Origin of the sequence: Nesterenkonia sp. YGD6, assembly GCF_022565895.1 — a bacterium.
GTDB lineage: Bacteria > Actinomycetota > Actinomycetes > Actinomycetales > Micrococcaceae > Nesterenkonia.
Genome location: NZ_JAJOYY010000002.1, coordinates 345,180 through 401,072, shown reverse-complemented (window position 1 = coordinate 401,072; position 55,893 = coordinate 345,180). Strand labels below are relative to the sequence as shown.

General features: G+C 68.1%; 53 protein-coding genes, 2 tRNA genes and 1 riboswitch (1 of these 56 cut by a window edge). Of the genes, 31 read left to right on the top strand and 24 right to left on the bottom strand.

The annotated features are described in order from the left end of the window. Positions 1–415: 415 nt before the first annotated feature. The 8 genes from LTI14_RS05225 to LTI14_RS05190 all read left to right on the top strand — a co-directional run bounded on the left by LTI14_RS05225 (position 416) and on the right by LTI14_RS05190 (position 8,749). Positions 416–1,264 (top strand): hypothetical protein, encoded by an 849-nt coding sequence (locus LTI14_RS05225; protein WP_241475973.1) that lies wholly within the window; start codon positions 416–418, stop codon positions 1,262–1,264. Further along, complete coding sequence (locus tag LTI14_RS05220; protein WP_241465063.1) at positions 1,261–2,088, top strand: HAD-IIA family hydrolase; 828 nt, start codon at positions 1,261–1,263, stop codon at positions 2,086–2,088. Before LTI14_RS05225 ends, LTI14_RS05220 begins: the two co-directional genes overlap by 4 nt. After that, positions 2,085–2,309, top strand: a complete 225-nt coding sequence (locus LTI14_RS05215; RefSeq protein ID WP_241475972.1) for a hypothetical protein — start codon at positions 2,085–2,087, stop codon at positions 2,307–2,309. The genes LTI14_RS05220 and LTI14_RS05215 overlap by 4 nt, the downstream gene beginning before the upstream one ends. Next, positions 2,306–3,115 (top strand): TlyA family RNA methyltransferase, encoded by an 810-nt coding sequence (locus tag LTI14_RS05210; RefSeq protein WP_241470925.1) that lies wholly within the window; start codon positions 2,306–2,308, stop codon positions 3,113–3,115. The genes LTI14_RS05215 and LTI14_RS05210 overlap by 4 nt, the downstream gene beginning before the upstream one ends. 10 nt (positions 3,116–3,125) lie before the next feature. Then, positions 3,126–4,094 (top strand): NAD kinase, encoded by a 969-nt coding sequence (locus tag LTI14_RS05205; RefSeq protein WP_241465060.1) that lies wholly within the window; start codon positions 3,126–3,128, stop codon positions 4,092–4,094. Then, on the top strand, positions 4,091–5,962 hold the full coding sequence (gene recN / locus LTI14_RS05200) for a DNA repair protein RecN (protein WP_241475971.1): 1,872 nt from the start codon (positions 4,091–4,093) through the stop codon (positions 5,960–5,962). The genes LTI14_RS05205 and recN overlap by 4 nt, the downstream gene beginning before the upstream one ends. Before the next feature lie 35 nt (positions 5,963–5,997). After that, positions 5,998–7,701 (top strand): CTP synthase, encoded by a 1,704-nt coding sequence (locus LTI14_RS05195; RefSeq protein ID WP_241465115.1) that lies wholly within the window; start codon positions 5,998–6,000, stop codon positions 7,699–7,701. Between the two features lie 73 nt (positions 7,702–7,774). Beyond that, positions 7,775–8,749 carry a site-specific tyrosine recombinase XerD gene (locus tag LTI14_RS05190; protein WP_241475970.1) on the top strand — a complete coding sequence of 325 codons (975 nt, stop codon included), beginning with the start codon at positions 7,775–7,777 and terminating at the stop codon, positions 8,747–8,749. Between the two features lie 10 nt (positions 8,750–8,759). On the opposite strand, the gene LTI14_RS05185 is transcribed toward LTI14_RS05190, so the two are convergent. The 5 genes from LTI14_RS05185 to LTI14_RS05165 all read right to left on the bottom strand — a co-directional run bounded on the left by LTI14_RS05185 (position 8,760) and on the right by LTI14_RS05165 (position 14,194). After that, positions 8,760–9,722 (bottom strand): IS481 family transposase, encoded by a 963-nt coding sequence (locus tag LTI14_RS05185; protein ID WP_241475969.1) that lies wholly within the window; start codon positions 9,720–9,722, stop codon positions 8,760–8,762. Positions 9,723–9,869: 147 nt separating this feature from the next. After that, complete coding sequence (locus tag LTI14_RS05180) at positions 9,870–11,003, bottom strand: bifunctional 2-methylcitrate synthase/citrate synthase (protein ID WP_241465057.1); 1,134 nt, start codon at positions 11,001–11,003, stop codon at positions 9,870–9,872. Between the two features lie 30 nt (positions 11,004–11,033). Continuing rightward, on the bottom strand, positions 11,034–11,951 hold the full coding sequence (prpB, locus tag LTI14_RS05175; protein WP_241465056.1) for a methylisocitrate lyase: 918 nt from the start codon (positions 11,949–11,951) through the stop codon (positions 11,034–11,036). Positions 11,952–11,954: 3 nt separating this feature from the next. Further along, a complete protein-coding gene (locus tag LTI14_RS05170) occupies positions 11,955–13,472 on the bottom strand; it encodes an MmgE/PrpD family protein (protein WP_241465055.1) in 1,518 nt (505 codons plus the stop codon). Next, the gene (locus LTI14_RS05165; RefSeq protein WP_241465054.1) at positions 13,469–14,194 is read right to left on the bottom strand and encodes a GntR family transcriptional regulator; all 726 of its coding nucleotides are present in this window, start codon (positions 14,192–14,194) and stop codon (positions 13,469–13,471) included. Before LTI14_RS05165 ends, LTI14_RS05170 begins: the two co-directional genes overlap by 4 nt. A gap of 156 nt (positions 14,195–14,350) precedes the next feature. On the opposite strand from LTI14_RS05165, the gene LTI14_RS05160 reads away from it, so the two are divergent. The 9 genes from LTI14_RS05160 to der all read left to right on the top strand — a co-directional run bounded on the left by LTI14_RS05160 (position 14,351) and on the right by der (position 24,085). Beyond that, positions 14,351–16,270: an AMP-binding protein gene (locus tag LTI14_RS05160; protein WP_241475968.1), complete on the top strand. Its 1,920-nt coding sequence runs from the start codon at positions 14,351–14,353 to the stop codon at positions 16,268–16,270. Positions 16,271–16,375: 105 nt separating this feature from the next. Beyond that, a complete protein-coding gene (locus LTI14_RS05155; protein WP_241475967.1) occupies positions 16,376–17,011 on the top strand; it encodes a trimeric intracellular cation channel family protein in 636 nt (211 codons plus the stop codon). 237 nt (positions 17,012–17,248) lie between these two features. Further along, entirely contained in the window at positions 17,249–18,085 is an 837-nt protein-coding gene (locus tag LTI14_RS05150) for a ParA family protein (RefSeq protein ID WP_241465114.1), read from the top strand. Next, on the top strand, positions 18,085–19,062 hold the full coding sequence (locus LTI14_RS05145) for a segregation and condensation protein A (RefSeq protein ID WP_241475966.1): 978 nt from the start codon (positions 18,085–18,087) through the stop codon (positions 19,060–19,062). Before LTI14_RS05150 ends, LTI14_RS05145 begins: the two co-directional genes overlap by 1 nt. Further along, on the top strand, positions 19,055–19,630 hold the full coding sequence (scpB, locus tag LTI14_RS05140) for an SMC-Scp complex subunit ScpB (RefSeq protein ID WP_241475965.1): 576 nt from the start codon (positions 19,055–19,057) through the stop codon (positions 19,628–19,630). Before LTI14_RS05145 ends, scpB begins: the two co-directional genes overlap by 8 nt. A gap of 40 nt (positions 19,631–19,670) precedes the next feature. Then, positions 19,671–20,681: a pseudouridine synthase gene (locus tag LTI14_RS05135; RefSeq protein WP_241475964.1), complete on the top strand. Its 1,011-nt coding sequence runs from the start codon at positions 19,671–19,673 to the stop codon at positions 20,679–20,681. Beyond that, positions 20,678–21,844: a prephenate dehydrogenase gene (locus tag LTI14_RS05130; protein ID WP_241475963.1), complete on the top strand. Its 1,167-nt coding sequence runs from the start codon at positions 20,678–20,680 to the stop codon at positions 21,842–21,844. The genes LTI14_RS05135 and LTI14_RS05130 overlap by 4 nt, the downstream gene beginning before the upstream one ends. Beyond that, positions 21,823–22,554, top strand: coding sequence for a (d)CMP kinase (cmk, locus tag LTI14_RS05125; protein ID WP_241465047.1), 732 nt, complete (start codon positions 21,823–21,825; stop codon positions 22,552–22,554). The genes LTI14_RS05130 and cmk overlap by 22 nt, the downstream gene beginning before the upstream one ends. Positions 22,555–22,597: 43 nt before the next feature. After that, complete coding sequence (gene der / locus LTI14_RS05120) at positions 22,598–24,085, top strand: ribosome biogenesis GTPase Der (protein WP_241471079.1); 1,488 nt, start codon at positions 22,598–22,600, stop codon at positions 24,083–24,085. Positions 24,086–24,153: 68 nt separating this feature from the next. On the opposite strand, the gene LTI14_RS05115 is transcribed toward der, so the two are convergent. From LTI14_RS05115 to LTI14_RS05065, 11 genes are all read right to left on the bottom strand, one after another. Then, positions 24,154–25,347, bottom strand: coding sequence for a serine hydrolase (locus LTI14_RS05115; protein ID WP_241475962.1), 1,194 nt, complete (start codon positions 25,345–25,347; stop codon positions 24,154–24,156). Between the two features lie 117 nt (positions 25,348–25,464). After that, positions 25,465–26,010: an acyl-CoA thioesterase gene (locus LTI14_RS05110; RefSeq protein WP_342357721.1), complete on the bottom strand. Its 546-nt coding sequence runs from the start codon at positions 26,008–26,010 to the stop codon at positions 25,465–25,467. 47 nt (positions 26,011–26,057) lie between these two features. Then, entirely contained in the window at positions 26,058–26,873 is an 816-nt protein-coding gene (locus LTI14_RS05105; protein WP_241465045.1) for an ABC transporter permease, read from the bottom strand. Further along, the gene (locus tag LTI14_RS05100) at positions 26,870–27,874 is read right to left on the bottom strand and encodes an ATP-binding cassette domain-containing protein (protein WP_241475961.1); all 1,005 of its coding nucleotides are present in this window, start codon (positions 27,872–27,874) and stop codon (positions 26,870–26,872) included. Before LTI14_RS05100 ends, LTI14_RS05105 begins: the two co-directional genes overlap by 4 nt. Before the next feature lie 233 nt (positions 27,875–28,107). Continuing rightward, positions 28,108–28,184 (bottom strand) — tRNA-Pro (locus tag LTI14_RS05095). 176 nt (positions 28,185–28,360) lie between these two features. Next, on the bottom strand, positions 28,361–29,398 hold the full coding sequence (gene mgrA, locus LTI14_RS05090; RefSeq protein WP_241470937.1) for an L-glyceraldehyde 3-phosphate reductase: 1,038 nt from the start codon (positions 29,396–29,398) through the stop codon (positions 28,361–28,363). A 150-nt stretch (positions 29,399–29,548) separates the two neighbouring features. Next, entirely contained in the window at positions 29,549–30,652 is a 1,104-nt protein-coding gene (locus LTI14_RS05085) for a cysteine desulfurase family protein (protein ID WP_241470938.1), read from the bottom strand. Further along, positions 30,652–31,584: a carboxylating nicotinate-nucleotide diphosphorylase gene (gene nadC / locus LTI14_RS05080; protein WP_241470939.1), complete on the bottom strand. Its 933-nt coding sequence runs from the start codon at positions 31,582–31,584 to the stop codon at positions 30,652–30,654. Before nadC ends, LTI14_RS05085 begins: the two co-directional genes overlap by 1 nt. Positions 31,585–31,593: 9 nt before the next feature. Continuing rightward, on the bottom strand, positions 31,594–32,871 hold the full coding sequence (gene nadA / locus LTI14_RS05075) for a quinolinate synthase NadA (protein ID WP_241475960.1): 1,278 nt from the start codon (positions 32,869–32,871) through the stop codon (positions 31,594–31,596). Beyond that, complete coding sequence (locus tag LTI14_RS05070; protein ID WP_241470941.1) at positions 32,868–33,575, bottom strand: NUDIX hydrolase; 708 nt, start codon at positions 33,573–33,575, stop codon at positions 32,868–32,870. Before LTI14_RS05070 ends, nadA begins: the two co-directional genes overlap by 4 nt. A gap of 78 nt (positions 33,576–33,653) precedes the next feature. Next, complete coding sequence (locus tag LTI14_RS05065) at positions 33,654–34,829, bottom strand: hypothetical protein (RefSeq protein ID WP_241470942.1); 1,176 nt, start codon at positions 34,827–34,829, stop codon at positions 33,654–33,656. 127 nt (positions 34,830–34,956) lie between these two features. Between LTI14_RS05065 and LTI14_RS05060 the strand changes: the two genes are divergently transcribed. The 5 genes from LTI14_RS05060 to LTI14_RS05040 all read left to right on the top strand — a co-directional run bounded on the left by LTI14_RS05060 (position 34,957) and on the right by LTI14_RS05040 (position 39,274). Beyond that, positions 34,957–35,139 (top strand): hypothetical protein, encoded by a 183-nt coding sequence (locus LTI14_RS05060; RefSeq protein WP_241470943.1) that lies wholly within the window; start codon positions 34,957–34,959, stop codon positions 35,137–35,139. Next, positions 35,139–36,545 (top strand): aspartate aminotransferase family protein, encoded by a 1,407-nt coding sequence (locus tag LTI14_RS05055; protein ID WP_241470944.1) that lies wholly within the window; start codon positions 35,139–35,141, stop codon positions 36,543–36,545. Before LTI14_RS05060 ends, LTI14_RS05055 begins: the two co-directional genes overlap by 1 nt. Positions 36,546–36,729: 184 nt before the next feature. Beyond that, positions 36,730–38,337, top strand: a complete 1,608-nt coding sequence (locus tag LTI14_RS05050) for a peptide chain release factor 3 (protein WP_241475958.1) — start codon at positions 36,730–36,732, stop codon at positions 38,335–38,337. A gap of 54 nt (positions 38,338–38,391) precedes the next feature. Continuing rightward, positions 38,392–38,622, top strand: coding sequence for a hypothetical protein (locus tag LTI14_RS05045; RefSeq protein ID WP_241465036.1), 231 nt, complete (start codon positions 38,392–38,394; stop codon positions 38,620–38,622). Positions 38,623–38,728: 106 nt separating this feature from the next. Further along, positions 38,729–39,274, top strand: coding sequence for a hypothetical protein (locus LTI14_RS05040; RefSeq protein WP_241470945.1), 546 nt, complete (start codon positions 38,729–38,731; stop codon positions 39,272–39,274). A gap of 52 nt (positions 39,275–39,326) precedes the next feature. Here LTI14_RS05040 and LTI14_RS05035 read toward each other — a convergent pair whose 3' ends face one another. The 4 genes from LTI14_RS05035 to tgt form a co-directional block, all read right to left on the bottom strand. Further along, positions 39,327–40,976 (bottom strand): sodium:solute symporter family protein, encoded by a 1,650-nt coding sequence (locus tag LTI14_RS05035; RefSeq protein WP_241465034.1) that lies wholly within the window; start codon positions 40,974–40,976, stop codon positions 39,327–39,329. Further along, positions 40,973–41,626, bottom strand: coding sequence for an OsmC family protein (locus tag LTI14_RS05030; RefSeq protein ID WP_255727523.1), 654 nt, complete (start codon positions 41,624–41,626; stop codon positions 40,973–40,975). Before LTI14_RS05030 ends, LTI14_RS05035 begins: the two co-directional genes overlap by 4 nt. 12 nt (positions 41,627–41,638) lie before the next feature. Further along, positions 41,639–41,734: riboswitch (SAM riboswitch) on the bottom strand. A gap of 168 nt (positions 41,735–41,902) precedes the next feature. After that, positions 41,903–42,058, bottom strand: coding sequence for a hypothetical protein (locus tag LTI14_RS05025; RefSeq protein WP_241465032.1), 156 nt, complete (start codon positions 42,056–42,058; stop codon positions 41,903–41,905). A gap of 408 nt (positions 42,059–42,466) precedes the next feature. Then, the gene (gene tgt, locus LTI14_RS05020; protein WP_241465110.1) at positions 42,467–43,762 is read right to left on the bottom strand and encodes a tRNA guanosine(34) transglycosylase Tgt; all 1,296 of its coding nucleotides are present in this window, start codon (positions 43,760–43,762) and stop codon (positions 42,467–42,469) included. A gap of 87 nt (positions 43,763–43,849) precedes the next feature. On the opposite strand from tgt, the gene LTI14_RS05015 reads away from it, so the two are divergent. The 6 genes from LTI14_RS05015 to LTI14_RS04990 all read left to right on the top strand — a co-directional run bounded on the left by LTI14_RS05015 (position 43,850) and on the right by LTI14_RS04990 (position 50,041). Then, positions 43,850–44,956, top strand: coding sequence for a YeiH family protein (locus tag LTI14_RS05015; RefSeq protein WP_241465031.1), 1,107 nt, complete (start codon positions 43,850–43,852; stop codon positions 44,954–44,956). Between the two features lie 104 nt (positions 44,957–45,060). After that, positions 45,061–46,611 carry an Rv2578c family radical SAM protein gene (locus LTI14_RS05010; protein WP_241470946.1) on the top strand — a complete coding sequence of 517 codons (1,551 nt, stop codon included), beginning with the start codon at positions 45,061–45,063 and terminating at the stop codon, positions 46,609–46,611. A 92-nt stretch (positions 46,612–46,703) separates the two neighbouring features. Then, positions 46,704–48,494 (top strand): gamma-glutamyltransferase family protein, encoded by a 1,791-nt coding sequence (locus LTI14_RS05005; RefSeq protein WP_241465029.1) that lies wholly within the window; start codon positions 46,704–46,706, stop codon positions 48,492–48,494. Positions 48,495–48,594: 100 nt separating this feature from the next. Next, the gene (locus LTI14_RS05000; RefSeq protein ID WP_241465028.1) at positions 48,595–48,915 is read left to right on the top strand and encodes an antibiotic biosynthesis monooxygenase family protein; all 321 of its coding nucleotides are present in this window, start codon (positions 48,595–48,597) and stop codon (positions 48,913–48,915) included. Between the two features lie 79 nt (positions 48,916–48,994). Continuing rightward, positions 48,995–49,067 (top strand) — tRNA-Arg (locus LTI14_RS04995). A gap of 191 nt (positions 49,068–49,258) precedes the next feature. After that, the gene (locus LTI14_RS04990) at positions 49,259–50,041 is read left to right on the top strand and encodes a hypothetical protein (protein WP_241465027.1); all 783 of its coding nucleotides are present in this window, start codon (positions 49,259–49,261) and stop codon (positions 50,039–50,041) included. 101 nt (positions 50,042–50,142) lie between these two features. On the opposite strand, the gene LTI14_RS04985 is transcribed toward LTI14_RS04990, so the two are convergent. The 4 genes from LTI14_RS04985 to LTI14_RS04970 are packed head-to-tail and all read right to left on the bottom strand — an operon-like array spanning position 50,143 to position 52,916. Beyond that, a complete protein-coding gene (locus LTI14_RS04985; protein WP_241465026.1) occupies positions 50,143–50,538 on the bottom strand; it encodes a VOC family protein in 396 nt (131 codons plus the stop codon). Positions 50,539–50,592: 54 nt separating this feature from the next. Then, a complete protein-coding gene (locus tag LTI14_RS04980) occupies positions 50,593–51,579 on the bottom strand; it encodes an SRPBCC family protein (RefSeq protein ID WP_241470947.1) in 987 nt (328 codons plus the stop codon). A gap of 16 nt (positions 51,580–51,595) precedes the next feature. Then, positions 51,596–51,982 (bottom strand): ArsR/SmtB family transcription factor, encoded by a 387-nt coding sequence (locus LTI14_RS04975; RefSeq protein ID WP_370642753.1) that lies wholly within the window; start codon positions 51,980–51,982, stop codon positions 51,596–51,598. Between the two features lie 16 nt (positions 51,983–51,998). Next, a complete protein-coding gene (locus LTI14_RS04970; protein ID WP_241465023.1) occupies positions 51,999–52,916 on the bottom strand; it encodes a LysR family transcriptional regulator in 918 nt (305 codons plus the stop codon). A gap of 90 nt (positions 52,917–53,006) precedes the next feature. Between LTI14_RS04970 and LTI14_RS04965 the strand changes: the two genes are divergently transcribed. The 3 genes in view from LTI14_RS04965 to LTI14_RS04955 are tightly spaced (at most 50 nt apart) and all read left to right on the top strand, a layout consistent with a single transcriptional unit that may run on beyond the window. Continuing rightward, positions 53,007–53,759: a LysE family translocator gene (locus LTI14_RS04965; protein ID WP_241465022.1), complete on the top strand. Its 753-nt coding sequence runs from the start codon at positions 53,007–53,009 to the stop codon at positions 53,757–53,759. A gap of 50 nt (positions 53,760–53,809) precedes the next feature. Further along, on the top strand, positions 53,810–55,465 hold the full coding sequence (gene argS, locus LTI14_RS04960; RefSeq protein ID WP_241465021.1) for an arginine--tRNA ligase: 1,656 nt from the start codon (positions 53,810–53,812) through the stop codon (positions 55,463–55,465). Between the two features lie 6 nt (positions 55,466–55,471). Beyond that, positions 55,472–55,893 carry the beginning of a diaminopimelate decarboxylase family protein gene (locus LTI14_RS04955; RefSeq protein ID WP_241471081.1) on the top strand. The gene runs 1,102 nt beyond the window's last position, so 422 of the gene's 1,524 nt are visible here — the first part of the coding sequence; the start codon lies at positions 55,472–55,474; its stop codon lies off the right edge, out of view.

Here is a 55,893-nt window from a genome sequence, read left to right as displayed (position 1 = left end):
AGGCCCACTGCGCCGATGGTACTGCACACTGGAGTGTGTGGGAGAGTAGGTCGCCGCCGGACACTATTTGGTAGAGAGGGTTCAAGCCCGGTCCCCTTCGGGGGACCGGGCTTGACCTGTATCCAGGATAGGAATCACGGTCCGCGTCGGAAGAACAAGGCTGCAGCGAGCAGCGATATCTTCCATCAGCAGAGCCCACTTTTACCAACAGCTTTTCGCATTCATTGCGGATCATCATGGCCGTCCGGAGATTCCTCCGGCACGGCCTTTTTTTGTTTCTACGCCGGCCCGATACGTGGTCGCACCGTTCGCGACCTGCGCTTCGCGTCCACAGCAGCTGCCAGGCGTCCTTCACCGCTCAAGGCGGTATCCTGGGATGGCCCTGCGCACGTAATCCAAGGAGAACCACGAACCTATGCATGACGAGTCCTACGGAGACCGCCCAAGGCCCCCGCGCAATCCGCGCGACCTCCGCCGGTCCAACAGCGACGATCGCACGCGTTCTCCTGAGATCGATGAGGATGTCACGGGCAAGGAGCTGGACCGCGCGGCCCTGCTGCAGCTGCGCACCCTCGACGACACGAACCGCCCCTGGGTTGCCAAGCACCTCGTGATGGCGGGCCGACTGGTCGACATCGCCCCTGAAGTGGCTTTCCAACATGCACTCGCCGCCTCCCGCCGCGGGGGACGCCTCGGCATCGTCCGCGAAGCTGTGGGCCTGACTGCCTATGCCGCGGGAGACTTCGCTGAAGCGCTGCGCGAACTGCGCACCTACCGCCGAATCAGCGGAGACCAGACACACCTGCCCGTGCTTGCGGACTGCGAGCGTGGACTCGACCGGCCTGAGAAGGCCATCGAGCTCTCCCAGTCCGAAGAGGTCGCTGGGCTCACCGGTTCCGTACGCGCCGAGATGGCGATGGTCGTCTCCGGGGCCTACACCGACCTCGGTGACCACGCCTCGGCCGTGACCGCGCTGGAGGTTCCGGAGCTGGACATCAACCGCGCCTTCAGCTTCTCCCCACGGCTGTTCACCGCATACGCCGCGGCACTCGAGACCGTGGGCCGCGACGAAGAGGCCCAGCGTTGGCGCGAACAGGCCTTCGCGGCGGAACGAGCACTGGGCTCTGGGGCCTTTGAAGACCCGGAGATCCTCGACTTCGACGACGAACCCGCTGATCTGCCGAAGGTCAAGGACGTGCTCGGCCGCTCCAAGGGACGCCATCAGGACCGCGATCAGGACCGCGGCCGCGGAGGACGTGGATGAGCCTGGGGCTCATCGACTCCTACGACGGGGTCCTCTTCGACCTCGACGGGGTCCTCTACGCGGGACCATCGGCGATCCCCGGCGCCGCGCGGGCCGTGGACGAGCTGGTCCGCCGGGGCATCCCGCGCGGTTACGTCACCAACAATGCGTCTCGCTCCGCTGAACAGGTCGCCGCCCACCTCAATGAGCTCGGGATCCCCGCCCTGACGGAAGAGGTCGTGGGTTCCGCCCCCGCAGGGGTCACCCTGCTGGGAGCGGCGCTCGAGCCCGGGGCGAAGGTGCTGGTCACCGGCAGCGAGTACCTGCGGAACCTGGTGGGGGAGGCCGGCTTCACCGTCGTCGACTCTGCCGCCGAGAAGCCCGCCGCTGTCATCCAGGGATTCGACCCGGGACTGTGCTGGGCCGACCTCGCTGAGGCGGCCTACGCCGTCAACGACGGGGCCCAGTGGTTCGCGACCAACCTTGACCTCAGCATCCCCCGGGAACGCGGGATCGCCCCGGGCAACGGCGCCCTCGTCGAAGCAGTGGGGCGTGCCACCGGGAAGACCCCGACCGCCGCCGGCAAACCAGAACCGGTGATGTTCACCCAGGCCGCGAACACGCTCCAGATACAGCGTCCACTGGTGATCGGAGACCGCCTGGACACTGATGTGCTCGGCGGCAACCGGGCCGGGTTCGACACAGCCCTGGTGCTGACCGGCATCGACACCGCCGCCTCGGCCGAGCAGGCACAGGACGGTATGCGGCCCGACTGGATCCTGACGGACCTCGCACAGATCTTCGACGGGACCCACCGCGCGCTGCAGGAGCGCGTCGGAGCATGACCGGGCAACCGCCGCACCATGCCATGTCCGAGGCCAGCGTCAGCCCCGAACCGACCGTCAGCCCCGAACCCTTCGCCGGCGCTGAACGTACCGCGGGTCTGAGCTCTCCGCGCGGCCAGGAGCTGACCATCGAAGAGCTCGAGTCCGAGATCGCCGAGTCCGAGGCGCTGGTCCAGGACCTGAATCAACGGCTGAAAGAAACCGCCGAGGGCGCTCGATGAACGAGTCACTCCGCCTGGACAAGGCCATGGTCGCCCGCGGCCTGGTTCCCAGTCGCACCCGCGCAGGGCAGCTGATCGCCCAGGGACAGGTCAGCGTGGACCGGGCCGTCATCCAGAAGGCCGCCACCAGCGTGGCCGGGCATCAGACCATCGAGGTCCGCGACCAAGATCCCTGGGTCAGCCGGTCCGCACACAAGCTCGACGGTGTGCTGGTCGCCTCCCCACAGATCCAGGTGCAGGGCCGCCGCTGCCTCGACGCCGGAGCCTCCACCGGCGGCTTCACCCAGGTGCTGCTCGAGCGCGGGGCCCAGCAGGTGGTGGCCGTCGACGTCGGCCATGATCAGCTGCACCCGCAGCTCGCCGCAGATCCGCGGGTGCAGAACCACGAGGGCCTGAACCTGCGCCACCTGAATCCACAGGACCTGGGGGAGCCCTTCGACCTGATCGTCGCCGACCTCTCCTTCATCTCCCTGCGCCTGGTGCTCCCCGCCCTGGCCGGGCAGGCGAGCAAGGACGCGGATCTGTTGCTCATGGTCAAACCCCAGTTCGAGATCGGCCGCGAGAGGCTGGGCCGCACCGGAGTGGTCTCCAGCCCGCTGCTGCGCCGCGAGGCCGTGGAGGCCGTGCTCACCGCCGCCGAGGCCCAACGGCTGCAGCTGGTCGAGATCCACCGCTCCGGACTGCCCGGCCAGGACGGCAACGTGGAGTTCTTCCTCCACCTGCGCAGCACCGAACATGCTGCCCCCGCCTCCGCCGAGGCAGACACCCTCAGGAGCGATAGGCTGGGCTCGGTCGAGTTCGACTGAAGGAGGCTCCATGACCAGAGAGATCCTGCTGCTGGCCCACACGGGTCGGCGCGACGCCGTGGAAGCGGCTGTCACCGTCGCTGAACGGCTGCACAGCGCGGGGCTGCGCCCCGTGATGATGGAGCGGGACATCGCCTCCTTGAACCATGTCATCGGGGACCGGCTGCGTGGCCTGCCGCTGGCGGTGGCCGAACGCGAGGTGCCCCTGACTGACTGCGAAGTCGGCATGGTGCTCGGCGGTGACGGGTCCATCCTGCGCGCCGCAGACCTGGTGCGCGGAGCCGGACTCCCGCTGATGGGCGTCAACCTCGGCCATGTGGGCTTCCTCGCCGAATCCGAACGCACCGAACTCGATGCCTCCGTGCAATGGGTGGTGGACCAGAACTACACCGTGGAGCGTCGGATGGCGCTCGACGTCCAGGTCTGGCACGCCGGACGCCACGTCGGCAGCAGCTGGGCGCTCAACGAGGCCAGCATCGAGAAACAGTCCCGCGAACGCATGATCGACCTGATCATCGAGATCGACGGCCGGCCCGTCTCCGCCTTCGGCTGCGACGGGGTCGTGATGGCCACCCCCACCGGTTCGACCGCATACGCCTTCTCCGCCGGCGGCCCGGTGGTCTGGCCCGAGGTCCAGGCCCTGGTGATGGTGCCCATCTCCGCCCATGCGCTCTTCTCCCGGCCGCTGGTGGCCGATCCCGACTCCATCATGGCTGTCGAGGTTCTGCAGCGTGAGGACGAACAGGGCGTGCTCTGGTGCGACGGGCGCCGCTTCATGGAGCTGCCACCCGGCTCCCGCGTGGAGGTCACCCGTTCCGCCGAGCCGGTGCTGCTGGCCAGGGTGCACCAGACCCCTTTCTCCGAACGACTTGTGGACAAGTTCAACCTCCCCACCACCGGGTGGCGCGGACCGGTCGACCCGGCGAACCAGGTCGAGACCCCCGACGCGTTCCATCGCGGGGAGGCGACCCAGCGGTGATCGACTACGTCACCATCAGCGACCTCGGCGTGATCGAACACGCCGAGCTCCCGCTCAATGCCGGACTCAACGTGGTCACCGGTGAGACCGGCGCGGGCAAGACCATGGTGGTCACCGCGCTGGGACTGCTGCTGGGCGCCCGCGCCGAAGCCACCGCGATCCGCTCCGGAGCGCCGCAGGCCGTGGTCGACGCAGGACTCACCGTGCCTGCGGGTCACCGCTGCGTGGAACTGGCCCGTGAAGCCGGTGCCTGGCTGCAGACTCCCGAAGACACGGCAGACACGGCAGACACGGCAGACACGGCAGACACGGCAGACACGGCAGACACGGCGGGGGCGGAGCCCCCGTCCTCCGGAGACCGCGGCGCCCTCGAGGCGGCAGAAGCATCGAGCCCGCAGCAACAGCGCGGCGAGGTCGAGATCCTGCTCGGCCGCACGCTCAGCGCCAAGGGCCGCAGCCGCGCCAGCGTGAGCGGACGCAATGTGCCGATCGCGCTGCTCGGCGAGATCGGCAGCTCCCTGGTGACCGTGCACGGGCAGAGCGATCAGCTGCGGCTGCGCTCGGCCACCGCCCAGCGCCGCGCCCTGGACCGCTACGCCGGCGCCGAGTTCGCCGCTCAGCTCGCCCAGTACAAGCAGAGGTTCACCGGCTACCAGGCCAAAGTCGCCGAGCTCGAAGAGATCACCACCAACGAGCGTGAACGCCTCCGCGAGGCGGAGCAGCTCCAGCTCGCGCTGGAACAGATCGACGCCGTGGAGCCGCTGCCCGGAGAGGACCACGAGCTCAAGACCGAATCGCTGAAGCTGGAGAACGTCGAGTCGCTGCGCGACGCCGCCCGCTCCGCCCAGCTCTCACTCTCCGGCCCCGACGCTGCCGAGGCGCTGGGCGACGTCCCCCATGCGGTGGCCCTGGTCGAATCCGCCGCCACCGCGCTGGCCGCCGTGCAGGACCAGGACCAGGAGCTGGGCCAGATCGCCGAGCAGATCTCTTCGGTCTCCAGCCTGCTCAACGACGCTGCGTCAGAGCTCGGCATCTACGCCGCGCACCTGGATGAATCCGGCCCCGAACGCCTCGCCGCGGTCCACCAGCGCAGAGCAGACCTCGAACGATTGATCAGGCTCTACGGACCCGACATCGATGCGGTGCTGGGCTGGGCGCAGGAGGCCCGCGCCCGGCTGCACAACCTGCAGTCCGACTCCGACCGGATCGAGGAGCTCAGCGCCGAGATCGATGAGCTGCAGGCACGGCTGTGGACCGAGGCCGAGGAGCTGCGTCGTCTTCGTGCGGAGGCGGGGGAGCGGCTGGGAGCCGCCGTCGGAGCGGAGCTGGCCGCCCTGGCCATGCCGCGGGCGCGGATGGTCCTGGAGGTCACCGCGACCGACGAGCTGGGACCCGAAGGTGCGGACACCGTGGCGATGCTGCTGGCCCCGCACCCCGGGGCGGATCCGCTGCCGCTGGGCAAGGGCGCCTCCGGAGGTGAGCTCTCCCGAGTGATGCTGGCCCTGGAGGTGGTCCTCGCCGAAGGCTCCGACACCGAGACGTTCATCTTCGACGAGGTCGACGCCGGAGTGGGCGGCAAGGCCGCCGTGCAGATCGGACGCCGACTGGCGATGCTCGCGAAGCACCGCCAGGTCATCGTGGTCACCCACCTGCCCCAGGTCGCGGCGTACGCGCAGAACCACATCCGGGTGTTCAAGTCCTCGGTGCGCGATGATTCAGCCTCCGGGGGCTTCACCGCCTCCGATGTCACCGCCCTGGACGAGGAGCAGCGGGTCAGCGAACTCGCCCGGATGCTCGCCGGCCAGGAAGACTCAGAATCGGCCCGCGCCCACGCCCGGGAGCTCATCAGCGGCGCGGCTGCGCCGTAGCTCACGTCCGTGGCACTACATCCACCTCCCGTTCACTGTTAGGATCGAACTCCGTGGTGCAGAGAAACAGTTCCAGGAACCAGAACAGCCTCCCTACTAGTCGACAGATCTTTGTCACGGGGGGTGTGGTCTCCTCCCTCGGCAAGGGTCTGACCGCCTCCTCCCTGGGGCATCTGCTCCGGGCCCGTGGCCTTTCAGTGGTCATGCAGAAGCTGGATCCCTATCTCAATGTGGATCCCGGCACGATGAACCCGTTCCAGCACGGCGAGGTCTTCGTCACCGAAGACGGCGCCGAGACGGATCTGGACATCGGACATTACGAGCGCTTCCTCGATGAGAACCTCGATGGGCTCAACAATGTGACCACCGGTCAGATCTACTCAACCGTCATCGAGAAGGAACGCCGCGGCGATTATCTCGGCGACACCGTGCAGGTCATCCCGCACATCACCAACGAGATCAAGCGCCGGATGCGGCTGCCCGCCGAGGGCAAGGACGCCCCGGACGTGATCATCACCGAGATCGGCGGCACCGTCGGTGACATCGAGTCCCAGCCCTTCCTCGAAGCGGCCCGCCAGGTCCGTCAGGACATCGGCCGGCAGAACGTCTTCTTCCTCCACGTCTCCCTGGTGCCCTACATCGGCCCCAGCCAGGAGCTGAAGACCAAGCCCACCCAGCACTCGGTGGCCGCGCTGCGCTCGATCGGCATCCAGCCCGACGGGATCGTGCTGCGCAGCGACCGTGAGCTGCCGGCAGAGATCCGCGGCAAGATCTCACGGATGTGCGACGTGGCCGAGGACGCGGTCATCAACTGCCCCGACGCCCCGAGCATCTACGACATCCCGCGGATCCTGCACCGCCAGGCCATGGACGCCTACGTGGTCCAGGCGCTGGACCTGAAGTTCAAGGACGTGGACTGGTCGAAATGGTCCAAGCTGCTCAACGTGGTGCACAACCCCGACCATGAGGTCGAGGTCGCGCTGGTCGGCAAGTACATCGATCTGCCCGACGCCTACCTCTCGGTCACCGAGGCGCTGCGCGCCGGCGGCTTCGCGCACAGCACCAAGACCAAGATCCGCTGGGTCGCCTCTGACCTGTGCGCCTCCGAGGAGGGCGCGGCCAAGGCGCTCGACGGCGTGGACGCGATCTGCGTGCCCGGCGGGTTCGGCGTGCGCGGACTCGACGGCAAGATCGGCGCGCTGCGCCATGCCCGGGAGCATGGCATCCCGGCGCTGGGCCTGTGCCTGGGTCTGCAGACCATGGTGATCGAATACGCCCGCAACGTGCTGGGCCTGAGCGAGGCGAGCTCCACCGAGTTCGACCCGCAGACGGCCTACCCGGTGATCGCCACCATGGCCGAGCAGGAGGCCATCGTCGACGGCGCCGGCGACCTGGGCGGCACCATGCGACTGGGCTCCTACGCGGCGAAGCTGACCGAGGGCTCCGTGGTCGCCGAGACCTACGGCAGCACCGAGATCACCGAACGGCACCGGCACCGATACGAGGTCAACAACGCCTACCGCGGGCAGCTCGCCGAGGCGGGGCTGGTCTTCTCCGGCACCTCCCCGGACGGCACGCTCGTGGAGTTCGTGGAGCTGCCCAGGGAGACGCACCCGTACTACGTCTCCACCCAGGCGCACCCGGAGCTGAAGTCCCGCCCGACCAACGCCCATCCGCTCTTCGCCGGTCTCATCCGGGCAGGGCTGGACCGGCAGCTCGCGCAGGGCGGACGCGGCTAGAGTCATGCCCGCCCAGGACGGGTCCACCGCTCCTGATCAGGCACGGGAACGGCACCTCCAGCGACGCGCGGAGGTGTCGTCCTCGTCTGTGGGCGCGGAGATCGAGGACTACCTCACCCATCTGCGGATCGAGCGTGGCTCCGCGGCGAACACGCTGAGCTCCTACCGCAATGACCTGCTGCGCTACGGCGCATTCCTGCTCGAGCGCCGGATCACCGCGCTGCCCATGATCGATGAGACCCTGATCGCTGATTTCCTGCACCGGCTGAGCACCGGCGACGACGGCGGATCGGCCCTGTCCCAGCGTTCGATGGCCCGGGTGCTGGCCTCGGTGCGCGGGGCGCATCGGTACTGGGCGGGGGAGGGCCGGACCACCCACGACCCGGCCAAGCATGTCGCGGCACCCAAGCCGCGCCAGTCCCTGCCCAAGGCGCTCAGCGTTGACGAGGTGTCACGGCTGCTCGACGCGCCGAGCCGGGACACCGAGCTCGGCCGCCGCGACCGGGCGCTGCTGGAGTTCCTCTACGCCACCGGAGCCCGGATCACCGAGGCGGTGAGCCTGGACGTCGATGACATCCACGAGGTCCGCGCCGCCCCTTCCGGCCTCGCGGACGCGACGACGGACGGGCTGGTGATCGTGCGGGTGACCGGCAAGGGCGACAAGCAGCGGATGGTCCCGGTGGGGCGCTATGCCCAGCAGGCGATCAACGACTACCTCACCGCGGGTCGTCCTGGCCTGGCCGCGCGGATCGGGCGGCGCGCGCCGTCGCCTGCTCTGTTCTTGAACAAGCTCGGCGGCAGACTCTCCCGGCAGTCGGCCTGGACCGTGCTGCAGACCCACGCGGCCGCCGCCGAGATCACCCAGGAGGTCTCCCCACACACGCTGCGCCACTCCTGCGCCACCCACCTGCTCGAGGGCGGCGCCGGGATCCGGCTGGTCCAGGAGATGCTGGGGCACGCATCGGTGACCACCACCCAGATCTATACCAAGGTCACCGCCGAGGCGCTGCAGGAGAGCTACGCCACCGCCCACCCGCGGGCGCGCTAGGTGTACTGAGTCACGACGTTGGTGACACCCGGTGAGCAGGAGCCATTCCGATGCCGGTGTGGATCCTGTCAGTGTTGTAGTAGAGCAACCACGGGGCAAGGGCTGCCGCTCGTTGCGCGTTCGAGGTGAAGACCTGAGAGTAGGCCCACTCGGCGGCCAAGGTGCGGTTAAAGCGCTCGATCTTCCCATTGGTCCAGGGACAGCGTGGCCTGATGAATCGCTGCACCGCGCCAAGCTCGACCACAGCAGCGCGGAATACCGAGGATCTTCGATACGCCAAGGCGTTATCCGAGAGGACTCGCTCAATTGCTGGGATTCCCTGGGCCTGGAAGAACTCGGCCGCTCGCAGCAGCACCGCAGCGCAGGTGGAGGCCTTCTCATCGGCATGGATCTCGGCGTAGGCCAGTCGGGAGTGATCATCGATGACCGCGTGGATGTAGTCGAACCCGATCCCTCGTCCGCGGACCTCTTCTGAGCGGCCATGGGCCCGCCACCCGCCACCATCAGGGATGCGTCCGAGTTTCTTGACGTCGATATGGACCAGCTCACCTGGGTGGTCGCGTTCGTAGCGGTTCCCAGTGACTCGTGACGCGCGGATCAGCTGACCGGTCAGCGGGTCACACCATGCCAGCGGCGCCACGTCGTGGCGGGAGAGGATGCGTGACACGGTTCTGGCAGGTGTGCCAGTGACTGCGGCGATGCGCAAAGGTCCGGCACGCAATCGCTGACGGGCTTCGAGGACTCGCATCTCCTGGGCGCGGTGAGTGCGCGAGGGTGAGGTGTGAGGTCGTGAAGACCGATCGCGCAGCCCGGGCAGTCCCTCGGCGCGGAACCTGGTGACCCAGCGGTGAGCGCACTGCCGGGATATCCCCAGCTCCTTGGCCACGTGAGCAACCGGGCGATGTTCATTGATCACAGGGTCCACGAGAAGAGCTCTCCCGTGCAGGGTGAGCCGAGCATTATTGTGGGACACGAGAACCTCCTGGCTAGCGGATGACTTCGACATCTCCACTACGACAGGAGGTTCTCGCTTTTCACAAGAGCGTGTGTGTCACCAACGTCATGGCCAGGTACAGCTAGGGGGAGCGCCCGCAGGAGCCGCTCGCAGGCGGGCGTAGGATCAGAGGTGGCGCTCGTCCGGACCGTTATAGGCGCTCAGCGGGCGGATCAGCGCATTGTCGGCGCGCTGCTCGGCGATATGCGCCGTCCAGCCGGTGATCCGTGCGGCGATGAACAGCGGGGTGAACATCTCGGTGTCGAAGCCCATCAGGTGATAGGTCGGCCCGGCGGGATAGTCCAGGTTCGGCAGGATGTTCTTGGCCTCGCCCATCGCCGCCTCGAGCCCGTCGTAGAGCCCCATCAGCTCACCGCGGCCGTAGTACTCGACCATCGCGTCCAGGGCCTGCTTCATGGTCGGCACCCGGGAATCACCGGACTTGTACACCCGGTGGCCGAAGCCCATCACCTTGCGCTTCTCGGCCAGAGCCTGCTCCATCCACGCCTTGGCGCGGGCGGCGGCGTCCTCGCGGGTCTCGGCTGTGTCGATGCCGATCTCCTCAAAGGTGTGCATCACCGCTTCATTGGCACCGCCGTGCAGCGGACCCTTCAGCGCGCCGATCGCCGCGGTGACCGCCGAGTGCAGGTCTGCCAGCGTGGAGGTCACCACCCGGGCGGTGAAGGTGGACGCGTTGAAGGAGTGCTCGGCGTAGAGCACCATCGAGACCCGGAAGGCGTCGACCACCTCCTCGGGGGCCTCCTCGCCGAAGGTCATCCAGAGGAAGTTCTGCGAATAGTCCAGATCCTCGCGGGGCTCGACGAGCTCCAGCCCACGACGCCGGCGCTGGTCATAGGCGACCACGGCGGGGAATGCGGCGAAGAGCTCCTTGGCCTTGGTCAGCTCCGCCTCAGGGGAGGAGTCTTCCGAGAGCGGGTGGTTCGCGCCGAGCACCGACACCGCGGTGCGCCCGACATCCATCGGGTGGCAGTCCAGCGGCAGCAGGTCGATGGCTGCCCTGACCCGAGGGTCCAGGGCGCGGTGGGACCGCTCGAAGGCGCGGAACTCGTCCTTCTCGCCCGTGCTGGGCAGTTCGCCGTTCCAGAGCAGCAGCGCCACCTCCTCGAAGGAGAGCTTCGCGGCCAGCTCCTGGACCGGGTATCCCCGGTAGAGCAGCGAGTTGGATTCGGGGTTCACCTTCGAGACGGCGGTGTGATCGGCGACCACACCAGCCAGTCCCTTATAGATCTGCTCGGTCATGAGTGACCTCCTCAGGTCATTGCGGGGTCTTTAAGAGTTCTTGCCGTGCACGTCGGGGACATCGAAGTTGAAGATTCCGGTGTCGAAGGCGTTGTACGCCTCATAGTCGACCAGTTCGTAGAGCCGTGCCCGGGTCATCATCTGATCCACCGCGCCCTGCTGGGAACCTTCGGCGGCCAACACGTCCAGGGTGCGCTCGATCGCGCCCATGGCGGAGCGCAGCGAGGTCACCGGATAGATCACCATGGCGACGCCGGTCTCGGCCAGCTCCTCGCGGGAGAACAGCGGAGACTTGCCGAACTCGGTCATGTTGGCCAGCACCGGCACATCCACCGCCGCGCAGACGGCGGCGAACTCGCTGAGGTCCTTCATCGCCTCGGGGAAGATCGCGTCGGCCCCGGCGTCGACCAGGGCCTTGGCCCGCTCGATCGCGGCGTCAAGACCTTCGACTGCGCGCAGGTCGGTGCGCGCCATGATCAGGAAGTTCTCGTCTCGTCTTCCGCGAGCGGCTGCGGCCACCCGCTGGGTGGCGGTCTGCAGGTCCACCAGGTTCTTCCCATCCAGGTGGCCGCAGCGCTTGGGGTTGAACTGGTCCTCGATGTGGCAGCCCGCGAGCCCGGCGTCCTCGAGCTCCTGGACCGAGCGTGCCACGTTCATCGGTTCGCCGAATCCGGTGTCGGCGTCGACCAGGGCCGGCAGATTGGTCGCCCGCGCGATCTGGCCCGCCCGCTGGGCGACCTCGCTCAGCGTGGTCAGCCCGATGTCGGGCAGACCCAGCTCGTTGGCCAGCACTGCGCCGGAGATGTAGATCCCGTCGAAGCCCTTCTGCTCGATCAACGGAGCCGAGAGCGGGGTGAAGGTGCCCGGGAACTGGCGCGCCGCCCCGGGGGTCAGCATGGCGCGCAGGTCGAGGCGCTTCTGCGCGGGGGTGATGGTGGAGTAGAGCATGGCCTAGAACAGTCCCTTCGGTGCCGCGGCCGGATCGATGACCCCGGTGGCCGCGAAGACGTTGAGCTGATCGAGCTCACCGGAGGCCAGCGTCTCCAGGGCCTCGACCGCGCCGAGGAACCTTTCGATCTCCGCGTCGGCGATGACCCCGTCCGCCAGGGTGCGGAACTTGGCGATGTACTGCTCTCGGGAGAAGGGCCGCGCACCCAGCGGGTGGGCGTCGGCGACGGCGATCTCATCGGTGATCACCTCGCCGTCGTGCAGCCGGATCTCCACGGACCCGCCGAAGGCCTTCTCGGCGATGTCGGTGGAGTGGTAGCGCCGGGTCCACTCCGGATCCTCCTCGGTGGTGACCTTGTGCCACAGCGCGACGGTGTCCTCGCGCTGCGCGCGCTCGGGGGTGTAGGAGTCCACGTGGTGCCAGGCTCCGTCCTGCAGCGCCACGGTGAAGATATACGGGATGGAGTGATCCAGCGTCTCGCGGGAGGCGGTGGGGTCATACTTCTGCGGGTCGTTCGCCCCCGAGCCGATCACGTAATGGGTGTGGTGGCTGGTGCGGATCAGCACCGACTCCACCAGCGCGGGATCGGTGACCTGCGGGTGCGCGTGGTGCAGCCGGCGGGCGAGGTCGATCCAGGCCTGCGCCTGGTACTCCGCCGAGTGCTCCTTGGTATAGGTGTCCAGGATCGCCCGCTTGGGCTCCCCGCTGGCCGGCAGCGGAACGTCGTAGGAGGCGCTGGGCCCGTCGAGCATCCAGGCGATGACGCCGTCCTCACCTTCATAGATGGGCACCGGCGAGGTCTGTCCGCGCATCGCCCGGTCCACTGCTTCGACTGCCATCTTCGCGGCGAAGGCCGGGGCGTGGGCCTTCCAGGTGGAGATCTCGCCCTTGCGGGACTGCCGGGTGGCGGTGGTGGTGTGCAGCGCCTGGCCCACGGCCTGGAAGATCGTCTCGGCATCCAGGTCGAGCAGGGTGCCGATGCCTGCGGCCGCCGAGGGGCCGAGGTGGGCCACGTGGTCGATCTTGTGCTTGTGCAGCGAGATCGCCTTGACCAGGTCCACCTGGATCTCGTAGCCGGTGGCGATGCCGCGGATCAGCTCGGCCCCGGAGGCTCCGGTGTGCTGTGCCGCTGCCAGCACGGCAGGGATGTTGTCCCCGGGGTGGGAGTACTCCGCGGCCAGGAAGGTGTCGTGGTAGTCCAGCTCGCGGACCGCGACGCCGTTGGCCCAGGCCGCCCATTCGGGACTGGACTTGGTCTCGATGCCGAAGATCGAGGCGCCGGAGCCGTTTGCGGAGACCGAATGGTCCAGCGCCTGGGCGCGGGCGGCGATGATCGGGGCGCGGTTCAGCGAGGCCACCGCCACAGCCGCGTTGTCGATGATGCGGTTGATCACCATCTCGGTGACCTCCGCGTCCACTTCCACCGGGTCGACGGCGACCTGGGCGATCTTCCAGGCGAGCTGGTCCTGTCGGGGAAGGTTCTCGTCGCTGCGGTAGACCCGTACGTTGTGGCTGATCATGCTGGTGGTTCCTCTCGATTGGGAGTCAGGCTTCGGTGCTGCTGTGCGGACTGGGCTGTCTCGTGCTGGGCGGTGATGTAGGCGAGGCTGCGGCGCAGATGGATCAGCATCGCGGCACCGGCGGTCTCGGCGTCTCCGGACGCGATGGCGGTGCAGACCTCGCGGTGTTCGCGGGCTGAAGCCGCGAGCCGCTCGGGCTCATGCTGAGCCAGCCTGCGGGCGCGGACCAGGTGGGCGCGCATGCTGCGCAGCGAGTGGCTCAGATAGGGATTGGCCACGGCGTCGGAGACCGCCTCATCGAGCTCCTCGGTGAGGGCGTAATAGTGCTCGTCCTCCTCGGCATGGTCCTGGGTGTGGTCCCGCTGGCGCTCTCGCGACCGCAGGATCTTCTCCGCCGCGCTGAAGCGTTCCGCGAGCGCGCTGAACCGGCGGGGGTCTCCGCGCTCGGCGGCCAGCCGCGCGGACTGGACCTCCAGCGGGAGGCGGAGCTCGAAGAGCAGGTCGACGTCGGCCGCGGAGATGGAGCTGACCAGCGTGCCGCGCCCCTTGGTCTGATCGGCGAGCCCGTCGGCGATCAAGCGGGACAGCGCCTCGCGCAGCGGGGTGCGGGAGAGGCCCAGCCGTTCGGCCTGATCGACCTCGCCGAGCAGGGTCCCCGGGGTCAGCACCCCGTCGAGGATCTCCTGCCGCAGGGTGTCGTAGGCACGGTCACTGGCACGCATGATTTGAGTGTATACAACGAGGGGTGCTCTGTGGAGTCTTTCGGGAGAATATTCCACTATCTAGTCAACTATGTATACATAGGGCTTTACCTTCTGTGATCCAGCTCATATCCTTGGATGTGTCACGCGTCCACGCCGATGAGCAGGAGCACTCCCATGACCGGTACGTCCTACCGCGAGCTGCACGCACGATCACTGGCCCAGCGTGAGGAGTTCTGGCTCGCCGCCGCCGAGCAGATCCACTGGGACCGCGCGCCGGAGCGCGCACTCGACGACTCGGCGGCCCCGATCTACCGCTGGTTTCCCGAGGCGGAGCTGAACCTGAGCTACAACTGCCTGGACCGCCACGTCGAAGCCGGCCGTGGGGAGCAGACCGCGCTGATCTATGACTCCGCCGTGACCGGGGCCGTCCAGAGCTACAGCTACGCCGAGCTCACCGCCGAGGTGGCCCGGTGTGCCGGAATGCTGACCGAACTCGGCGTGGGTGCCGGAGACCGGGTCATCATCTACCTGCCGATGATCCCGCAGGCGCCCATCGCGATGCTCGCCTGCGCCCGGATCGGAGCGGTGCACTCGGTGGTCTTCGGCGGCTTCGCCGCAAAGGAGCTGGCCTCGCGCATCGACGACGCGTCCCCCGACGTCGTGCTCACCGCCACCGGAGGCATCGAACCCACCCGCAAGGTGGAGTACCTGCCAACCGTGGCCGAGGCGCTGCGCCTGGCCACCCACGACGTCCGCCACGTGGTGGTCCAGGAGCGCGAGGGCTTCGCCCACAGCCTCGAAGAGGTCGCCGCGGACGCAGAGACGAGTGTGACTGCGCAATGGCACGACTGGTCCTCCCAGTCAGCCCAGGCTGCGCCCGCAGCCCCGGTCACGGTGCGCGCCACCGACCCGCTCTACATCCTCTACACCTCCGGGACCACCGGCCGGCCCAAGGGCGTGGTCCGTGACCAGGGAGGCACCGCCGTCGCGCTGAGCTGGTCGATGCAGGCGATCTACGACGTCGGCCCGGGGGAGACCATGTTCACCGCCTCCGACGTCGGCTGGGTGGTCGGGCACTCCTTCATCGTCTATGGACCGCTGCTGGTCGGAGCGACCACCGTGCTCTACGAGGGCAAACCGGTCGGCACCCCTGATGCGGGCGCCTTCTGGCGGATGATCCAGCAGCACCGGATCACCGCGCTGTTCACCGCACCCACGGCGCTGCGCGCGATCCGCAAGACCGACCCGGAGGCCGCGCTGGTCGGCGACTACGACATCTCCTCGCTGCGTCACCTCTACGCCGCCGGGGAGCGGCTCGACCCGGTCACCCAGCGCTGGATCACCGACGCCCTGCAGGTGCCGGTGATCGACAACTGGTGGCAGACCGAGACCGGCTGGCCGATCGCGGCCAACCCGGTGGGGATCGAGGCGCTGGAGGTCAAGGAAGGTTCCGCCACGCTGCCGATGGCCGGCTACGACGTGGTGATCCTCGACGCGACCGGGGAGGAGCTCCCGGCGGGGGAGGAGGGCAACATCGCGCTGCGACTGCCCATGCCCCCGGGCACCCTGCCCACCCTCTGGGGCGACGACCAGCGCTACATCGATTCGTATCTCGACGCCTTCCCCGGGTTCTACGCCACCGGGGACTCCGGCTACCTGGATCAGGACGGCTACCTCTTCGTGATGGGCCGCACCGATGACGTGATCAACGTGGCCGGTCATCGGCTCTCGGCCGGTTCCATCGAAGCCGTGGTCGCCTCCCACCCGGCAGTGGCCGAATGCGCGGTGATCGGACTGCAGGACGAGCTCAAGGGCCAGCGCGCCTCGGGATTCGTGGTGCTCAAGGCTGGACGAGAGGACGACCCGAAGACGCTGCAGGCGGAGCTGACCGCCCTGGTGCGCCGAGACATCGGGCCGGTGGCGGACTTCAAGACCGTCGCGGTGGTCGCCGCGCTGCCGAAGACCCGGTCGGGCAAGATCCTGCGCAAGACCATGCGCCAGATCGCCGACGGCGAGCAGGCGCGGGTGCCCTCCACCATCGAGGACGCCTCGGTGCTCGATGACCTGATCCCGGTGCTGCGACCCCAGCGGTAGGCTTGTCGGCGGCGCGCGACCGCGCGCCGCACAAGTCTCCGCGGCGCCAGCGCGCCGCGGACGTGTCGCGCGCAGCTGCTCCCCGGCTGACGCAGGGGGAGAGCGATGGACCTCGCGCTGTTGGCCGTCGAGCTGCTGGGCACCTTCGCCTTCGCCGTCTCCGGGGCGCTGCTCGCCGCCCGCAAGGGCTTCGACGTGGTGGGCTCGCTGCTGCTGGCCTCCATGGCCGGACTCGGTGGCGGCGTCACCCGGGACATCATCATCGGCGACGGACCCCCGGCCGCCTTCCTGCAGCCGATCTACCTGGCCCCGGTGCTGGTGGCAGTGATCCTGGTGCTCACCGGGCTGCTCCATGAGACCCGGCTGCGCCGGACGCTGCTGGTCTTCGACGCCGTCGGACTCTCGCTGTTCTGCCTCACCGGCACGGTCATCGCGTTCAACGCCGGGCTCAATGAGATCGCCTGCGTCCTGCTCGGGGTGACCACCGCGGTGGGCGGCGGTGCGATGCGCGACGTGGTGGCCAACGAGACCCCACAGATCTTCAATCCGCGCGGCGTCTATGCGGTGCCGGCGATGTTCGGCGCGGGGCTCATCGTGATCGTGCTGAGCTTCGAGCTGCCGCTGATCTGGGCGGGACTCGTGGTCTCCTGCCTGGTCTTCACGCTGCGCATGATCTCGCTCAAGCGCGGCTGGCGAGTGCCGCTGGCCGGACGCCGGTCCAGCGGCAGCGCCGCAGCCTGACCCCTGCCGCCCGAGCCTGACGCGATGGCGAGGCGAACCTTCGAGTGCTACTTGGCCTGCACATCTTGCCTCGATGAGGACACGGGGTAACCTGGATAAGTTGTTGTCCGCAGGAGGAAGTTGAGGGATCACGTGAGCGAGCCGGGTGCCCGGATGGGCGAAACGCCTGACCGGGAGGTCAACGCGTCGCACAGCGATCAGCCGACCGAACTCTTCACCATCTACGGCGACGCGATCATGGGTCCCACGGGCCGGCCGAAGCATGACTTCGCCGAACCCGCGCCGCTGAGCAGCCACGGCCCCGCGCGAGTCATCGCCATGGTCAACCAGAAGGGCGGAGTCGGCAAGACCACCTCCGCGATCAACCTGGGCGCCGCGCTCGCCGAATACGGCCGCCGCGTGCTGATGGTGGACTTCGACCCGCAGGGCGCACTCTCCGCCGGCTTCGGCACCAGCCCGCATGAGCTGGAGACCACGGTCTACAACGTGCTCATGGAGCGTGAGGTCAAGACCCGCGACGCCATCGTCTCCACCCACGTGGAGAACATCGACCTGCTGCCGGCGAACATCGACCTCTCCGCCGCGGAGGTGCAGCTGGTCAACGAGGTGGCCCGCGAACAGGTCCTGGACCGCGCGCTGCGCCAGGTCCGGAACGACTACGACGTCATCATCATCGACTGCCAGCCCTCGCTGGGGCTGCTCACCGTCAACGCGCTCACCGCCGCCCACGGCGTCGTCATCCCGCTGGAGGCCGAGTACTTCGCGCTGCGCGCCGTGGCGCTGCTGGTCGACACCATCGAGAAGGTCCAGGACCGGTTGAATCCGGACCTGGAGATCGACGGCGTGGTGGTCACCATGGTCGATCTGCGCACCCTGCACGCCCGCGAGGTCATCGCCAGGATCGTCGAGGCCTTCGGCGACAAGGTCTTCGAGACCGTCATCAAACGCTCGGTGAAGTTCCCCGACGCCACCGTGGCCGCGGAACCGATCACCGCCTACGCGCACAAGCACGAGGGCGCCAAGGCCTACCGCCAGCTGGCCCGCGAACTGATCCTCCGAGGTGGATCGCCCTAGTGGCGCACCCGGCAGCCGGCGCCGCGGCGCTTCAGCATGCCGACGCCGCCGCGAATCTCGAGAGCCTCGAGGCAGACGCCCGGCACGATTCCCCCACAGCGACCGGATTCACGGTCTCGCTGGCGAACTTCGACGGCCCCTTCGACCTGCTGCTCGGCCTGATCGCCAAGCGCGAGATGGACGTCACCGCGGTGGCGATCTCCGCGGTCACCGACGAGTTCATCAGCTATGTCCGAGGCCTCTCGCACCACCAGGCGTTGGACGAGTCCTCGAACTTCATCCTGATCGCCGCCACCCTGCTGGACCTCAAGGCCGCGCAGCTGCTGCCCGGGGGCGAGGTCGAGTCCGAGGAGGACCTCGCCGCCCTGGAGGCCCGCGACCTGCTCTTCGCCCGACTGCTGCAGTACCGGGCGTTCAAACACATCGCCGGGCACATCGCCGAGCAGATCCAGGAGCACTCGGACCGCTTCCCGCGCCAGCCCGGCACCCACCCCGAGCTGGCCCAGCTGCTGCCCGAGCTGGTCTTCAAGACCACCCCGGCGGACCTGAAGACCATCGCCGAGCGCGCCTTCGCCCGTCCGGCGATGGAACCGGACCACATCAGGTTCGAGCACCTGCACTCCCACGCGGTGGACATCCGGACCGAGATGGCGGTGATGACCGCTGCGCTGCGCGAGGCCGGCGCGGCCAGCTTCACCGAACTGGTCCGCGAGGCCGAGAGCCGGCTCGTCGTCGTCGTGCGGTTTCTCGGTCTGCTGGAGCTCTACCGCGACCGCGACGTCGCGTTCGAACAGGATGCGCCGCTGGGGGAGCTGCGGGTCATCTGGTCCGGTCCTGCCAGCGGTGAGATCGCGGCGCTGGACCGCGCGGCCGCGGAATGGGCCGATCCGGCCGGCACCGGGGTCGACACCCCTGCGCCCGACATCTCCTCGCCCGACACCCCCGCGCCCGAGAAGGAGGATCCCGATCATGGCTGAGCCGATCAGCGAGGACCTGCTCGCCGCCGCCGAGGCCGTGCTGATGATCATCGAGGAGCCGGTCTCCGCGCTGGAGCTGGCCCAGGTCCTGGAGATCCCCGAGCGCCAGGTCATCACGGTGCTCGATGCGCTGCGCCTGGACATCGACGGGATCAGCGAGGGCTCCCGGCGCCGCGGCTATGAGCTGCGTGAGATCGCCGGGGGATACCGCTACTACTCCCGCGCCGACTACGCCGAGCAGGTCTCCGCCTTCGTCCTCGGCGGCGCGACCACCCGGCTCTCCCAGGCTGCGCTGGAGACCCTGGCCGTGATCGCCTACCGGCAGCCGGTGGCCCGCTCCCAGGTCGCCGCCATCCGCGGGGTCAACGTCGACGGCGTGGTGCGCACCCTGGTCCACCGCGGTCTGGTCGACACCGCCGGCACCGATCCGCTCACCGGAGCCACCCTGTATGTCACCACCGCGGACCTGCTGGAACGCCTCGGGATCAACTCCGTGCAGGAGCTTCCACAGCTGTCCCCACACCTGCCGGGCATCGAAGCAGCCGGAGAGCTGGGCCCGGAAAGCTGAATGGCCGGAAGGATTGGACACTCCCCATAGAATGGAGATCATGAAATCTTCGGGCCCAGACCGCCGCGCGCGCGAGGCGCAGCGGCGGGAGCCACGCGCTGCCACCGCAGCACGCACCCCGAAGGCCGGTCAGTCCGGGGGGCCCTTCTCCTCCGAGGACCCCCAGCGGATGATCTCCACCGGTCCGAGCCGGGCCAAGCCCCGCCGTGACGAGGCCGAGGAGAACTTCGCGGCAGTCCATGACCCCGAGGGTGTGCGGCTGCAGAAGGTGCTCGCCCAGGCCGGCGTCGCCTCCCGGCGGGTCTGTGAGGCGCTGATCGCCGAGGGTCGGGTGTCGGTGGACGGCAAGGTCATCATCGAACCCGGCATCCGCGTGCAGCCCGACGACGTCACCATCCATGTCGACGGCGTGCGCATCCAGCTCAGCGTCGAACACCAGTACGTGATGTTCAACAAGCCCACCGGCGTGGTCACCACGATGTCGGATCCGCACGGCCGGCCCTGCATCAACGACTACCTCACCGAGGAGATGAAGGCCGCCAGGCTCTTCCACGTGGGCCGCCTCGACGCCGAGACCGAGGGCCTGCTGCTGCTCACCAACGACGGCGAGCTGGCCAACAAGCTCACCCACCCCTCCTACGAGGTGCCCAAGACCTACGTGGTCGAGGTCGCCGGACCGGTGTACAAAGAGGTGGGCAAGAAGCTGCGCGCCGGCATCGAGCTCGAGGACGGGCCCATCGCCGTGGATGACTATCGGCAGCTGGGCAGCGACGGCCGCCGCACCATGATCCAGGTGACCCTGCACTCAGGACGCAACCGGATCGTGCGCCGCATCTTCGACCACGTCGGACACCCGGTGCTGCGCCTGGTGCGCACCGCCCTGGGCGAGATCACCATCGGGGACCAGCAGCAGGGCACCGTGCGCCCGCTGGGCCGGCTGGAGCTGGGCCACCTGCTCGACCTGACCAGCCGCGACGACCCGGCTGCCGGCGACACGACCAGCAGCGACACGACCGGCGACACCGCCGGCAGCGACGGCGGAGCGCGATGAACCTCTTGACCGCCACCCCGACCAGCGTGCGCCAGACCCCCACCGTGCTCATCCGAGGCACCGGACTGCTCGGCGCCAGCATCGGGCTCGGGCTGCGCGCCGACGGCCACCAGGTGCTGCTCTCCGACCCCTCCGCCACCGCCCAGGCCATCGCCGCCGACATCGGCGCAGGCACCATCCTTGAGAAGGCCCCCGCGGAGACCACCCCGGAGATCGTCATCGTCGCGGCACCCCCGGAGGCCACCACCGTGGAGGTGGCGGCCGCGCTGGTGCGGTATCCCGACGCCGTCGTGCTCGACATCGCCTCCACCAAGGCCGAGATCCTTGACGGCCTGCTGAACCTCACCGAGGACGACGACGCCGCGCTCACCCGGGCCGACCTGACCCGCTATGTGGGCACACACCCGATGGCGGGCCGGGAGAAGTCCGGCCCCGTGGCCGCCCGCGGCGAGCTCTTCACCTCCATGCCCTGGGTCATCTGCCCCGCGGTGGACCCGCACACCGGAGACCAGCTCTCGGCACGTGAGGCCGTGGAATGGGCCGGGGAGGTGGGACGCCGACTCGGCGCCACCGTGCACCACATGAACCCCGTGCGCCACGACGAATCCGTGGCGCTGATCTCGCACCTGCCCCAGATCGCCGCCTCGCTGGTGGCCTCCCGGCTGCAGGACGCGCCGGTCTCGGCCCTGGCGCTGGCCGGCAACGGGCTGCGCGACGTGACCCGGATCGCCGCCTCCGACCCTGGACTGTGGGTGCAGATCCTCTCCTCCAACGCCCGGCCGGTGGTGGAGATCCTCTACGGGCTGCGCCAGGACATGGAACGGCTGATCAGCACCCTGGAGGAGCCGCGGGCCCCGGGCGGGCAGGCCGACATCGCCCAGCTCATCGCCGAGGGCAACTCCGGGGTCACCCGGGTGCCCGGCAAGCACGGCGCCCCGCCGCAGTCCTTCGCGGTGCTCACCGTGATCGTCGACGACAAGCCGGGACAGATCGCCGCGGTGCTCAACGACGTGGCCACGGTCGGGGTCAACGTCGAAGACCTGCGCATGGAGCACTCCGCCGGCCACCAGGTCGGCATGGTGGAGCTCTCCGTGCTTCCCGGACGGCGTGACGAGCTCGCCGAAGCCATGACTGAATTTGGATGGAAGGTAGTGCTCTCGTGAGTCAAGGACAGCGCCTGATCATTGCGGTGGACGGACCCTCAGGGTCCGGGAAGTCCAGCGTCTGCCGCGCCGTCGCCAGCCAGCTCGGCGCCGCATATCTGGACACCGGGGCGATGTACCGCGCCGCCACCTGGTACTGCCTGGCTCAGGGAGTGGACCTCGCCGATGAGCAGGCCGTCGCCCTGGCCGTGGAGGAGGTGCCGCTGACGATCTCCACCGACCCCGCGCACCAGATCATCGCCGTGGGGCAGAGCGACGTCACCGCGGCGATCCGAGAGACCCGGATCTCCGAGCGGGTCTCCGAGATCGCGACCAACCGAGCGGCCCGCGCGCTGCTGATCGCCGCCCAGCGCAGGATCATCGACAACGCCGGCTTCATCGTGGCCGAGGGCCGCGACATCACCACCGTGGTGGCTCCCGACGCGCAGGTGCGCGTGCTGCTCACCGCCTCCGCCGAGGCCAGGCTGCGTCGCCGCGGCCTGCAGCTGGGAGGCACCGAGACCGCCGAGTCGCTGCGCCGCCAGGTGATCGACCGCGACGCCCGCGACTCCACCGCGTCGAACTTCACCGAGGCAGCCGACGGCGTCGCCGTGCTGGACTCCTCGGACCTGACCTTTCAGGAGACCATCGACGCGCTGATCCAGCGCGTGGAACAGGTCTCCGCCGAACCACTCTCGATCCCATCTGCAGGAGCATCCCGTGGCGAATAACGCTGACACCTTTCCCTCCGACTCCCCGGAATACATTCCGGCCGTGGAGGACGATCGACTGGCCGAACGGCTGGCCGCCATCACCGAGGAGGAGGCCGCCGCGCGCGCCGCCGCGCTGCGCGCGGGACTCTCCGACTACGAGCTGGCCGAGGAGGACGCCGCCGTCCTCGACTATGACGAGGACGACGAGGACTACGAGCCCTACGTCGCCGCCCCACCGGCGCTGGCTGTGATCGGGCGCCCCAACGTGGGCAAGTCCACGCTGGTCAACCGGATCACCCGCTCCAAAGAGGCCGTGGTCGAAGACGTGCCCGGCGTGACCCGCGACCGCGTGTCCTATGACGCGGAGTGGAACGGCAAAGACTTCACCCTGGTGGACACCGGAGGCTGGGAGCAGGACGCCCGCGGGATGCACAAGCGGGTGGCGGAACAGGCCGAGATGGCCGTGGACGAGGCCGACGCCGTGATCTTCGTCGTCGACGGACTCGTCGGCGCCACCGCCGTGGACGAGGCCGTGGTGCGGATGCTGCGGCGCAAGAAGAAGCCGGTGCTGCTGGTCGCCAACAAGGTCGACGCCCCCTCGCACATGAGCGAGGTCTACGGCCTCTGGAACCTCGGGCTCGGCGAGCCCTACCCGGTCTCGGCGCTGCACGGCACCGGCACCGGCGACCTGCTCGACGCCGCCGTGAAGGCGCTGCCCGAGTTCGCCGAGCACGGCGGAATGATCCCCACCGGCGGTCCGCGCCGGGTGGCCCTGGTGGGACGCCCGAATGTGGGCAAGTCCTCGCTGCTGAACAAGCTGGCAGGCTCCGAGCGCGTGGTCGTGGACGCCGTGGCCGGCACCACCATGGACCCGGTCGATGAGTTCATCGAACTCGGCGGACAGACCTGGCGCTTCGTGGACACCGCCGGGATCCGGCGTCGTCAGCACATGGCGTCGGGGTCTGAGTACTATGCGATGCTGCGCACCCAGCGCGCCCTGGACAAGGCCGAGGTCGCTGTCGTGCTGCTCTCGGTGGAGGAGCCCGTCTCGGAGCAGGACGTGCGCATCATCCAGATGGCCGTGGACTCCGGCCGCGCCCTGGTGGTGGCCTACAACAAATGGGACCTGATGGATGAGGAGCGCCGCTACTACCTCGAGCGCGAAGTCACCCGGGACCTGGCGCACATCGCCTGGGCCCCGCGGGTCAACGTCTCCGCACTGACCGGCTGGCACAAGGACAAGCTCGCACCGGCCCTGGACACCGCGCTGACCAGCTGGGGACGGCGCATCTCCACCGGACGGCTCAACGCCTTCCTCGGGGAACTGGTCGCGGCCCACCCGCACCCGGTCCGCGGCGGCAAGCAGCCCAGGATCCTCTTCGCCACCCAGCCCTCCACCAAGCCCCCGCGCTTCGTGCTCTTCACCACCGGGTTCCTGGATCCGGGCTACCGGCGCTACATCACCCGCCGGCTGCGTGAGACCTTCGACTTCACCGGCTCGCCGATCGAGGTCTCGATGCGCGTGCGCGAGAAGCGCAAGCGCAAGTAGGCATCCTGGTCCGGCGCAGCAGGCCGGACCGGCTGGCCACACCTCGAGGTCGCCCAATACTGCAACTCTCAGTACAGGGCGGCCTCGACGTCTCTGGTGAGGGTGCTGATCGAGTCCCAGTCCGACCCATCGGACATGATGCTCAGCACGTAGGTGCCCTCCGGGTGCCGCACGATGGCGGTGTCGTTGAGGTAGCCGTCGATGAAGCCCACCTTGTTCAGCACCGACCCGGCGCTGCCCGCGTCGATGCCGTCGCGGAAGAAGTTGGACTCCAGCGCATCCAGCAGACGCGAACGGCCCTCAGCGCTGATGTCCAGCGAGCCGGACTCCAACCGGGTCATGAACGCGGTGAGGTCATTGGCCGAGCTGCGTGCGTAGGCCGGGATGAAGTCCGTGGCCGGGCCTCCGGTATCGGCGGCGATGTCACGCAGGCCTTCCCAGCCGAGCTCCCCGCGGAAAGCGTCGGCACAGGGGTTGTCGCTGACCGAGATCATGTCGGCGAAGCAGGTGGCGCGATCGCGTCCGCCCTCGATCATGTCGCCCCAGTCCATCTCACCGGACTCGACCCGGCTGAGGATCCCGTAGGCGACGTAGACCTTATAGGTGCTGGCGCTGACCCGGGACTCCGCACCTGCGGACGATCCGGTCCGCCCCTGGCCGCCCAGCTCGGCGACGCTGATCGAGATGTCCCCGGGGTGGAAGGCGACGAGCTCGTCCAGATAGCTGTCGAGATCACCGGTGAAGCTGGGGGTGTCCGCCGGTGTCTCAGGCTGGGACTGCTCGGGGTCTTCCGGGGCTGCATCTGAGTCTTCTGAGTCTGGGTCTTCGGGGGTTTCAGGATCGGGGTCTTCGGGGGTTGAGCCTTCTGGAGTCGATTCGTCCGGAGCGGGCACCGCCCGGAGATCCTCCTCGTCAGGGGCTTCGGCTCCTGCCTGTTCCTCATCCTCCACCGGATCCTCGGCGTCGGCTGATTCCTCTTCGTCGGTCTCATCCTCCAGTCGCTGCCGCGGGGCCTCCGCCTCGGCCTGTCCACTCGCGAGCCGCTCCTCCTCCGCGGCGAGCTCCTGCTTATGCTGCTCGTGCGCGGAGCTGGGCGCGGCACTGGACCCGGCGTCCTGGGTGGAGACAGGGTGGAAGACGGCGGGGCTGCAGGCGGTCATCAGGAGTGCGGCAGTGGCAAGCCCGAGGGCGCGGTACGCGAAGCCGTGCCGAGCGGGCCTGCCTCCAGGTCCGCGATGGGGAAGGTTCTCGCGAGGAAGCATGGGTTTGATCGTATCCACGCATCATCAGCTGATCTGGGAGTTCAATGGTTCGCGCAGGTCGCGATTCGGCAAACCAGCCCCATCATGACGTCCATGCAGACGGTGCGGGATGCCGGGTCAGGGTGTGCGGAAAGGGGATTCATCCTGGTGCGCCGCGGCCTGTGCACGCTGCTGCGGAGTCAGTCGCAGCAGCGTGTTGGAGCCCGTGTCGAAGAAGGCCAGCTGGGTCTCGGCGATCACGCATCGCGTGCCGTCCACGCCGTCGCGGACCTCATAGGCCAGGGTGAGCCCCGCGCCCTTGAGCTTGGTCACCCAGACGTCGATCTGGGCGGGGACATCCCGGTACTCCAGACTCGCCAGGTACCGCACCCGGTGTTCGACGACGAGCGCCTGCGCATCCCGAGGAAGCTCGTTGAACAGCGGGGCCAGCGGCTCCCCGACGGGGCTGCCCGTATGGGCCGGCGACCCGAAGGCGCGGATGCGCGCCTCTTCGAGCAGCCGCAGCACCTCCACGTTGTTGATGTGGCCGTAGGCGTCCATATCGCCCCAGCGCAGCGGCACCAGGGTCCGCAGGCGTGGGTTGACGCGGTGGGAGGTGCCGCTGGTGCTGGGGATCGCGGTGGCACTCTGGGTCGCGGCGGCGTCGCGGGAAGGCACGGTCATGCTGGCCAGCTTAACCCGAGTGCCTCACTGGGGAAGGGGAGTGTTGTTCAGCCGCGGGAGACGCGGCCGCGCAGCGCGCCGAAGGCCAGCGTGAAGCTCACCGCCCCCACGATGCCGATCGCCAACAGGCCAGGCCAGAGGTCTGCCCAGACCCAGCCTTCGGAGAGCAGGGACCTCAGTGCGGCGAGCAGATAGGTGATCGGATTGTAGTCAGCGATCGCTGCGAGCCACCCGGTCAGCGCCTCCTGCGGAAGAAAAGACGTGGTGAGGAAGGCGAAGGGGAAGAACAGCAGGAAGGAGGAGTTCACCGCGGCCGGGCTTCCCGTGCGCAGCGCGATGGCATAGGGGAAGCCCGTGAACGCAAGGCCCCAGAGCCCCCCGATGATGACGAAGGCGACGACGCCGGAGATTCCCGTGGCGAACTCGACGCCGACGAAGAATCCCAGGATCAACACCGGCACGCACAGTGCCATCACCAGCACCAGATCCGCGACCATCAGTCCCAGCAGCAGGGCCGAGCGACTCATCGGCGTGAGCAGCAGCCGGTCGAAGTAGCCGCTGCTGATATCGGTCACCAGGTCGCTCGCCCGCGAGACGCCCGTGACGGCGAAGACGATCGCCACCGGAAGTTGGAACGCCCGGAAGTCGGCCACGCCGATTCCTTCTGCCACCGATTCCAGTGCTCCGATGTTCACAACGAAGAAGAACAGCGGGATGATCAGGGCCGGGATGACGGCAGCGGGGTCTCGGGGAATTGCGCGCAGAGCCCTGTAGGCGACGGAGCCGAGGTCTCGCAGGAACCCCGCGCTCTTTGGTCGGATCCTGGTGGCGGGGCGCTCGGTCGTGGTGGTGGACGAGTTCACTGGGGCTCCTGGGGATTCTGCGGCGCGGAGGCGCTGGCCATGAACGCACTGGAATCGGTGATGTGTTCCCCAGTCACGGAGAGGAAGACATCATCGAGGGATGGTCGACGCAGGGACAGCTCGATGACCTCCGTGTCGGGTACCTGGGCGAGGGCGACGGCGATCGGGCTGATCGCTGAGGGGCCGTCGGAGACGCTCAGAGTCAGTGTCGGCCCGTTGGCCTCGATGCGTTCCACCACGCCCAGCGACTCCAGGGCCTGCCCGGCGATCCGCGCATCCCCGGTGACCGTGACGATCACGACGTCGGTGCCGATGCTCCGTTTGAGCTGGGCCGGAGTTCCTTCGGCAACCAGCCGGCCCTTGCTGATGATGCCCACCCGGTCTGCCAGCTCGTCGGCCTCCTCGAGGTACTGCGTGGTGAGGAAGACCGTCATCCCCAGCTCCCGGTTGAGCCTCCGGACCTCCTGCCAGACCTTTGCCCGGCTTACGGGGTCCAGTCCGGTGGTGGGCTCGTCCAGGAAGAGAACCTCAGGGTCATGGACCAGAGCCAGCGCGAGATCCAGGCGACGCTTCATCCCGCCGGAATAGGTCCCGATGCGCCGATCCAGCGCGGAGCCGATGTCCACGAGTGTGGTCAGCTGAGCCACCCGGGCCTTGGTGGCCTTCCCCGAGAGTCCGTAGAACCTGCCCTGGAGGGCGAGCATCTCGGCCCCGGTCTGTTTGTCATCCAGAGCGGCCTCCTGCAGGGCCACCCCGGCGCGGAGCCGGACCTCGCCGGGCTGTGATTCGACGTCGTATCCGGCCACGGTGGCGTGACCGGCGGAGGGTGTGAGCAGGGTGCAGAGGATGCGGGTCAGCGTGGACTTCCCAGCCCCGTTCGGTCCGAGGAATCCGTAGATCTCCCCAGCCTCAACCTCAAGACTGACGCCGTCGACGGCTATAAGGTCACCGAAACGCCGTTCCACACCGTCCGCGCTGATTGCAATCTGGCTCGGCGACATGCCTGCTCCCTTGTGGGTGCGAATGGGGAAGTGCCGGGGGTCTCTTCTGTCTGCGCTCGGCACGCGAACCGCTGAAGGGACTCAGAATAGGAGCGACGATCAAAGCAGGGCAATATCCGTCGAACTGGACGCCCGCCGGGGTCCACGGATCGTGTCCACCGCCGAAACTCTGGTAGGGCGAACAAAAGAGAAAGCCTCAAACCAATTCAATGGTTTGAGGCTTTCTCTTTCTCTGGTCGGGCTAGCGGGATTTGAACCCACGACCTTCCGTCCCCCAGACGGACGCGCTACCAAGCTGCGCTATAGCCCGAAATTCTTCCAACAAACTCGCCGGAAGCACCAGGAAAGTCTACCGCATGATCTGGCTCATGGTCGCATCGGGTGAAGCGGCGGGCGAGGGAGCGGGTTCATCGGGTGGTGCGGCGGGTGGAGCGCGGAAGCATCCGCGCCCCACCCGCCGAGCACACCCCTCCCGCCGCACCAGGATCAGTTCTGGGTGCTCCTGCGGGCCGAGCCCCAGATGTCGATGCCGGCGTCGACGGCGTGCTCATCGACGGCGTCCAGTTCTTCCTTGGTGAAGGAGCGCTGGTCCAGCGCGGCCAGGTTGCTCTTGAGCTGTTCGGGCCGGCTGGCGCCGATCACCAGGGAGCTCACGCGGTCATCGCGAAGCGCCCAGGCCAGCGCCATCTGCGCGAGGCTCTGTCCCCGCGCGGAGGCGATCTCGTTGAGCGCCCGGATGTGCCCGAGGTTCTCCTCGGTGAGGAAGTCGTCGCGGAACGAGCCCTTGGTCGCCGCGCGCGAGTCGGAGGGGACCCCGTCGAGGTACTTGTCGGTCAGCATGCCCTGCGCGAGTGCGCTGAAGCCGATGACCCCCGCACCGACCTCTTCGACCGCATCGAGCAGACCCTCGGTCTCGATCCAGCGGTTGAGCATCGAGTAGGAGGGCTGGTGGATCAGCAGCGGGGTGCCCAGATCCTTCAGGATCGCCGCGGCCTTGATCGTGTCTTGAGCGGAGTAGGAGGAGATCCCGGCGTAGAGCGCCTTGCCGGATCGTACCGCCGTGTCCAGCGCGGACATGGTCTCTTCCAAAGGGGTGTCGGCATCGGGGCGGTGGGAGTAGAAGATGTCCACGTGGTCCAGGCCCATCCGGCTCAGCGACTGGTCCAGGCTGGAGAGCAGGTGCTTGCGGCTGCCGGTGGGACCGCCGTAGGGGCCGGGCCACATGGTCCACCCGGCCTTGGTGGAGATGATCAGCTCATCGCGCAGCCCGGCGAAGTCCTCGCGCAGGATCCGCCCGAAGTTGATCTCCGCCGACCCTGGGGGAGGCCCATAGTTGTTGGCCAGGTCGAAGTGGGTGATGCCGTGATCGAAGGCCAGGTGGATGATCTCGCGCTGGTTCTGCAGGGCGAAGTCGTCGCCGAAGTTGTGCCAGAGCCCCAGGGAGAGCGGCGGCAGCACCAGGCCGGAGCGGCCTACGCGGCGGTATTCCGCATTGTCGTAGCGGTCTTGCGCGGGAACGTACATGGTGGCTCCTGGAGATCAGAGTGTCAGTGATCAGAAACGCCCGTGTTCAGAACATCGGGTCAGGCCCACCCGGTCAGACAGGAGGCGGACCCTTGATCACCTTACGCCTGCGCCACCGGTCCAGGGCGGGCGCCAGCGATGTCCTGACGATCAGGGTCCGGTGGGCAGCGCCGCGGCGGCGCGGGACAGGTCCTGCGGGGTCACGGAGTCCCCGAAGCTGAACCGCACCGCGGTCTGAGCCACCTCATCCGAGTAGCCCATGGCGCGCAGTGCGGGGCTTGGCTCGCTGGAGCCGGCCGCACAGGCTGAGCCCGAGGAGCAGAAGATCCCCTGCCGTTCCAGGTCCAGCAGCACCGACTCCCCGCTGCGCCCCGGAAGCACGAAGGACGCGTGTCCGGCGAGCCGGCGGGTGCCGTGCCCGGTCAGCTGCGCGCCGGGGACCCGGGCCAGCACGGCGTCGATGAAGTCATCGCGGCGCCGGGCGAGCTCCCGGACGTCAGTCTCGGCAGCCAGCCGCAGCGCCGTCGCCAGCCCGACCGCTCCGGCGACGTTCTCGGTGCCCGAGCGCAGGTCCCGCTGCTGTCCGCCGCCATGGATTAGCGGCTCGAAAGGTGTCCGACGGCGCAGGTACAGCACGCCGGTGCCTTTGGGGGTGCCGAGCTTGTGCCCGGCAAGGCTCATCGCGCTGACCCCGAGCTCCTGCACATCCAGCGGCAGAGTCCCGGCGGCCTGGACCGCGTCGGTGTGGAACGGAACGCGGTGTTCCGTGCAGAGCGCCGCCAGTGCGGCGACGTCCTGAACGGTGCCGACCTCGTTGTTCGCGTAATGGATCGAGACGAACGTGGTGTCGGTGCGCAGCTTCGCTGCCAGCGCCTCAGGGGTGACCACACCCTCCGCATCCACCGGCACGGTCTCCACCTCGTAGTCCAGCCGGCCCAGCCAGGCCGCGGACTCGCTCACGGCAGGGTGTTCCAGTGCGGAGATCAGCACATGGCGACCTCTCGGATCGGCGAGCGCGATGCCCTTCACCGCGGCATTGTCGGACTCGGTGCCGCCGGAGGTGAAGATGATCTCCGCCGGCCGGGCGTTCAGGTGCCGGGCCACCTCGGCGCGCGCCGTCTCCAGCGCCCGTGATGCCGCGGCCCCGGGCTCGTGGACGCTCGAGGGATTCGCATACCCGGTCAGGTGTGGCCACATGGCCTCGAGCACCTCGCGCCTGACCGGGGCGGCGGCGGACTCGTCCAGGTAGAGCATCAGCCCGAGGTTCCCGGCCCGTCCACATCAAGCCCGCCAGCCAGAGCAGCGTCGACCTCGACGTGGATACCGGCCCCGAGATCCATGTCCAGCCCCAGGTCCAGGGCGCGGGCACCCTGGGTGAGCGCGCCGACGCTGATCAGGTCCACCCCGGTGCCGGCGATCGCTGCGATGGTCTCCAGGCTCACCCCGCCGGAGGCCTCCACCAGGGCGGCCCCGTCGATGAGCTCCACCCCGCGGCGCAGGTCCTCACACGAGAAGTTGTCCAACATGATGGTGTCCGCCCGGCCGGCCAGCACCGGCGCGATCTGCTCGACCCGATCCACCTCCACCTCGATGTGGGTGGTGTGCGGCAGGCGCTCGCGGGCAGTGAGGATCGCCGTGGTCAGCGCCTCGGGGGAGTCGCCCACCAGCGCGAGGTGGTTGTCCTTGGCCATCACCGCATCGGAGAGTGAGAATCGGTGGTTGTGCCCACCCCCGCAGCGCACCGCGTAGCGCTCCAGCGCGCGCAGCCCCGGGGTGGTCTTGCGGGTATCGGTGACCCGCACCCCGGTGCCGGCGACGGCGGCGACATACTCGCTGGTCAGCGTGGCCACCCCGGAGAGTCGCTGGATCAGGTTCAGCGCCGCCCGCTCGGCGCCGAGGATCGCCCGGGCGGGGCCCTGCACGCTGGCCAGCACATCCCCAGGACCGAACCGTGCGCCGTCGTCGGTCTGGAGACTCACGACGACGCCGGGGTCCAGCGCGGCGAAGGTGCGGGCGAAGATCTCACCACCGGCGAGGACACCGGGTTCCCGTGCCACCAGCTGGGCGTGCGCGCTGGCATCGGCCGGGACGAAGGCGACGCTGGTGAGATCCCCGAAGGGGATGTCCTCGGCCAGCGCGAGGGTGATGACCGCGTCGATGTCGCGGGCCGAGAGCTGCGTGTCCACGGTGTCCCTTCAGGCTTTCGGCTTCGCGGCAAGCATCCGGTCCAGCGCGACCTTCGCGTGCACGGAGACCGCGGCATCCACACTGATCTGGTTGTTCACGCGTCCGGCCACCAGCTCCTCCAGCACCCAGGCCAGGTAGCCCGGGTGGATCCGGTACATGGTGGAGCACGGGCAGATGACCGGGTCCAGGCAGAAGATGGTGCGGTCCGGGTACTGGGCGGCGAGCCGGTTCACCATGTTGACCTCGGTGCCGATCCCGATGGTGTCTCCGGGGGAGGAGGCCGCGATGAACTTCTGGATCGCGTCGGTGGAGCCGGCGGCGTCGGCGGCGTCGACCACCTCCATCGGGCACTCGGGGTGCACGATGATCTTCACCTGCGGGTCCGCGGCGCGGGCCTGGGTGATCTGGTCCACGGTGAAGCGTCGGTGCACCGAACAGAAGCCGTGCCAGAGCAGGACCTTGGCCTCGCGCAGCTGCTCGGCAGTGTTCCCGCCCAGGGCTTTGCGCGGGTTCCACAGCGGCATCTGCTCCAGCGGGACCCCCATGGCCTTGGCGGTGTTGCGGCCCAGGTGCTGGTCCGGGAAGAACAGCACCCGGTGGGCGCGTTGGAAGGCCCATTCCAGCACGGTCGCGGCGTTGGAAGAGGTGCAGACGATCCCGCCGTGGCGGCCGCAGAACGCCTTCAGTGCGGCGGAGGAGTTCATATAGGTCACCGGGAGGATCGGGACCTTGCCCTGGGCGTCGGGCGTGATGTTCTCCGGGTCCACCCCGTATGTTTCGCAGATCTCCTCCCATGCGGTCTCCACCGAGGATTCATCGGCCATATCCGCCATGGAGCAGCCGGCGGCGAGGTTGGGCAGGATCACCGACTGCTCAGGAGTCGAGAGGATGTCGGCGGTCTCGGCCATGAAATGGACTCCGCAGAAGACGATGGTCTTGGCTTCTGGCTTGCTCAGCGCGGCATTGGCCAGCTGGAAGGAATCGCCCACGAAGTCGGCGTGCTGGATGACTTCGTCGCGCTGGTAGAAGTGGCCCAGGATGACCAGCTCCTCGCCGAGCGTCGCCTTCGCGGCCACGATCCGCTCGTACAGCTCGGCCTCGGGCATCAGCTGGTAGCGCTCGGGCAGCTGACCGGGGCGGGAGACCGGGTCAGGGAGTCGATCGGCCTGCGAGGAGCCGGGCCCGTAGCCCGGGACGGTGTCGAAGTCCCAAGGCCCGGCGGCCAGCTTCGTGTTACAGCTGTCCTTCGGGGTCAGGGTGATCAGGTCATGGACCGAGGCGGTCATGGTGTCTCCTGGATGGTGAGGGTGTAACGGGTGCGGTGGGGGTTGGAGCGGTAGAGCCGCGGCGGGCGGTGCGCCGTGCCGGTCATGCGCTCGCCGGTGACCTCGACGGTGCCTTGGGCAAGGATCTGGCGGCGGAAGTTCGACGGATCCAGCGCCCGGTTGAGGATCGCCTCATAGACCCGGCGCAGCTCGGCCAGCGGGAACCTCTCGGGGAGGAAGGCGTGGGCGATGGGGGAGTAGGTGACCTTCGCGCGCAGCCGGTCCAGGGCGTAGGCGAGGATCACGCCGTGATCGAAGGCCAGCACGCCGGCCTCCTCGGCGATGTCATCGGCGGGGAACCATTCCAGGTTCTCGCCCTCCACAGCGTCGGTGTCCTCGTCCTGGCGCACCAGCGCCCAGTAGACGATGGACACCACCCGGGTGCTGGCCGGGGAGCGGTCCACATCTCCGAAGGCGTAGAGCTGTTCCATGTGCCGCGGAGCCAGACCGGTGGTTTCCAGCAGGGTGGCGCGGGCGGAGCTGACCAGGTCCTGGTCGGGTTCCAGGGGGCCTCCGGGGAGTGCCCACTGGCCCAGGAAAGGTTCGCGGATGCGGCGCACCAGCGGCAGCCAGAGCGTGAGCTCCCCGGTCTCCGGGTGCGGACGCAGCGCGAAGACCACCGTGCTCACGGCGAGCTCGGTCTGCAGGTTCGACGGCGCGGCCATGGCGAGGCCTCCTTAAGGTGACAGTGACACTATGGTCCAGTTCATATGGTCACGTCAACCTGAAGGGGTCTGGGAATCTCACTCGACGAGCCCTTTTTGAACCTCATCCATGAAGCCTGGGATCTCGGTGAGCTGACGCGCGAACTTGCTCGCGCCCTGGGGTGCGAGGTGGATGGCATCCCGGCTGTCGCCATCTCCCCACCAGGCGCCGAACTCGGCCACCGAGAACAACGCGACGTCATGAGGGGCCGTCAGAGCCTGAGCGGCGTCCTGCCTGCGCGCGTCATAGTCTCGTCCTGCCTCTTCGAGGTTCTTCTGGTGGACGGGCGTGTACGGAATCTCGAAGGCGAGCACAGTCACGCCATGACTGCGCAACAGATCCGTGGCATTCCCGAAGTCGGTCACGGCCTCATCGTGCACCGTCGGAAAACCAGGAAAACCCTGCTTCATCCGGGTGTCGCTGATCTGTTCAGCCTTGGCCGCGCTGACGCCGGGATGGATCATGAAACCGTCGGACCGCAGCCTGCTGTCCGCGTCGATCCGCAGGCTGGTCTGCGCCGGCTGACCCTCCTGGGCCCGCGCCACCTGTTCCCCGCCGAGGCGGAACCGATACAGCGGGTCTGCGACGTCGCGCTCACACCGCGCGGTGTCCTTCTCCCCCCAGGTGTCGCCGAGCGGCCGGTCACACCCCTCCACCATCGAAGAGAACGCCGACCTCGACCCTTCCTCCGTGTAATAGCCGTCGCGCTCCGCGGCGCGGGTTGAGATGCCCATCAGCGCGACTGCCGGTGGATCCTCGAGGCTGACCACGTAGCGTGCGAACAGGAGGTTGATGCCCCAGCGCGCCCGGCTGCTGGCGCCGTTGAACACCGAAACCTCCTCACCGGTCTCCGCGGTCAGCAGTCGGCCCAGCTCGGCGGGGTCCACCCCCTGCTGGGTCATGGAGTCACCGAAGATCACGACGTCGGGGGCTGGTTCGGCGGCCCGGAGGGCATTGGTCATCGTCTCGAAGGCGCCTCCATGGGCCGGCGCCACAGGCAGCAGGCCACGAGCCGTCCAGTCCTCGAGCTGCGCCGCCGTCACGTCCCCCGTCAACGGCTGGTTGAACTTGATGGTGGGGAAGCTGTCCGTCTCCTCGAGTGAGTCTGGAGTCGCATCCTCGGCCTGGGGGCTGTCCTCCGGGCCCCCGCTGCCACACGCTGTCAGGGCATATAGCAGCGCAACGCATGCGAGAGCCGTCCGACGAGCGGGCATGGGCACAGGCTAACAGGCACCCCACCGATGCACCCCAGCCCGACTCTGCCCACTCGCCTCGATCTCCTGCCCCCGCACCCCGGATCGGCCCGAGTTCGACCCCGGTCCACCCCGTGCCGATGCCCCATTGACCATTCGACGGCTGGGCAATCCGCTGTTCGGCGGCAGCCACGCCCACGACATCGGGAGGATCCAGGTCTACACCCATGGCAAGGTGGTCACCACCCCCGGGGGTGATCCAGCCGAGAGCGGTCGGCAGCTGGGCGTCCCGCAGAATGACCGACCAGGACTTCAGAGCAGGAGAGCATGATGACAGCCCATACCACCGAAAAGACTGAGAGCACCGGGACCACCGGGTTCGATGCCGGGCCGAGCGCCGCCGAGATCGACGCGGGCCGCCGGGCCTACGAGCTGGACCGCAGTCACGTCTTCCACTCCTGGAGCGCGCAGGAGCCGCTGACCCCGATGACCGTGCTCGACGCCGAAGGCTCCTGGATCTGGGACGGTGAGGGCAACAAGCTCCTGGACCTGACGTCCCAGCTGGTCTTCACCAACGCCGGACACAAGCACCCCAAGATCATCGAGGCGATCAAGGCCCAGGCGGAGAAGCTGTGCACGGTGGCCCCCCAGCACGCCAACGAGGCCCGATCCGAAGCAGCCCGGCTGATCACCGAGCTTCTCCCTCAAGACATCAACCACGTCTTCTTCACCAACGGCGGGGCCGACGCCAATGAGCATGCGGTGCGGATGGCGCGGCTGCACACCGGTCGGCGCAAGGTGTTCTCTGCCTACCGCTCGTACCACGGCGGCACCCACCTGGCCGTGAACCTGACCGGTGACCCGCGAAGGATAGCCTCCGACGACGACGCCGGCGTCGAGCATTTCCTGCCCGCCTACACCTACCGCTCCTACTTCAACGCCGCCGATGAGGCGCAGGAGGCCGAACGCGCGTTGAATCACCTGCGCGACCTGGTGCTGCTGGAAGGGCCGGGACAGGTCGCGGCGATCATTCTGGAAGCGATCCCGGGGACCGCCGGGATCTACCTGCCTCCGGCGGGCTACCTGCAGGGAGTGCGGGAGCTGTGTGACGAGCACGGAATCGTCTTGATCATCGATGAGGTCATGTCAGGCTTCGGCCGTGCGGGCAAGTGGTTCGCCCACCAGCACTACGGGATCGAGCCCGACATCGTGACCTTCGCCAAGGGGGTCAACTCCGGCTACGTGCCGATGGGCGGCGTCGCCATGGACGATGCGATCTACGCGAGCTTCGCCGAGCGGCCTTATCCGGGAGGACTGACCTACTCCGGGCACCCGCTCGCCGCCGCCGCCGCGGTGGCCGCGATCAGCGCGATGCGCGAGGAGGGCATGGTGGAGAACGCGCTGAAGCTGGGAGAAGACGTGATCGGACCCCGGCTGGCCGCGCTGAAGGACAGGCACCCCAGCGTCGGAGATGTGCGCGGGGTCGGGATGTTCTGGGCCATCGAACTGGTCAAGGACAAGGAGACCCGCGAACCGCTGGCCCCCTATGGTCAGACCCCCGCGGTGATGAATCAGCTGGTCGCCGAGGCCAGACGCCGCGGAGTGCTGCCCTTCATGAACATGAACCGGCTGCACATCTGCCCGCCGCTGAACACCACGGAAGAGGAGCTGATCTTCGGGATCGATGTGCTGGACCAGGTGCTCGATCTCGCGGACGAGTCGATCCGCCGCACGTGAGAGCCCGGCCGTCCTCGTCCCGAGGAGGGAGGTCTCGGACGGCATAAACGTGAGACAGATAGCTGGGGGGCCCGTTCGCCGGGTCGTTCAAGAGGGTCTGCACCGGATCAGCGCTGTGACGGTGGCCTCACGGCCCGGGATGGATTAAACTCTCTCCCCGCGGAAGCGTAGAGTCAGAGGCGTGATGGAAGCAGACACGAAGCAGATTCTGGACGAGGCCTTGTCTCGCCGCACCATCGCGGTGATCTCGCATCCCGATGCGGGCAAGTCCACGTTGAGTGAGGCGCTGCTGCTTCACTCGAACGCGATCACCGAGGCTGGCGCGGTCCACGGCAAGGCCGGACGCCGCGGCACCGTCTCGGACTGGATGGAGATGGAGAAGGCCCGCGGGATCTCGGTGAGCTCAGCCGTGCTCCAGTTCACCGTGGGTGATGCGATCGTGAACCTGGTGGACACCCCCGGGCACGCTGACTTCTCCGAAGACACCTTCCGCGTGCTGGCGGCCGTGGACGCGGTGATCATGCTCATCGACGCGGCCAAGGGCATGGAAGCCCAGACCATGAAGCTCTTCGAGGTCTGCAAGGCCCGCGGGCTGCCGGTCATCACCGTGATCAACAAATGGGACCGCCCGGGCCAGGATGCCTTGGAGCTGGTCGATGAGATCCTCACCCGCACCGGGATGCGCTCGATGCCGCGCAACTGGCCCGTCGGAGACTCCGGGCACATGCTCGGACTGCTGCACCCCGACGAGATGACCATGAACCGTTACACCCGCGCCCCCGGCGGCGCGAAGAAGGTCCTCGCTGAAAGACTCTCCGCCGAGGTCGCTCAGGCCGAGTACCCGGTCGAGTTCCAGACCGCGGTGGAGGAGTCCTCGCTGCTGGAGGTCGACGACGAGTTCTACGACCGCGACGCATTCCTGGCCCAGGAGGCGACCCCGCTGTTCTTCGCCTCGGCGGTGCAGAACATCGGCGTCGAAGAGCTGCTGCACTTCATCATGGAGCAGGGTCCGCCCCCGCAGGCCCGCCCGGACGCCGACGGCACCCCCTATTCGCTCACCTCCGACTTCAGCGGCTACGTCTTCAAGGTCCAGACCGGTATGGACAAGGCCCACCGCGACCGGATCGCATTCATGCGCATCTGCTCCGGAGTCTTCGAACGCGGCATGGTCGCCACCCACGCCCAGTCCGCGAAGCCCTTCCCCACCAAGTACTCCCAGCAGGTCTTCGGCCGCGACCGCACCACGGTGGACACCGCCTGGCCCGGCGACGTCGTCGGCCTGGTCAACGCCTCCACGCTTCGCCCGGGCGACACCCTCTACGCGGGCCAGTCGGTGATGTTCCCGCCGTTCAAGCCCTTCGCCCCGGAGCACTTCCGGGTCGGCAAGACCGGGGACGCCAGCAAGCACAAGCAGTTCCGCAAGGGCATCGAGCAGCTGGACCGCGAAGGCGTCATCCAGGTGTTCTACTCCGAGCGCCGCAGCCAGCAGCGTCCTGTCCTGGGCGCCGTGGGCCCGATGCAGTTCGAGGTCGTCTCCGCCCGCATGGAATCTGACTTCGGTGCCTCGGTCTCCTTCGACGCGCTGGACTACTCGGTCGCTCGTGACATCGACGAGGATGCCGCAGCGATCCTGCGCGAACGCCAGGACTGCGAAGTCCTCTACCGCAACGACGGCACCCCCGTGGCGTTGTTCAGAGACCCGTGGAGGTTGCGCACCGTCCAGCGCGACCATCCGAACCTGCTCCCGGATCCTCCGGGCAGCATCAACGCATCGGTCTCCGCACGGATGTGACCGATCGCCGAGGGCTGCGGGCACCCCATGCAGAACCCTCTTGGAAGGAACACCATGCACGCTGTCACCCGAGTTGAAGTCGTCGAAGCTGTCAAGACCGCATTCACGCTCACCGCCCAACCGACCGTCCCGAAGGATCTGGTGGCGGCAGCCACCGCCTCAGGTGCTCGGCCTGCCGTCGTCTCCGTCCTCGAAGGGCTCGACGATGACCTGCAGTTCCGCAGACTCCGCGAACTCTGGGAGTACTTCCCGCACATGCCGGTCAACTCCGTCGACGCCGCCTGAGGGCACGCGCCGGCTGAGCTCCACGGGCGTGTCAAGTCACGCGCCGGGGCAGGTCCGCCGACGGCCAGGGCTGGCAAGCGAGCAGCAGCGGCGTAGGCTCGAGCCCATGGTCAGGAGTCACAGCACCGCAGCGATCGAACGGACCACCCGACGGGCCTGGGCGCAGTGGGTCACCGCCCTCGACGACGCCGGAGCTGCTGCCCTGCCGCACCGCGAGATCGTCGGAATCGTCTATGACCATATGCCGATGGACGTGGAGAACCGTGGCTGGTGGGCCCAGAGCGTGGCGGTCGCCTACGAACAACACCGTGACCTGCGCCGCCCGGGGGAGTCTCGTACCGGTGAGTTTCAGGCCTCGGTCTCCAAGACCTATCCGGGTGACATGGACGCCGCGCTGGGGGCATGGGTCGCTCTCGTCGGCGGGCGTGACTCTTTCGGCGGTGTCGCGCTCCAGGGAGAGCCCGGCACCTCCTCCACCGACCGCTGGCGCTACTGGCGCGCCGGGCTGGTCGACGGCTCCCGGGTCGCGGTGACCATCTCGGGGAAGTCCGCAGGGAAGTCCTCGCTCGGCGTCGGACACACCAGGCTGCGCTCGCCCGAGGAGGCCGAACACTGGAAGGTGATCTGGCGGGAGCTGCTGGGCCAGCTCTAGGTGTGACTTCCCCTGACGGGTCGAACGGCAGCAGGCATTGGTGTCGCGAGAATTACAGTGGCGAGGTGTTCTGCGCGGTCACTGGTTCGGTCCGGGAGCCCCACAGCTGGGTCTTCGTGTGGGTCGCCGTCGGAGACTCGGCGAGGAGGACCGCAGCGGCGAAGACACCAAGAGTGATGAGGAAGAGTGCCAGTCCCATCAAACCGTAGCTGTTGAGCCATGCTGAGATGTTCATGCTCAGGACCGCGGCGAGACCCGTGACCAGAAGAACGAGTCCGCCGTTTCTGCGCCGCGCTGCATGAAGGGTCAGTCGCCAGCTGCCCTGGATCAGCGTGACTAGAACGATGCCTGCGAGATTGGCGATCATGGCGACCCAGACCGGATGGGTTCCGAGGAAGAAGTCCGTGGCACTGAACCCCGAGAGCGCGTACCAGCCGAGTCCCGCGCTGAATCCGGCGAGTAGTGCGGTCAGCGCCGCGGAGCGGGTGGCGAGCGGCCAGAAGAACGCCGCGAGAACCGGAGCGAAGGTGGCGCCGTTGCGCAGAGTCCATGCCATCACATTCCACCAGGCTGACTCCTCGGCGCGCAGGAGACTGAAGATCACCATCAGGACAGTGAGCCCCACCAGCGCGATCCGCGTGTAGCGCACCAGCTCCACCTGGGTCGCTCGGGGACGAAGCGCGCTCCCGAGGTCCCGGCCCAGCGAGGTGGCTCCAGAGAACTGGCAGGGTCCCGCCCAGCCCAGGGCGCATGCCCAGAGTCCCACGAAGAATACGGCCGCAGCCCAAGCAGGAAGGGAACCGGCGATGTACTCGGCGATGCCCACCAGGGGCAGCGATGCATCCGGGACCACAATCGAGGCGGCGACGCCGACGACGATTCCGAGAAGGATCAGGGGCATGCCGATGATCGCCGCGAGGAAGAGCCCCTTCTGGCCGTCTTCCGGGCTCCGCGCCGACATCGACATCTGAAAGGCGGCCTGAGCCAGGGGAACATTGACGATGAAGGTGCCGAACCAGGCAACGATCAGCGATATGCCGGCGTTCGAGACATCGAACATCTGTGGCTGCTCCTCAGCCAAGGTCTCGAGACCGCTGGGCCCGGGTGAGACCAGGAACGCCCAGATGCCCACGATGAACATCACGAAGATCATCAGGACATTCATGGTCTGGGAGAATGCCACGGAGCGCATGCCGCCGAAGGTCAGGAAGGCGAGCAGGATGATCGCTGTCAGAGCGATGCACTGCCACAGTGGGATCTCCGTGACCGCGAAGAGGGCGGACGCGAAGGCGATGCTGGTGGCCACTGAATACATCGGAAACGTCAGACCGGTGATCACAGAACTGATGGCCTGGGCTCCGCGGCCGAATCGGTCCCCGATGATGCCGGTGACCGTCACCACGAGCTTCTCTCGCAGGGGCTTGACCAGAAGGAGCGCGATCAGCAAGATCTGCACCGTTTCGGCCACGCCGTACCAGACCGCCGACACGCCTGTTCGGTAGCTCAGCTCGACGATCGCGATGTAGGAGGATCCTGAGAACAGTCCCGTGATGCAGAACGCGACGGTCCAAGGGCTGAAACTGCGACCGCTGACGAAGAATCCTCCGCGTCCCGAGCGGCCCACAGCGATGCGGCTTCCGAGTATGAGCCAGGCGGTGTATGCGAGTGCCAGGCCGATCGTCCAGAGTCCGACCGTCGTCACGAGCCCATCTCCACGAGATCTGGGGTGGCATCGGCGTTGAGGACCTCGAAGATCAAGTCCCCGTGGCTGGCGTCCCCGTCCACCTCGTAGCCCCAGGCGCGATTCGCCAGAGCTTCGGCGAGGCCATGGGAGTTCTTGTGCACGAATGCCCACGCGACTTCCAGGTCGATGTGCGCGTCGCGCAAGAGATTGATCGCGGGGCAGATGTGTTCGGCCCACTGGGCGAAGTCTGTCAGGACAGAGGAGTCCTGTTCGCTGGTCTCTACGACCAGCTGCAACCGGTACACGTAGAAATAGGGTTGCACATCTGCTTGCCCAGCCAACCCGCGAGTGTCCTGACGTGCCAGCGTGTATGTGGAGATGTCGGTGAGTGGCAGGGCCCGCCGATGGGCCAGCTGTTCGACCGCGACGGCGATGCAGCTGCTGACACCGCCGATCAGGTACTCCATCGGCGCGGGGCCCTGATCGCTGCCACCGCGCACCACAGGCTGGTCAGAGACGAAGCTGAAGTCCCGGACGGTGAGTTCGGTCCGTACTGGGCCCGACCACGTGCCAGCGACCCGCAGAGTCTTCGAAGAGGTGCGCAGGGGTGCCTCGGTGTACCTCGGATTCAGTCTGTTCTCTTGTGCGCTTGAAGCCGCTTTGGGCATGGAACATCTCACCTTTCATCGTTCCCAGCGGTAGCACCTGCTCACCCTGAAGGGGTGGGGTTGCTGCGACGTCGTTGAGCTAGGTCTCTCAGTCGCTCTGGATGATTCGTTGTCTGCTGAAACCTAGAGCGTCCGGCAGAAAGATGCAAACCCTAGAAAGCAGGGCGACCTGGAGCGCCCGCCACATCAGTCGTAGTTCCCGCCCGTCCTGCCAGAGTCACCCCACCGGCCCCACCGGCCCCACCGGCCCCACCGGCCCGACCGGGCGTCGAAGACTCAGAACAGGTCCGGCATCTCCTCGCGGAGCTTGGCGTCCAGCAGCTGCGCCAGCGATTCGATGCGGTGGTTCGAGAGACGGCTCTTGTCCCAGTACGCGGTGATCTTGCCGATCACCGCCGGGCAGGTCTCCTCGGAGCAGAGATGCTCGGTCATGTCCAGGGTGTGGAGTCCGGCCGGCTCCGCGCCAGGGGGAGTGCATCACTGCGCTGAGTGTGGATCTGGTGGATGGCACAGCTGCTCACGCTGGCACCGACTGGCAGCACCGGTGCCGCTCCGGCTGAGGGCACTTGTGGCGCGAGGCGCGATCGGACATGTTTCACCTGCCGCTCCAGCCGCCGGCGGGTCAGCACCGAGAGGGGCCAGAGACGCTGGAAGAGAGCCTCTTCTCCGGACCGCACGCCCCGGATCGCGCCGGGGATTCGCGCAGAATGCGCAACTCGTCTTCACGGTTGCGACTGTTCTCTCAGCAGTCATCGGTTGACCAAGGACAGGTTCTTGCGAATCTTGAGAAATGACCTTCGGAGGAGGTGGACCTCCACGGTCCGACCTGAGGTCATCCGGCTACGGCGTGGACCCAGCCTGATAGCGGCCCAGGGTGGCGTCGCGGAACTCGTAGAACCGGCCCTGTTCGATGCTGGCCCGGATGTCATCGACCATCTTGATCGTGTAGTGCTCGTTATGGATGGTGCACAGCGTGTTGTAGAGCATCTCCTTGGCCTTGAAGAGGTGATGCAGGTAGGCCCGGGTGTAGTTCTGACAGGTGTAGCAGGTGCACTCCTCATCGATGGGGGAGAAGTCGCGCTTGAAGCGAGCCTGCGGGATGTTGTAGCGACCATCGGGGTGATAGACCCGTCCGGTCCGCGCCACTCGAGAGGGGGAGACGCAGTCGAAGGTGTCTGCCCCGTTCTCGATGGCGGTGAAGAAGTCTTCGGGCTCGGAGATCCCCAGCAGGTGGCGCGGCTTGTTCTCCGGGAGCTCCTCGGCCATCCAGCTCACGATCACCCCGAGGTTCTCCTTGTCCAGGGCGCCGCCGATTCCGAAGCCGTCGAAGCTCTGCCCCTCGATCTCCATGGAGCCCAGATCCTTCGCGGCCTTGCGCCGCAGATCCTCGTACTGGGCACCCTGGAGCACCCCGAAGAGTGCCTGGTAGGGGCGGTGGCTGCGCTCGGCGGTGAGGCTGCGGTGCGCGGAGAGGCAGCGCTCGGCCCAGAGCCGGGTGCGCTCCAGGGAGGTCTCCTGGTAGTCGCGGGTGTTGAACAGCGTGGTCAGCTCGTCGAAGGCGAAGATGATGTCCGCGCCGATCTCGTGCTGCAGCTTCATCGAGATCTCCGGGGTGAACCGGTGGGTGGTGCCGTCGATATGGGACTTGAAGGTCACGCCGTCGTCGTCCACCAGGGCAAGGCGCACCTTCTTCGGGGCGACGGCCGCGTCATCGGGGACCACCGAGGCGTCCATGGTGATGACCTTCTTGAACCCCGCGCCCAGACTCATGACCTGGAATCCGCCGGAGTCGGTGAAGGTGGGCAGCGGCCAGTTCATGAACCGGCCCAGCCCGCCCGCGGCGTCGATCACATCGGTGCCCGGCTGCAGATTCAGGTGATACGCATTGGCCAGGGCGGCCTGGGCGCCGATCTCGAGCATCTCCTCGGGGCGCACGGTCTTGATCGTGGCCTTGGTGGCCACCGGGATGAAGGCCGGGGTCTTGATGTCCCCGTGGGGAGTGCGGATGGTGCCGGTGCGGCCCAGCGCCCCCTCGATCCGGGCCTCGACCTCGAAGCTGAAGGCCTCGCGGCCCGCCTGCGGGTGCGGCGCTGACTCCTGCGGCCTTGCATCCTGCTGTGCGGCCCCCGGCTTCATCGACTCATGCGGAGCGGCGGTCGGGGTCTCGGTGTTCAGCTGATTCGGCACCCGCTCAGTCTAGGCCAGTGGTCCTATGCTTATCCGGTGCCTCCACTAACCGCCCTGACCTCCAACCTGACCTCGCGGCTGACCCGGCTCTGGTGCCAGACCGCGGAGATCCTCCCCGGCGCGGCGCTGGCTCTCATCTTCGCGATCGCCGCGCACCGGCTGATCGCCGAGCAGATTCCGGTGATCTCCGGGCTGCTGGTCGCAGTCCTTGCCGGCATCGCGCTGCGCAGCCTGGGCTGGGTGCCGTTCTGGGCCGAGCGTGGTCTCGGCTGGGCGGCGAAGAAGCTGCTCCGGGTGGGCATCGTGCTGCTCGGCCTCCAGCTGGCGCTGGGTGACCTGCTCGGCCTGGGGTGGGCGGTCCTCGCGGTCGTCGTGCTCACCGTGGGGGTGACCTTCTTCGGGATGCTCGCCCTCGGGCGGCTGCTGGGCGCACCGAAGGGGATGACCACGCTGCTGGCCGCCGGCACCGCGATCTGCGGGGCCTCAGCCGTGGCGGCAGCCGCCGCGGCGATCGACCGAGGCGACGGCAAGGACGACGACGGTGCCCCGGTCCAGGCGGCCGCTGCGGCCGCCGTCGCGGTGGTCACCCTCTACGGCACCCTGGCGCTGCTCGCGCTGCCGGCGCTGGGAACCCTGCTCGGCCTCGGCGAGGAACAGATGGGCGTCTGGATCGGCGCCAGCATCCATGAGGTCGGACAGGTGGTCGCCGCCGGCGGAGTGGTCGGGGCGGTGGCGCTGGCCACCGCGACCCTGGTCAAGCTCGCCCGGGTGGTGCTCCTGGCGCCAGTGATCGCCGGCATCAGCCTTGCCGGGCGTCGCCGCCGGGCGGTCGGAGCTGCGCAGGGAGCCGGGGAGGGCGTCGAGGAGGGCGCTGGATCGCGGCCGCCGCTGATCCCGCTCTTCGTGCTGGGCTTCCTGGTGATGATGGTGCTGCGCTCGGTCACCGATCTGCCCGAGTCCACCCTGGACTTCTCCGCGGACGTGACCACGATGCTGCTGACCACCGCGATGGTCGGCGTCGGCGCCTCGGTGGACCTGCGTCGCCTGCTGCGCCAGGGAGGACCCGCGCTGCTGCTCGGTGCCGGCGGCACGGTGCTTGCGGTGGGAACCGGGCTGGGCGGGGTCCTGCTGCTGGTGAGCTGAGGCTGGTGCCCCGGGCCCAGTCAGGTGTCCGGGAGTTTCAGCTCGCCGGGCTTCGAGGGCGAGTCCATCTCGACAGGCATTCGAAAGTATGTTCGAATAACCGTATGAGGTGGCAGGGACAGGCAGTGCAGGAGGGTGAGGGTGCGGCCCTCATCCCGCTCAAGGGACTCCTGCGCTCGGTGCGCACCCCGGAGTTCGAAGGCGTGACCTTCCACGAGGTGGCGGCGAAGACCGCGCTCAACAAGGTGCCTGGCCAGTCGAACATGCCCTTCTCCTGGACCGTGAACCCCACCCGCGGATGTCTGCATCAGTGCGTGTATTGCCTGAGCCCCGAGACGCTGATCCTGATGGCCGACGGGCGGCAGAAGCTGCTGCGTGAGGTCAGGGTGGGCGACGTCGTCGTCGGCACCGAGCTCGACGGCAGGAATCGCCGGTTGGTCCGCTCGGAGGTCTCAGCGAAATGGGGGACCGAGAAGCCCGCATTCCGCATCACGCTTCGCGATGGCACTCAGATCGTGGCCAGCGGCGACCATCGCTTCCTGGCAGAGCGCGGGTGGAAGTACGTGGCTCGCCCGGAGGGTGGGTCACCGCGCCCATGTCTGACGGAGCACGACCGGCTCATGGGATTCGGACTCGGAATGTCTCCTGAGCTGGATTCCGAGGCGGAGGAATCCCCTCTCGAAGCGAGCGTGCTGGGAGGTGCGGTCGGGACCACCGAGGCTCTGCGCATCACCGGCATCGAAGCGCTCGGTCGCAGCGAGCCGCTGATCGACATCACCACCAGCACCGGGGACTTCATCGCGAACGGTGTGGTCAGCCACAACTGCTTCGCGCGGAAGACGCACGAGTACCTGGACCTGGACGCGGGCAGGGACTTTGATACGCAGATCATCGTGAAGACCAATGTCGCCGAGGTGCTTCGGGCCGAACTGAATCGGCCGTCCTGGAAGCGCGAGCACGTGGCGCTGGGGACCAACACCGACCCCTATCAGCGCGCGGAGGGTCGCTACCAGCTGATGCCCGGGATCATCAGGGCGCTCGCGGATTCTGGGACGCCCTTCTCCATCCTGACCAAGGGGCCGCTGCTCAAGCGCGACCTCCCGCTGCTGCAGGAGGCCGCCAAACAGGTGCCGGTCTCGGTCGCGGTGTCCCTGGCGGTCATGGATCCGGAGCTTCAGCAGAAGGTGGAGCCGGGCACCCCGGATCCCCGGGCACGGCTGAATCTGATCCGCTCCATCACCGACGCCGGGCTTGAATGCTCGGTGCTGGCCATGCCGATCCTGCCCTGGCTCACCGACGGCGACGGTCGCATCGACACCCTCCATGCCGCACTGGCCGACGCCGGTGCGAGCTATGTGACCACCGGTGCGCTGCACCTGCGCCCCGGCGCCCGGGAATGGTTCATGGCTTGGCTGGCCCGCGAGTACCCGGCGCTGGTGGCGAAGTATCGTCGGATCTACGGCGGCGGCTCCTACGCCTCCAAGGAGTATCGGCACTGGCTCGCCGACTCCGCCCGCGCCGCCCGGCGTCGTCATGGCTTCGACAAGCCGGTGGACCTGATGTGGCGCGAGCGCAATGACCCGGACTCCCCGGTGGCCCAGCAGGGAGCGTCGGCACCGACCGCGGCCGGTCCTGCCCAGCCGGCGCTCTTCTGACCCCGCTCATCCCGTAGGCTGGTTTGCAAAAGCAACTAATGCGGCGGGTGGGTGTCCTGCTCGATCGTCGCGTCGACGCCTCAGGAGTGCCCATGACGTTCACCCATGCCGAGACCTTCACCACCAGGCCCACCCTGGAGGGTCACTTCGGAATGACCGCCTCCACGCATTGGCTCGCCACGGCCTCCTCGCAGGCGGTGCTGGAACGCGGTGGCAACGCCTTCGACGCGGCCGTCGCCGGGGCCTTCGTCCTGCATGTGGTGGAGCCGCACCTCAACGGTCCCGGCGGTGACATGGTCGGGATCTTCGCGACCGCCGGCGCACCGTCGACGCCGCAGGTGCTGATGGGCCAGGGGCCCGCACCCGCAGGGGCCCTGATCCAGCACTACCGTGCGCTCGGGCTCGAGAACGTCCCGGGTGCCGGTGCCCTCGCGGCCGCCGTCCCGGCCGCCGTCGACGCCTGGCTGGTGCTGCTGCGCGACCACGGCAGCTGGGACCTCGCCGAGGTGCTCGCCTTCGCCATCGACTACGCCGAGGACGGGCATCCGATCCTGCCCGGGGCGGTGCGGGCGATCCGGGCCGTCGCCGAGCTCTTCCAGGAGCACTGGCCGACCTCCGCCGCGCTGTGGATGCCCGAGGGCAAGGTCCCCGAGCCCGGGCAGAGCATCCGCAACCCCGAGTATGCGCAGGTGCTGCGCGACCTCATCGCCGCCGGGCAGGGTGCTTCGAGCCGGGTGGCGCAGATCGAAGCCGCACGCAGTGAGTGGAAGACCGGACGCGTCGCCGAGGCTGCGGCGGAGTTCGTGAAGACCCCGCATCGGCACTCCGACGGCGGCGACTACGCCGGGGTGATCACCGCCGAAGACTTCGCCGCCCACAGCGCCGGATACGAAACCCCGGTCTCAATCGAGTTCCGCGGCCACACCATCGCGAAGTCCGGCGCCTGGGGCCAGGGCCCAGCGCTGCTGCAGGCGCTGAAGATCCTCGAAGGCTACCCGGACGAGCAGCTGGACCCCGGCACCGAGATCGGCGCCCACCTGATCCTGGAGGCGCAGAAGCTGGCCCTCGCGGACCGAGACACCTACTACGGCGATGTCCCGGTGAACCTGGAGCACCTGCTCTCGGATGAATACGCCGCGCAGCGTCGCGAGCAGATCAGCGAGCGAGCCTCCGCAGAGTTCCGCCCGGGGAAGGTCCCCGGCGCCGACCAGGTGCTGCCTGCCCTGGTCAACGTGGCCGACGCCGTCGCCGGAGCCGGTGCGGGCGAGCCGACCGTTTCCAAGGCCGGGGAGACCAAGGGGGACACCTGTCACCTCGACGTGGTCGACCGCTGGGGCAACATCGTCTCCGCAACCCCCTCCGGGGGGTGGCTGCAGTCCTCACCGGTGATCGAGGGGCTCGGCTTCTGCCTGGGCACCCGGCTGCAGATGACCTGGCTCGATGAACGCTCCTCCTCTCGGCTGGAACCGGGGAGGCGTCCGCGCACCACACTGACCCCTACGCTGGTGCTCAAGGACGGCGCTCCGCTGATCGCCCTGGGCACCCCGGGCGGAGACCAGCAGGACCAGTGGCAGCTGCCCATGCTGCTGCGCATGCTCATCGGAGGACACACCGCCCAGCAGGCCATCGACGCCCCCACCCTGCATACGACGTCGATGCCCGGCTCCTTCTGGCCGCGCGCATGGGAGCCCGGCGGGGCCGTGGTGGAGGACCGACTCGGTGCCGAGCTCATCGAAGGACTGCGTCGCCGTGGACACCAGGTCACCACGGCGGGGGACTGGGCGCTGGGACGACTCTCCTGCGTCACGCGGGACCCGCAGACCGGGCGGCTGCGCGCCGCGGCCAACGCCCGCGGCGCCCAGGGCTACGCGGCGGGACGATGACAGCGGCGCGGGCTCCGCGGCACGAGGCTGCCGTCCCTAGCTCACCGTGGATTCGCGCGGCTGCTGTTGCGGACGCCGCTGACTTTGCGAAGATGGCCCTATGAGCATCATCAAGATCAACGCCATCACTGTCCCTGCCGACTCCGGCGATGAACTCGGCAAGCGGTTCGCCGCTCGCCGCGACTCCATGGAGGGCACCGAAGGCTTCGAGGGCTTTGAGCTGCTCAAGCCTGCCGACGAGCGCACGACCTGGCTGGTCATCACCCGCTGGGCCACGGAGGAGGCGTTTGAGAACTGGCGCACCTCGCAGGACTTCCAGAAGTCCCACAGCGGCGGCGAGTCCGGTTCCGGGGAGTCGCCGAAGAAGCCCGTGGGGATGTCCGCGGAGCTGTGGAGCTACACCACCTCGGTGACCGGCTAGGTGGAACCGGTGCGGTGCTGGTAATCTGAATCGGTCAGTTGCTCGAGGAACTCGGTTCCTTGAATTGCACAGCTGGCGGGCCTCCGTAGCTCAGGGGATAGAGCGTTGGTTTCCGGTACCAAAAGTCGTGGGTTCGATTCCCGCCGGGGGCACACAGAGAAATCAGGTCCGCATTCTTGTCTCGGCAAGGATGCGGGCCTTTTTTTGCGCCTTGGCCGAGGATCTCGCCGCGCGGGACCAGGCGACTCACGATCGATCGACTGCGAAGTGCCGCGGCGCGGTCGCACACCTCGGCGGCCCGATGCCTCGCTCAACCGGCTGAGAACCCCTCTACCCTGGGACTATGACTTCCGCACCCACCTCCGCCGACGAACACGAGCGCGGTCCAGAGTCCAAGAGGCAGCGTGCTTCCGCCGCCGCGGGAGAGCTCGCCGAGACTGCCAGCGGCAGAGCGTCCCAGGACCGAGCCCGCGAGCTCGAAGAGCGCTGGGAGGACAGGCTTGCCTGGCCGGTGCTGATCGCGGCCGTGGTGTCGGTCCCCGCGGTCTTCCTCACCCTCCTGGATGAGCCCTTCGAGATGATCGGCCACGTGGGGCTCTGGATCACCAGTGTGGTGCTGATCTTCGAGACCATCGTGCTGTTCCTGGTGTCGCCCAAGAAGATCGACTGGCTGCGCCGCAACTGGTGGCTCGTGGGTCTGAGCGTGCTGGTCATCGTCGGCGTGGTCTTCAGCGTCGGTCCCATGCAGCTCCTGCGTCTTCTGCGCAGCGTCGGGGCGCTGCGGGTGCTGCGCGCCAAACAGGTGGCCAAGGCCGGGCATTCTCTGCAGAAGGTCGGATCCTCGCGGTGGTGGCGGCGACTGGGGACGATTCTGGCCACATTTGTCGTGACCGCCTTCGTGGTGGTCGCCCTCGTCGATCCAGAGTCCCCTGCGCGGTCCTTCCTGGACGATCTGGTGGGGGAGGAGTGGGCGATCGCCGCGGCGATCGGCGCAGGCGTGCTGCTCTTCGGCGCGACCTACCTGCTGGTACGGCGCCCCAAGGGTGAGGATTCGCAGAAGGACGGTGCAGCGAGTGACGAGGAAGAGAGCGGTGACGAGGAAGGCGATCGCCAGGTCCGCTCCTGAGATCTCCGACCGGCCGGAACGCGGTTGCATTGATGCACCGCCGAGGACCATGATGAGCCGCTTGGGGTGCTCCTTCCCATCGGGCCGAGGAGATCTCTGGCTCACCCGACGTAGAGCTGCCAGGTGTGACCATCTGGGTCCGCCACAAGGGACTCGAATCCCCAGGGCTGGTGGGTGGGTGGGGTGAGCACCGTGCCCCCGCCTGTGACCAGTCGTTCGGTCATGGCGGTGACCTGTTGGGCATCAGCGAGGGCGATGCCCAGCAGGCACTCGCTGTGTTCCGCCGGGGACAGCTCGCGGGGACCCAGCACCCAGTCGAAGGCCTCGGTGGGGACCAGGCAGAGGTAGGCCTCCCCGAGCAGTCGAAACTGCAGCGGTTCGGGGAGGCCGTCCTGCGCCACGTCACCCACCGGATCGAGCCCGAGGCCGTCCCGGTAGAACGTGTGGGAGCGGCGACGATCAGCGATCGGCAGGGTGATGGTGAATGGCTGCGGCATCGATACAGGTCCTCACTGATATTGGTCGGGGGCGTGGTCGGGATGAGCCTGCCGCTATGACCGGGAGGAGGCTGTCAAGACCGCCTCCAGCCTGGCGTAGCTGGCTTCCATGCCGTCTGCCATGCCCGTTCCCAGGACGATGTCGCGGGTCTCCTTGTCGGGGTAGGTGATCACCACGGTGAGAAGGGTGCCGCCGTGGACCGGTGTCAGGGTCTGCTCATTGATGTTGGGGGGACTGGGCATCCCCTCCATGTTTTCGGTGGTCACTTCACGGTGGGGCGCGTCGAGCTCTTTGAGCTCGCCGAAGAAGGCGAAGCTGTCCGAACCGTCCTCCTCCCGCTCCCAGACGAAGCGGTAGCTCTCGCCGACCTTCTCGCCGAGCTGGCATTCCCTCATGCGCCATCCGTCCGGGCCCAGGAGCCAGCGCCGCATCAGGTCTGGGTCACGATGGGCCTGCCAGACCTTCTCGGGAGTTCCGCGGATGATCCGACTGATCCGCACCTTGGTGTCGGTGAGCATCTGGGTCTGGGCGCCCCTGCCGGCGGCGAAGGAGGAGAGATCCTCCAGGACCGCATCCATCTGGCCCATGGCCGAGGTCAGGCCCTCTTCCATGCCCATCTCGAGCAGCTGCCGATAGTCCTCGGTGGAGTTGAACCAGGAGGTCGAGGTCAGCCTGGATCCATGCGGAGTCTCGGCGAAGGTCAGGCGCAGGCGCATCTGCGGCATCTCCGGATTCGGTGTGCCAGACTCGTCCGCGAAGCCATCGGTGACCTCGAAGGAGCGCCCGGGGTCAATGGCGAGGAACTCCCAGTAGCCCGCGGCCCGAGTGCCGTCCGGGCCGGTCATCCAGTAGTGCGAACGGCCCCCGGGGTGGAAGTCGTGGCGGGTGAAGGTTGCCGGCCAGTCTTCGGGTCCCCAGAACTTCTCAAGCTGGCGGGGGTCGGCGTGGGCGTCCCAGAGCCGCTGGACCGGCACGGAGAAGTCGGAGACCACAGTCATGGTCAATGCTTCGGCGTCCTTGGTGACTGAGGTGATGGGCATGACGAGCCTTTCTGTATCAGTGCTGCCCACTGGTGTCTTGCGTCGTGGTGTCCGCCAGGAGGGCGTCCAGGCGGGAGATGCGGCCCTGCCAGATGCGCGCGTACTCATCGAGCAGTGCCTGGGCTCCACGGATGGTGTCAGGGTTGCCGCGGACCAGGCGTTCGCGCCCTTGCCGGCGCTTGGTCACCAGATCGGCGCTTTCGAGGACGCTGACGTGCTTCTGCACGGCGGCGAAGGACATCTCATAGAGCGCGGCCAGGGCGGAGACTGTTGCCTCCTCACCGAGGGTGCGCCTGACGATGTCCCTGCGAGTGGCGTCTGCCAGGGCCCGGAAGATCCGGTCCACCTGGGCGTCACTGGGGGGAGCCGACACCTCAGAACGTATAACCATGTGGTTGTACATTAGGACTGCTGAGGGGTCAGGTCAAGGGTTCTTCGTCGAGTGATTTCTCGGATTCTTCGCGCAGCACCTCAAGTGCCGCCACGACCAGCTCCTCGCCTGCGCGATCTTGTTTCACGTGGGCGACGATCCGGCGCTGCACCTTGGGATTTCGCAGCGGGCGGACCACCGTGCCGAGCGGGAGATCGCGCAGAGCCAGGTGGGGGAGCACGGTGATCCCGAGTCCAGCCGCCACCAGAGACAGGGCGGCGTTGTGGTCATCGAGCCGGGCCGCGAACTGGGGCACGAATCCGGCGGCCTGGCAGGCGGTGCGGATCATCCTGCCGTTGGGGCTGTCCTTGATGTCATGGTCCACCCACATCTGATTGCTGAGCTCCTGGACCTCCACCGTCGCAGAGTCCGCGAGCGGATGATCAGCAGGAACGACGACGGCGAAGTCCTCGTGCCGAAGCAGGTGCCGCAGATATCCCTTGAAGTGTTCTTCGGGCTCCAGCGGTGACTCATTGCGGATGTCGATGTCCACCGGACGTCCGGTCTTCTCGGCGTAGGGCTCGTTGAGGCTGATCTGCACCGTCATCCCAGGGTCCTTGGCGCGCAGGGTGGCGACCACACGAGGCAGCCACTCCCTCGCCGCGGAGGTGAAGCTGGCGAGCATCAGGTGGCTGGACCGGCCCAGCCGCAGGCTCTCCACCTGACGGTCCAGCTCGTCGAGACCCTGCAGCACGGCGGCGCTGCCCCGTGCCAGGGACAGTGCCGCCGTCGTCGGGGTGAGTCCGCGACCGCTGCGCTCGAAGAGCTTGAGCCCGGTCTCCTGCGCAAGGATGCTCATATGTTGGCTCACCGTGGCGGGGGAGAAGTGCAGGCTGCGCGCGGCGCCCTGGATCGAGCCGGTGGCGATCACCGAGTGCAGCACGCGCAGCCTGTGAGGGTTCAACATGGCACCAGTATGGCGCAGATTCGTTTATACCGAACAGTCTTAAGCTTTTATCTGCTTGTCCTGATCGGTGTGGTGTCCCAGGATGGAGCTGTGACACTCTCCAGCTATTTCGGTCTGCTCGCCGTCTCCGCCGTCCTGGCCATCACCCCGGGGCAGGACACCATGCTGTCTCTGCGCAATGCGCTGCTCTCCCGCCGGGCAGGCCTCGGCGCGGCGACCGGATCCTCAGTGGCCGCGCTGATCTGGGCGGCGCTGGCCGCCACCGGCCTGGCGGCGCTGTTCCAGGCCTCCCCGGTGGCCTATGAGCTGCTCAGCCTCGTCGGCGGCCTCTACGTGATCTTCCTCGGTGCCCGCGCGGTGCGCAGCGCCTCGATCACGTTGAAGGCGCACCGACTGGCCCGCGCCGACGTCGAAGTTCCCGTGCTGGTCGGGGGCCCCTACGATCCCCAACCCCCCGCAGCGGAGGAGGGCCCAGGCGCTCGCGGATCGGAGGACTCCCCCCGCCGTCGCACCCGCCGCGACATCACCAGCTTCCGCGGCACATTCCTGATCGGGCTGGGCAGCTGCATGACCAACCCGAAGGTCGGTCTGTTCTTCCTGGCACTTTTCCCGCAGTTCACTCCCGTCGGAGCCTCCCCGGCCTTTGCGATCGGGGTGCTCGGCGGCACTGTGGCCGCCAGCATGTGGCTCTACCTGATCGGTGTCGTGCTGCTGGTCGATGCCGCGAACTCCTGGCTCTCGAACCCCGTGGTGACCGGACGCATCGAGATGGGCAGCGGCCTGACCCTGGCGGGACTCGGCGTCTACCTGAGCATCAGCGGTGTGCTCGGTCTGCTCAGCTGAGCCATCCTGTGCTGACCCGGCTCCCGGGGCGGACCGCGTAGACTGTTCCGGTGACTCCAGAAGAACTCTCCACCGTTGTCAAGAGCGTGCTCGCCGAGGCTGTCGAAGCCGGTGAGCTGAGCGTCGATCTCCCCGAGAACGTCGTCATCGAGCGCCCCAAGAATCGCGAGCACGGCGACTGGGCCACCACCATCGCCCTGCAGCTGGCCAAGAAGGCCGGGATGCCCCCGCGTGCGTTCGCCGAGATCGTCGGCGCCAGGCTGGAGCAGGTCGCCGGCGTGGAGCGCATCGAGATCGCGGGCCCCGGGTTCATCAACATCACCGTGGACTCCGCCGCCGCAGGGGAGCTTGCCCGCACGATCGTCGAAACAGGGGACACCTTCGGTCACAACGAGGCGCTGGCCGGGCGGAGCGTCAACGTCGAATTCGTCTCCGCGAACCCCACCGGACCGCTGCACATCGGGCACACCCGCTGGGCCGCGCTCGGCGACGCCATCGGCCGGCTGCTGCGCGCCTCCGGCGCCACGGTCGCCAACGAGTACTACGTCAACGACGCCGGCAACCAGATGAACGTCTTCGGCCACTCGGTGCTCTCCCGCATCCACGGCGAGGACGTCCCGCAGGGCGGCTACCCCGGTGACTATGTCATCGAGCTGGCCGACGAGATCCTCGCCGCCCGCCCGGACGTCAAGGACATGCCCCGCGAAGAGGCGCTGCCGATCGTGCGCGAGCTGGGCTTCCAGGCGCAGATGGGTCAGATCAAGGACACCCTGACCGCGTTCGGCGTGCACTTCGACGTCTTCTACTCCGAGCAGGCCCTCCACGCCGAGGGCAAGGTCGCCGCCGCGGTGGAGACGCTGCGCGAGCAGGGCCACATCGAGGACCGCGACGGCGCCGTCTGGCTGCGCACCACCGACTTCGGTGATGACAAGGACCGGGTGCTCTTCAAGGCCGACGGTGAGCCCACCTACTTCGCCGCCGACGCCGCCTACTACCTCTCCAAGCGGGAGCGAGGCTTCACGGAGAAGATCTACCTGCTCGGCGCGGACCACCACGGCTACGTCTCCCGGCTCAAGGCCATCGCCGCCTGCGCCGGTGACGATCCGCAGCGCAACATCGAGGTGCTCATCGGGCAGCTGATGTCGATCCGCGGCGCGAAGCTGTCCAAGCGCGCCGGCAACATCATCGAGCTCACCGACCTGATCGATTGGCTCGGCGCCGACGCGCTGCGCTACACGCTGGCCCGGTTCCCAGCGAACTCCCCGATCGACGTGGACCCAGAGCTGCTGCAGTCGCGGACCAATGACAATCCGGTCTTCTATGTCCAGTACGCCCATGCCCGCTCCCGCAATGCCGCGCGCAACGCCGAGGCCGCCGGAGTGGACCGCGACGGCTTCGATGCCGGGCTGCTGACGCATGAGACCGAGGAGGAGCTGCTCTCCCACCTGGGACGCTTCACCTCCGTGGTGGCCTCGGCAGCCGAGCTGCGCGAACCCCACCGGGTGGCGCGCTACCTGGAGTCCCTGGCCAGCGCCTATCACGGCTGGTACGCCGTGTGCCGGGTGGCGCCCAGCGTCAGCCCCGACGGCGTCCAGGACCCGGTCACCGATCTCAACCGCACCCGGCTCTGGCTCAACGACGCCACCGCCCAGGTGCTGCGCAACGGACTGGCGCTGCTCGGCGTCACCGCACCCGAAAGGATGTGAGCCGCCATCACGACCCGCAGCTCTGCCCCCGAAGAATCAACCACCCCCAGCGCGCATCCGCTGGCACCGGCCTGGCTCACCGCCCGTCGGGACACCGATGACCTCGAGGCGGCGCTGCTCCCGGCCGACGCGCACCGCGACGCCGAGGGCCGCCTGGTGATCGGCGGGGTCGACGTCGTGACCCTCGCCGCCCAGCACGGCACGCCGCTCTACGTGCTCTCCGAGGCAGACTTCCGGGCCCGCGCCCGCAGCTTCCGCGAGGCCTTCGGCGCAGCCTTCGCCCCTGAGGCCGAGGTGGACGTCTTCTATGCCGGCAAAGCCTTCCTGAGCACCCATGTGGCGGGCTGGGCCGTGGAGGAGGGGCTCTGCGTGGACACCGCCTCCGGCGGCGAGCTGGCCCTCGCCCTGGCCGGCGGGGTTCCGCCGAG

Excerpts from the sequence above, each read along its gene's own strand:
- LTI14_RS05150 (WP_241465114.1), top strand. The coding sequence starts at position 17,249 with ATGGGTCCCACGGGCCGGCCGAAGCATGACTTCGCCGAACCCGCGCCG.
- LTI14_RS05170 (WP_241465055.1), bottom strand. The coding sequence starts at position 13,472 with ATGATCAGCCACAACGTACGGGTCTACCGCAGCGACGAGAACCTTCCC.
- LTI14_RS05135 (WP_241475964.1), top strand. The coding sequence starts at position 19,671 with ATGAAATCTTCGGGCCCAGACCGCCGCGCGCGCGAGGCGCAGCGGCGG.
- LTI14_RS05065 (WP_241470942.1), bottom strand. The coding sequence starts at position 34,829 with ATGCCCGCTCGTCGGACGGCTCTCGCATGCGTTGCGCTGCTATATGCC.
- LTI14_RS05050 (WP_241475958.1), top strand. The coding sequence starts at position 36,730 with ATGGAAGCAGACACGAAGCAGATTCTGGACGAGGCCTTGTCTCGCCGC.
- LTI14_RS05180 (WP_241465057.1), bottom strand. The coding sequence starts at position 11,003 with ATGACCGAGCAGATCTATAAGGGACTGGCTGGTGTGGTCGCCGATCAC.
- prpB (WP_241465056.1), bottom strand. The coding sequence starts at position 11,951 with ATGCTCTACTCCACCATCACCCCCGCGCAGAAGCGCCTCGACCTGCGC.
- LTI14_RS05085 (WP_241470938.1), bottom strand. The coding sequence starts at position 30,652 with ATGCTCTACCTGGACGAGTCCGCCGCCGCCCCGGTCAGGCGCGAGGTG.
- LTI14_RS05155 (WP_241475967.1), top strand. The coding sequence starts at position 16,376 with ATGGACCTCGCGCTGTTGGCCGTCGAGCTGCTGGGCACCTTCGCCTTC.
- LTI14_RS04975 (WP_370642753.1), bottom strand. The coding sequence starts at position 51,982 with ATGTACAACCACATGGTTATACGTTCTGAGGTGTCGGCTCCCCCCAGT.
- LTI14_RS04990 (WP_241465027.1), top strand. The coding sequence starts at position 49,259 with ATGACTTCCGCACCCACCTCCGCCGACGAACACGAGCGCGGTCCAGAG.
- LTI14_RS05210 (WP_241470925.1), top strand. The coding sequence starts at position 2,306 with ATGAACGAGTCACTCCGCCTGGACAAGGCCATGGTCGCCCGCGGCCTG.
- scpB (WP_241475965.1), top strand. The coding sequence starts at position 19,055 with ATGGCTGAGCCGATCAGCGAGGACCTGCTCGCCGCCGCCGAGGCCGTG.
- tgt (WP_241465110.1), bottom strand. The coding sequence starts at position 43,762 with ATGAAGCCGGGGGCCGCACAGCAGGATGCAAGGCCGCAGGAGTCAGCG.
- LTI14_RS05025 (WP_241465032.1), bottom strand. The coding sequence starts at position 42,058 with ATGACCGAGCATCTCTGCTCCGAGGAGACCTGCCCGGCGGTGATCGGC.
- LTI14_RS04980 (WP_241470947.1), bottom strand. The coding sequence starts at position 51,579 with ATGCCCATCACCTCAGTCACCAAGGACGCCGAAGCATTGACCATGACT.
- LTI14_RS05110 (WP_342357721.1), bottom strand. The coding sequence starts at position 26,010 with ATGACCGTGCCTTCCCGCGACGCCGCCGCGACCCAGAGTGCCACCGCG.
- LTI14_RS05160 (WP_241475968.1), top strand. The coding sequence starts at position 14,351 with ATGACCGGTACGTCCTACCGCGAGCTGCACGCACGATCACTGGCCCAG.
- nadA (WP_241475960.1), bottom strand. The coding sequence starts at position 32,871 with ATGACCGCCTCGGTCCATGACCTGATCACCCTGACCCCGAAGGACAGC.
- LTI14_RS05165 (WP_241465054.1), bottom strand. The coding sequence starts at position 14,194 with ATGCGTGCCAGTGACCGTGCCTACGACACCCTGCGGCAGGAGATCCTC.
- LTI14_RS05130 (WP_241475963.1), top strand. The coding sequence starts at position 20,678 with ATGAACCTCTTGACCGCCACCCCGACCAGCGTGCGCCAGACCCCCACC.
- cmk (WP_241465047.1), top strand. The coding sequence starts at position 21,823 with ATGGAAGGTAGTGCTCTCGTGAGTCAAGGACAGCGCCTGATCATTGCG.
- LTI14_RS05100 (WP_241475961.1), bottom strand. The coding sequence starts at position 27,874 with ATGTCGCCGAGCCAGATTGCAATCAGCGCGGACGGTGTGGAACGGCGT.
- LTI14_RS05205 (WP_241465060.1), top strand. The coding sequence starts at position 3,126 with ATGACCAGAGAGATCCTGCTGCTGGCCCACACGGGTCGGCGCGACGCC.
- mgrA (WP_241470937.1), bottom strand. The coding sequence starts at position 29,398 with ATGTACGTTCCCGCGCAAGACCGCTACGACAATGCGGAATACCGCCGC.
- LTI14_RS04985 (WP_241465026.1), bottom strand. The coding sequence starts at position 50,538 with ATGCCGCAGCCATTCACCATCACCCTGCCGATCGCTGATCGTCGCCGC.
- LTI14_RS05055 (WP_241470944.1), top strand. The coding sequence starts at position 35,139 with ATGACAGCCCATACCACCGAAAAGACTGAGAGCACCGGGACCACCGGG.
- LTI14_RS05010 (WP_241470946.1), top strand. The coding sequence starts at position 45,061 with ATGAGGTGGCAGGGACAGGCAGTGCAGGAGGGTGAGGGTGCGGCCCTC.
- LTI14_RS05215 (WP_241475972.1), top strand. The coding sequence starts at position 2,085 with ATGACCGGGCAACCGCCGCACCATGCCATGTCCGAGGCCAGCGTCAGC.
- LTI14_RS04970 (WP_241465023.1), bottom strand. The coding sequence starts at position 52,916 with ATGTTGAACCCTCACAGGCTGCGCGTGCTGCACTCGGTGATCGCCACC.
- LTI14_RS05115 (WP_241475962.1), bottom strand. The coding sequence starts at position 25,347 with ATGCTTCCTCGCGAGAACCTTCCCCATCGCGGACCTGGAGGCAGGCCC.
- LTI14_RS05070 (WP_241470941.1), bottom strand. The coding sequence starts at position 33,575 with ATGGCCGCGCCGTCGAACCTGCAGACCGAGCTCGCCGTGAGCACGGTG.
- LTI14_RS05225 (WP_241475973.1), top strand. The coding sequence starts at position 416 with ATGCATGACGAGTCCTACGGAGACCGCCCAAGGCCCCCGCGCAATCCG.
- LTI14_RS05045 (WP_241465036.1), top strand. The coding sequence starts at position 38,392 with ATGCACGCTGTCACCCGAGTTGAAGTCGTCGAAGCTGTCAAGACCGCA.
- LTI14_RS05030 (WP_255727523.1), bottom strand. The coding sequence starts at position 41,626 with ATGCCCAAAGCGGCTTCAAGCGCACAAGAGAACAGACTGAATCCGAGG.
- LTI14_RS05220 (WP_241465063.1), top strand. The coding sequence starts at position 1,261 with ATGAGCCTGGGGCTCATCGACTCCTACGACGGGGTCCTCTTCGACCTC.
- LTI14_RS05000 (WP_241465028.1), top strand. The coding sequence starts at position 48,595 with ATGAGCATCATCAAGATCAACGCCATCACTGTCCCTGCCGACTCCGGC.
- LTI14_RS05040 (WP_241470945.1), top strand. The coding sequence starts at position 38,729 with ATGGTCAGGAGTCACAGCACCGCAGCGATCGAACGGACCACCCGACGG.
- LTI14_RS05005 (WP_241465029.1), top strand. The coding sequence starts at position 46,704 with ATGACGTTCACCCATGCCGAGACCTTCACCACCAGGCCCACCCTGGAG.